The organism is Bryocella elongata (assembly GCF_900108185.1).
GTDB classification, from domain to species: Bacteria; Acidobacteriota; Terriglobia; order Terriglobales; family Acidobacteriaceae; genus Granulicella; species Granulicella elongata.
On record NZ_FNVA01000004.1, the window covers coordinates 403,065 to 460,735 of the forward strand.

A 57,671-nucleotide genomic window follows, 5' to 3' on the forward strand; every position below is an offset into this window, starting at 1 on the left:
GACAAAGGATGGCAAGCGTGCGTTTGTCGCGCTGTGGAATGCGAGCGCCGTCGCCGAGGTAAACCTCGCGACCGGTGCTGTCGTCCGCCAGTTGCCGTTGCTGAAGCCCGCCAACCCCACCGATCCCGGAACTCATCCCTGCGCTCTGCTGTTGGATGAGAAGACCGGCACGCTCTACGTCGCGCTGTCGAATCGCGATGCTGTCGCGGCGATCGATATTACAAAGAACCAGTTCGCCGTGAAGGGCTACTTCGATACGCGTCTTCCCGGTCAGAGCTACTTTGGTGCGGAGCCCAATGCGCTCGCCATGAGCACGGATGGCTCGCGGCTCTACGCAGCGAACATGGGAACGGACGCCATCGCTGTCCTCGATCCGCACAAGCTGCGCAGCATGGCAAAGGCCAAGGGCATGATCGAGCCGCTAGGCTTTGTGCCGACGGAGATGATGCCGACGGCTCTGGCGGAGAGCGGCGGTAAGCTCTTCGTGGCGACCGGACGAGGCAAGGGGACCGGGCCGAACAACATGCCGCAGCGTGCCGTCCCCGGGCAACTCAATGGACGCGACGCGAGCTTTACGTACGCCCCGACGCTCGACTACGGATCGCTCGCGGGTATCTCCGAGAGCACCATCTCGACGAGCCTGAAGGCCTCAACGGATGTGGTGCTTGACTCCAATCGCATGAAGGCCGCAAAGGCGTCGATCGAATTTGCCGGCGGCAAGGATCGCATCAAGCATGTGATCTACATCATCAAGGAAAACCGCACCTATGATCAGGTCTTTGGCGATCTGTCCAAGGACGGTCAGAGGGTAGCCAACGGCGATCCTTCGCTGACCATGTACGGTGCGTCAATCACGCCGAATCAGCACAAGCTCGTACTGCAGTTTGGCGTGCTGGATAACTTCTTCGACTCGGGTGAGGTCTCAGGCGAGGGCCACGTGTGGTCCAACGCTGCCATCGGCTCCGACTACATGGAGAAGACCTGGCAGATCAACTACCGGAGCTCCGAGCACACGTACGACTACGAGGGGGTGGTTGCGAACGGTTATCCTCTGCTGCAGCACATCCCGGACCTTGCCGAGCCTTCCAGCGGTTACCTGTGGACGAACTTTGCGAAGCACAAGATCAGCCTGATGCACTTCGGCGAATACATCGCTTCGACGTTCTGCACCGGCCCCGGTGACGTGATGCCTTCGGACTTCCTGCCGAACCCACGCGAGGGCGCCATGACCGGCGGGGTGAAGCCGTGCGATCCTGCGTTCGTGCAGCCGGGACAGGAGTTCCCAGCCGAGTGGGGTGGTGGCAAGAGCCAATATGCCTGGCCGATTCCGCGGTTGAAGGCCAACCAGGCGACCAAGCCTGAGCTCGAGGGCCACTACTCGAAGGTCTATCCGGACTTCAACCTGATGGTCCCGGACCAGATTCGCATCAACGTCTTCGTAAACGAGTTGAAGAAGTGGGTCGCATCTCGTGAGGCTGGTAAGGACGAGATGCCGTCATTCATCGAGGTGCGGCTGGGCAACGATCACACGGCCGGGACGCGTGTCGGTGCACCAACCCCGAAGGCTTCGGTGGCGGACAACGACCTTGCCATCGGCCGGGCCGTGGATGCGATTTCGCACTCGCCATACTGGGAGGACACCGCATTCTTCATCCTCGAGGATGACGCACAGAACGGAGCGGATCATGTCGACGCGCACCGTTCGTTGAGCGTGGTCGTATCGAAGTATGCGCCGCATGCCCCGGCGGGCCAGCCTGCGTTCGTGGACAGCAGCTTCTATTCGACGGTGAGCGTCATTCGTACCATGGAGACCTTGCTTGGAGCTCCGCCGATGAACAACAACGACGCGTTCGCTCCGCTGATCGGTTCGCTCTTCACAGGCCCGGGAGATCAGGCGGCGTTCGATGCCGACTACTCCAATCGGGACAATGGACTGATCTATACGGCGAACAAGAAGACGGCGCCGGGGGCAAGCGCGTCGGCGAAGATGGACTTTTCCCGCGCGGACCACGCCGACCCGATGAAGTTGAACCTGATTCTGTGGCAGGACGCGAAGGGCAGCACGCCTCCTCCCCCGATGTTGCTAGAGAAGCATAAGAAGGTGAAGGACGACGACGATAACTAGGGTCAAACAAAGCTAACAAACGAAACGGGAGAATTCGTGGCACGCGATGCCATGAATCCTCCCGTTTTGTTGCCTCAGAACTGGAAGTACAGGAACGACTTGGTGTCGCCAAGATTGGCGAGCACGGCGAAGAAGAGGACCGCCATCGCGAGGGCCCACTTGACGTTGGGAGCCCAGCGCAGGCGATTGAACCACGGTGTCGGCGCCTGTGCGCCTGCGGGCTCCTCGCCCAGAATCTGCTGCGTATTTGGCAGGTACCAGACGACAGGGAAGAGCGCGAACCCGGCCGCGGCATCGATCAGGCTATCCGCATGTCCGGCTCCGTGCAGGAAGAACAACGACCCCAGCATCGAAGTTGCTGCGTGCAGGGAATCGGCACGGAAAAAGACCAGCGCCAGGGCGACCTGAAGGTAGACGCCGAGGCGCATCAGGAAGGTGGTCAGTTCGCTGCGCGCTTCGTCCGTTACTGCCTTGCTGCGCTGCTTGAAGTTCCGCCACGCGAGATTCGCAGTCAGGTAGAACCCGTGCAGAAGCCCGAAGATGAGAAACTTTGCCCCGGCTCCATGCCACAGGCCGGTGAGCAGCATGGTCGCAATGGTGGGATACGCGGCCATCGCGAGGAAGCCTTCCGGCGTGGCGAGGGTCTTGCGTGAGACCTTCTTTCCAGCTGCCATCCGCTTGCGCTGCACGTGCAGCAGGATCGGGTTGTAGAGGTACAAGGTGATGTAGCGGGTCAGCGTCATGTGCCAGCGCTGCCAGTATTCGGTGACGCTTGTGGCCTTGTAGGGCGAATCGAAGTTCAACGGGAAGCGAATCGAGAAGATGCGCGCGAGTCCCAGCGCCATGTCCGAGTAACCCGAGAAGTCGAAGTAGAGCTGCATGGTGTAGAGCACCAGGCCACCCCACGCGGACGCCGCGCCCTGCGCTCCGGCGCGGGCGAACGACGCGTCGGCGCCGGCAGCGAGATAGTCCGCAATCAGCACCTTCTTGCCCAGCCCCATCAGGAACCACGTGAGGCCCAGAGACACGTCGGCTGGTACCATCCGGTACCGTCGCCCTGGTGCGAACTGCGGCATCATCTCCTTGTGGTGGAGGATGGGCCCCATGATCAGGTGCGGGAAGAACGTGACAAAGAGGACGTAGCTGAGCAGATCCTGCCGCTCCGCCTGCCCCTGAGATAGATCCACCAGGAATGAGATCTGCGTGAAGGTGAAGAAGCTGATGCCCAGCGGCAGAAGGATGTCGAAGGGACGGGGGGCAGGTACATGCAGAGCATGCAGGATGACAAGGGTGCGGAAGAGGTACTTGAAGTAGAACAGCGCTCCGAGATTGAGCACGATGCCCAGCACCAGCATCCGCTTGCGCACCGGCGAGCTCTCCGGTGACTTCGCAATTGCGACTGATACGCCATAGTTCACCAGAATCGAGGCCAACAGAAATAAGACGAATATGGGCTTCCACCAGGCGTAGAAGACCAGCGAGCAGAGCGACAGCCAGGCGATGACAGGGCGCCGGCCCAGTCGCCCCAGCAGGTGAAATCCCGCCAGGGTGATCGGTAAGAAGACGAAGATGAAACGGTAAGAGTTGAAGAGCATGCGCAGTATAAGAAGTACTTGTTGCCAGGGCGTTCCTGATGTCCGCCGACCATGAGGCTCAAGACGTCAGCATGGAGCGGAGGCTGCCATCGTCATGCATTCCATGGACGGTCCATGTCGCTGCGCACGTTCCACGTCAGCTTCCGCCCATGCCCGATCTAAGGGAGGATCAGGAGCCCTGAAGCGCTCAGCAGACCTACGCCGTCGATCCGAGGCTCAGTTGAAAGGGCTGGCCTCGATGACGATCTAGGGCTAGCGCTGGCGCCGACCTCGATGAACTGGGGAGACGTTCTACGGACATCGATGTCAGGGCGCTCGTCCGCTACCTCGTTGAGCTGGAGGGCGAGCCCTGCGCTTACCATCCGCGACCCTTCCGCAGTGTAGTGGCGACCGTCGTTGAACGCAGCGATGGGGAGAGCACGTAAGCCGTTGGAGGTGATGCCCTCCAGCTGCGCGGCATAAGCCTGAAGGTTGTTGTCACATGCCGGAATGGGTGCAACGTCGACCAGCACGACTGCGGCGCGGTTGGCGTAACGGCTGCGGAAGTCCTCAGCGAGAGACCGGGAGAAGGCGCCCTGCGTTGGATCGCTGAAGGGCGCGTCGGCGTCACAATGCGTCCTGGCGGGGGCGGGAGGCGTGAAGAATGTGGTGTCTGCCCGAAGTCGGAGGCGGTCTTCTTCTGGCTGCATACGGGTTGCATGAAACCAGGCGTCGCGGATGGCATAGTAGGCCGTGAATCCCGCAGCATAACCCGCAAAATTCGCGGCTTCGTGCGGGTGCGTGATCAGGACCTGGCGAGCTTCGCGGGGTGCACCATGCCGCAGCAACTCCAGGAGACCCTCGGCATAGATCGTGTGGTTCCAAACACGGTTGGCAGCCTGGAAGTCGTCTGGCGAGAGCTGGAAGACCAGTACCTTCGGCTTTTCATTGTGGGCGAGAAAACGATCGAGCGTGAGATTGCCGGTAACAGCGAGCACAGCATTGGTGACCGCGATATTGCAGGTGTGAAAGCCGGTCTCACGGTCCACGACCTCGGGATCCACGCCCGTCATCGCCGTTGAATCGCCGAATACGACGACGTCGCAGTGCCTGCCCTTCATGTTGAAGACGGCATCATTGGAACGCACCCAGAAGCTTGCGCCATGGGTCAGGAAAAAGTTGGACCGCCCCAGTCCGATGAAGGCCGGAATGGCCAGCAGCGGCAGGAGCATCATCGCGAAGCAGTACAGCACTGCCGGGTCCCGGCGTGAGCTGTGTGGCGGCTCCGGCGATTGCACATGCGTCGTCTCGTTACGCTCCAAAGCAGCACTCATGCATATTGGTGAAGGGTGAGGTCATTCTATGGGGCTCTCGGCGGGAATCAGTACGCTAAACCATTCAAATATCGAAAGATGTTGCAACGAAATCGTAGTCATTGAATCGTCACGCGTCACTGCTCGTGATCACCATATCTTGTGACAGTCATCGTTAACACGTCACTGGCCAGTTAGACGCGGAGCTGCCCGGGGGGATTACGTCCCGGAAGCCAACCCTGTGGATCGCTTTGATCCACCAGGACGCGACAACCTGCGAGGTCTATCACCTTTGGATAGAACACAATGGCTGGGAGAGCGCGGGTCCGGATCGACACCAAAAAAAATGCCCGGACGAGCAGCTCTTGCTGTCTCAAATCCGGGCATTGCTTTCTATGGGGGCGTGCGAATCGCCTAGCGAAGGAAGACGCTGAGCTCTGATGCCGCTGCGCGCAGAGGCGGCAGGAACCGCGTCTGCATCTCCAGCATCGGCATGCGGGGAGCGTGCCCGCTCAGGTTGACTGTCGCGACAACGCGGCCGTTTCCTGCGAAGACCGGAACGGCGATAGAGCGCAGGCCGACCTCGTACTCCTGGTCACAGAGAGCATAGCCGTTGCGGCGAACGTTGCGCAGGATCAACCGCAGCTTCTCCTTGGAGTTGACCGTACGCGGTGTGTATTGAACCAGTTGCAGGCGAGCCAGGAAGTGCTCGAGCTGATCCTGCGGGAGGTACGCGAGCAATACGCGGCCCATGCTGGTGCAGAAGGCCGGCAGGCGCGAACCGATGTGCAGGTCGACGCTCATGACGCGGGTCATGGTGGTGCGGGCGATGTACACAATCTCCTCGCCGTCCAGTGTCGCGACGGAGAAGCTCTCCTTGTAGGAGGCTGACATGCGTTCCAGAATGGGCTGGGCGGCGTTGGCGAGCGTGCTGGAGGCCGTGTAGGTGTTGGCTAGGGTCAGCATCTTGGGGCGCAGGGAGTAACGCTGCGCCTCGTCGGCGCCCGCAAAGCCGAGCTTTACGAGCGTATAAAGGCAGCGCCGGACAGCAGCGCGCGAGAGCCCGGTGCGCTGGCTGAGCTGGGAGATGGTCATCTGGGGCGATTGCGGTGTGAAAGCTTCAATCACGACGAGGCCACGGGCCAGGGATGCCATGAAATTGGGATCGCCCGAGTAGGCCTCCAGCGCAACACCGGGGAGTACGGGCTTGCTGGCGGTGGACTTTTCGTGAAGCGGGAGTGGAGCAGCGGGGGCAGCAGCGACCAGCGATGACAAGGTACGGGTCCTCCAACACGTGAGCGGGCGGTCCCGGTGATGACCGATTGCCGCTCTGCATTCACGATAAACGCACACTGGCTGGAAGCGCAAGGATCCCTCAATGACATGGATCGCAGGATTGGGATGGTTTCGCTATCCCTTCCTGCGATCCATGAGCTGTCGAGGTGATGGCGACTCCAGGGAGAGTCAACCTTGTCAGGCCTTTGTGGCCAGATACCGCTGGATCAGGTTGTTGGTGGAGCTGTCGTGCTTCAGCTCGGGAGGCGTCGTCGATTCCAGCTCTTTGAGGATGTTGGTCGCCAGGACCTTGCCAAGCTCTACGCCCCACTGGTCGAAGCTGTTGATCGACCAGATGACGCCCTGGGTGAAGACGTTGTGCTCGTAGAGCGCGATGAGCGAACCGAGAAGGCGCGGGGTGAGTTCCTCAGCGAGCAGGACATTGGAGGGCCGGTTGCCTTCGAAGACCTTGTGCGGGACGAGCGCATCCGCGACGCCTTCGGCTTTCACCTGCTCCGCTGTCTTGCCGAAGGCGAGGGCTTCGGCCTGGGCGAAGACGTTGGCCATGAGCATGCCATGATGACGGCCCAGCGGGTTGATTGACTTGGAGAAGCCAATGAAGTCGCAGGGGATGAGGCGCGTGCCCTGGTGGATGAGCTGGTAAAAGCTGTGCTGGCCGTTGGTGCCCGGCTCGCCCCAGTAGATGGGGCCGGTCTCTGCTTCAACGTGCGTGCCATCCAGCGTGACGTGCTTGCCGTTGGACTCCATGGTGAGCTGCTGAAGGTACGCGGGGAAGCGCTTGAGGTATTGCTCGTAGGGGAGGATAGCGACGGTCTGCGCGTCGAAGAAGTCGGTGTACCAGACGGTGAGCAGACCCATAAGCGCGGGTAGGTTCTTCTCCAGCGGCGCCGTGCGGAAGTGGACGTCCATCGCGTAGAAGCCGTCGAGCATGGCGCGGAAGTTGTCGGGACCGATGGCGATCATGGTACTGAGACCGATCGCGGAGTCCATGGAGTACCGGCCGCCGACCCAATCCCAGAAGCCAAACATGTTGGCGGTGTCGATGCCGAACTTCGAGACTTCCTTCTCGTTGGTGGAGATGGCGACGAAGTGGTTGGCGATGGCCTCGGTCTGCTTGAGCTTGGCCAGCGTCCACGCGCGTGCGGAGTGGGCGTTGGTCATGGTCTCAAGCGTGGTGAACGTCTTGGAGGCGACGAGGAAGAGGGTCTCTTCGGGGTCGAGATCGTGGACGGCTTCGACAAAGTCGGTTCCGTCGACGTTGGAGACGAAGTGGAAGCTGAGGTCACGCTGGGAGTAGTGGCGGAGCGCCTCATACGCCATGACGGGGCCGAGATCGGAGCCGCCGATGCCGATGTTCACTACGTTGCGGATGGGCTTGCCGGTGTAGCCGAGCCACTTGCCGGCACGGACCTTGTCGGCGAAGGCCGACATCTTATCGAGAACTTCATGGACGGCCGGGACGACGTCCTCGCCATCGACGAGGATGGACTCGGATCGGGGCGCGCGGAGGGCGACGTGGAGGACGGCGCGATTCTCGGTGGTGTTGATCTTCTGGCCGGTGAACATGGCCTCACGGTGTTCGGCGAGGCCTGATTCTTTGGCGAGCTGGAGGAGGAGCTGGAGGGTCTCTTCGGTGATGCGGTTCTTGGAGTAGTCGAGGAAGATGCCTTCGGCTTCGGCGGTGAAGCGTGTGCCGCGCTCGGGATCGGCGGCGAAGAGCTCGCGGAGGTTCTGCTTGAGAGTGGCGGCGTGCGCGGTGAGGGCCTTCCAGGCCGGGCGCTGGGACAGAGGGGCAATCGTGTCGCTCATACAAACTCTCCTTGGGGCTGCAGGCCGGAGGTCATCCGCAACCTGCGAAAGTCATTAGACCACTGTTCCGTTGAGACCGATGCAGTCCCTTAGGACCGTTGGCGCAGGGTGGCGAGGAACTGGTCTACGGGTTTGGTGTTGATGAGGTGGTCGTTGGTACGCCGGAGCTATGCAGCCTCTGGCTGCTGGGGGCCAGGCCGGGATCGCGCTCGTTGTCGCGCTGTCTTCGGCGCAGACGTGCTCTGCGTCGCTGGATCTCGCAGCTCGAGTACGAGACGCTTTCCAAGCGCACGTGCCGCACGACTCAGCGTCTCGAGAGAAACGGCGGTGTTGTTGGGGTCGAGCAGCCGATCCAACTGGGAACGGCTCGTCTTCAGCTCGGCTGCCATGGACTGCTTGGTCTTCCGCTGGCGGATCATCTCCTGCTCCAACTGCCAGGCGAGCACCCTTTTGATGGCGGTGCTGGTGGTCTCTTCCAGGAGGCCTTCTTCGACGAGAAATCCTTCAAATGATGATCCGGTGTAGCGGTCCTTTGAGACGTTTGTCATCGTGGTTCCTTTGGGGCGAGGGAGGATGCGTGGAGCTTCTGATTCCGCCGGGCGATTGCAAGTTCCCCAGGCGGCGTCTTCTGCGATTTCTTGATGAATGCATGCAACAGCACGATGCGGGAATGCCGGTCGAAATAGAAAAGAACGCGCGCAATTCGGTGGCTCGCCAGTGTGGATCGGACTTCGAATAATCCCTGGCCGAGCGGCCGACAAAGAGGCATTCCTATGGGCCAGCCGAACTGTAACGTGCGGATGTCATCTCCGATCTGCTTGCGATCTTCGACGGGGACGAGCGCTTTCAGCCAGTCACGGACTGGTTCCCCGCCTGCATCGTTGCGAAAGAAGACGACCGGAACCCGTTCCAGCTCAGCGTGGGCCATGCGGATCAATGTACCACATGAGGTACATTGGCGGTTTCAGGGCCGTGGGCGGAGGGTGGCGAGGAACTGGTCTACGGGTTTGGTGTTGATGAGGTCTTCGGCGGTGAGCCAGGCGCGGCGGCATTGCATGATGCCGTAGTCGATGAGGTCCAGCTGGTCGGTGGCGTGCGAGTCAGTGTTGATGATGATCCTGCAGCCGAGTTCTTTGGCGCGGCGGAGGTGTACGTCGGAGAGGTCGGCGCGGGCGGGGTGGGCGTTGTGCTCGACGGCTACGCCCAGCTTTGCGGCGAGTGGAAGGATCTCGACGAGATTAACCTTGTAGGGTTCGCGCTGCAGGACCTTGCGGCCGGTGGGGTGGCCGAGGATGTGTACGTAAGGGTTCTCGGTGGCTCGAAGGACGCGGGCGGTGCATTCGGCTTCGGTCTGATTGAAGCCGGAGTGAACGCTGGCGATGACGATATCGAGCTGCGCAAGGGTATCGTCTTCGAGGTCGAGGGCGCCATCGAGGAGGATGTCGACTTCCACTCCGGCGAGGATGCGGAAGGGGACGGTTGGCTTGGGGTTTGCGGTTTCTGGCTCACCGGCTTCGAGACGCTGCTGGTAGCGCGCCCACTGTGGCCCTCGGCCATCGGCGAACTCTTCGGCGAGGCGTAGCGACTCTTCGCGGATGCGGGCGGCGTGGAGCAAGGCTCGCTTGTCGTCCATGCCGTTGGTCATGGCGAGCGCCTTGGAGTGGTCGGTGATCGCGATGTATTCGAGGCCGCGGGCAATGGCGGCTTCGGCCATGGCGCGGATGGAGTCCGCGCCGTCGGACTCGGTGGTGTGCATGTGCAGATCGCCGCGAAGGTCGTTGCGTGTGATGAGCCTGGGCAGCGTGTGTTTCTCGGCGGCTTCAATCTCGCCGTTGTTCTCGCGCAGTTCGGGTGGGATGTAGTCGAGGTCGAGCGCCTGGTAGATCTCTTCTTCGCTGGCTGCGGCGACGATGGTGTTGTCGGCGAGGCGGAGGAGGGCGTACTCGGAGAGCGTGAGGCCGCGCTTGATGGCTCGCTGGCGCAGAGTGACGTTGTGGTGCTTGGAGCCGGTGAAGTATTGCAGGGCTGCACCAAAGCTGGCGCGGGGCAGCAGGCGGACGTCGACCTGGAGGCCGTTGCGGAGGTTGAAGCTGACCTTGTTCTGGCCGCGTGCGAGGAGCTTGTCGATGAGGGGCAGCGTCGCAACGTGTTCGACGGCGGCAGCAACGACTTCGGGCTCGCAGGCGGGGCCGGTGACGAGCAGGTCGAGGTCGCCGACGGATTCCTTGCCGCGGCGCAGGGAACCGGCGGGGGTGATGGTGTCTATTCCCGGGAATTGACGAATCAATTCCGAGACCCGCAGCGCGTTCTCGCGGGCGACGTCGACACGGAAACGCGAGGCGTTGCGGCGATAGTCCTCGATGCCCTTGAGCAGCTTGTCGGTGAACTTCTGGCCCATGCGTGGGAGCTCGAGCAGCGCACCGCGCTTGGCGGCGTCTTCGAGCTCGTCCACGTTGGAGACCTGCAGGGCGGAGTGGACGAGAGCGACGGTCTTGGGGCCCATACCGGGGAGCTTGAGCAGCTCGAGCATAGTGGGCTTGTACCTGGCGAGGAGTTCCTCGCGAAGGCCGGTGGTCCCGGTGGTGACGAGGTCCTTGATGGTTCCGGCGATGCCTTTGCCGATGCCGGGGATCGCGAGCAGGCCCTTGGTGTCTCCGTCGAGAGAGATAAGCGAGCTGAGTGGTGTGGTCTGCTGTTCGATGGTTTCGGCGGCGCGGCGATAGCTGCGAATGCGGAAGGGGTCGGCAGCGTCGATTTCGAGCAGGGCAGCGGTCTCATCGAGGAGCCGTGCAAGTGTGATGTTGTCCATGGGATTCGGTCAGCGACCGGAGACAAGATCGCCCGCGGCCACGCATCCGATTGTAGATGCGTCGCGCGCGGGCACGCTCTTGGCGGTGGGGGCCAGCGAATGTAAGCCTGGACGCCCGGTTTTTCGTTCTCAGGCGCCCTGGACTCGAGTGACCTGATCTGCCTGCGGACCCTTGGTTCCCTGGATCACGTCGAACTCGACCTCGTCACCCTCTTTCAAGCTCTTGTAGCCGTCCAGCTGGATAGAGCTGTAGTGGACGAATACATCAGGCCCGTCTTCCCGACCAAGGAAACCGTACCCCTTGGCATTGTTGAACCACTTCACGACACCCTTGTACTGTGCCATTCGTCTTCCTGCCTTCGTCGGTCCGGTCACTCGCCTTCCGGCAACGTGACCTCACAACTATGACGAGCAGGAGGGGAAATCAGATGGCTGGGAAGTTCATCGAAAGTAAACGCGCAAATCATAGATTCGGCACGGCTTCTGCATGAATTTATGATTTGCGTGACATCAAATTAGCGGAGACGATCTTCGCGTCTCACTGCAAGAGAGGGTGATAGCGCCCGTATTTATGCCCCCGAGGCAGGCAACCTGTAGCGATCGAATGGCGCCGGCTTAACTCTTGCCGGCTCGGCGAAGCTCCTCATACAGCAGCACGGACGTGATGGTCTTGCCGTCGAGCAGCTTTCCGGCGCGGATCATTGCGAGAACCTCCGACAGGGGCGTCATGTGGATCTCGATCTTTTCATCCTCTTCGGGCGTGGCTTCCCCGAGGGTCAGATCCTCGGCCAGGACGACGTTCATCGCCTCCGACAGAAATCCGGGGCTCGCGAAGTAGCGGACGTGTTTGGACCACTTCTTCGCGCGGTAGCCGGTCTCTTCAATGAGCTCGCGCTTGCCTGCGGGAATCAGCTTCTCCCCTGGCTCGATGCGGCCTGCAGGAAGCTCCAGCAGGAACTGGTCCGCGGCGTGACGCCACTGCCTGATGAGCAGAATGCCGGGATCTTCGAGGCCCTTTGATGTATCCACAGCGAGGATTACCACGGAACCGTTGTGGCGGATGACGTCGCGTTGCGCGACCACGCCTCCGGGCTCCTGCACCTGGTCGCGGGTCACGGAAAAGACGTTACCCTTGAAGACGGTCTTCGAGGACAAGGTCTTGCCCTTGCCGCGAAGTTTGAGCGGCTTGGCGTGCGCTACCGCGACTACCTGGGCTGTGTTGGCGGTCCTGGCTGCTTTCTTGTCCCCTGTCTTTTTGGCGGGAGTCTTCTTTGCAACGGTCTTCTTGCTGGGCGTCGGCATCCTCCAAGGGTAAACGAGCTGACGGGGACCGCCAGCTTGCGGAATAGGGCGGGCTGTTTTCCTTGCATCGGGGAATCCTGCAGCGCATCCAAAAGGCTCAGGGATTCCCACCACGATCGTGGGGTCGCGCGTGATCGCGATTCTTCACAAACTTCACGAGCCGATGGCCCCAACGGAATGAGAGACTGCGGAAGACGATGACGACCGAGTGTTTGCCGATCTCGAGCCTTCCTGGAATCAGCGCGATCTTCCGCGACTACGCGGAGTCGGGTGCGCTGACCGGAGCTCGCCCGACCGGAGCTGATGCAGCGACCGACGCCAGGGACATGGCGCTGCTGCGTCGCTGTTATCCCTCGGACCCGTTTTCCTACCACTGGGCGAAGGCTGCACCGGAGCTCCCGCAGGAGCATCGGGAGAAGCTTGTGGCGGAGCTGCTGCGTCAGGCCGAGGCTCATAACGCCGGCGAGTCCGCGAAGGTGGCCATCGGAAAGTTACGTGACGGCGCTGCAGCGGTTGTGACCGGCCAGCAGGTGGGACTGTTTGGAGGACCGCTACTTTCGCTGCTCAAGGCAGCGACGGCGATCCGCAAGGCCCAGGAGGCGACGCGGATCAGCGGGCGGGAGCATGTTGCCATCTTCTGGCTCGCGACCGAGGACCATGACCTCGCCGAGGTCGATATGGTCGATCTGCCGACCAAGACTGAGATTGAAGAGATCAAGCTGGGCCTGAAGGTCGAACGGCCTGTTCCGGTGGGCAACATCCGCGTGGATTCCGTGGGGCAGGACGCTCTGGACGCCGCGATCGATCACGCCAGCGAGCTGATCGCGTGGGGTCCGGTCGCAGAGTTGTTGCGCGAGTGTTACGCCGCCGAAGGCGCAACGCTGGCTTCAGCGTTTGCGCGGCTGCTGGCGAGCATCTTCGCTGAGTTTGGGCTGATCCTGATCGATGCGGCCAGCCGCGAGGTGCATGCGCTGGGAGCGTCCACGCTGCGGTCTGCTATCGAACAGGTAGACACGCTGGATGCAGCGCTGTTGCAACGGACGAAGGAGCTTGAGGGCGCGGGGTATCACGCCCAGGTGCTGGTGACGCCGGGCCATTCGCTGCTATTCCTGATCGACGAAAACGGTGCGCGCCTGCCGCTGCGCCGCGTGAAGGCCGAAGACGGGACGACGCAGTGGAAGGCTGGAATGCGCCTGTACACGACCGCGGACCTGCTGGCGATTCTGGAGGCTTCTCCTGAGCGGCTCAGCCCGAACGCCCTGCTGCGCGCGGTGATGCAGGATACGATCCTTCCGACCTCCGCCTATGTGGGCGGGCCGGCGGAGATTGCCTACTTTGCGCAGAGCGCCGTGGTCTACAAGGCGATTCTTGGCCGCGTGACTGCCGTCCTCCCGAGGCTTTCGGCGACGCTGATCTCGCCCGAGATTGGGAAGCTGCTAGATCTGCACGAGGTGAGCTTCGAGCAGGTGGTTGCGGCCAGGACGATCGACGACCTGGCGCTGCGGCTGGGTGCTCGGGCCATGCCGATCGAAGGCAAGCGGAAGATCGCGGCCGTTGGCAATGCGATGGATACCGAGCTGAACGCGCTGACCGAGTACATGACGGCGATGAGCGCGGACCTGGGGCGCACGGCGGGAATCTCCGCCAACAAGATGCGCTACCAGATGGATCGCCTGCGGCGTATGGCGGCGCGGTTCGAGCTGGAGAAGGAGACATCCCTCCGCAAGCACGCGACGGCGATGATGCTGGAGCTGTTTCCCGAGGGACATCTGCAGGAGCGGCTGCTGGGCGGGATCTGGGCGTTGTCGAAGTTTGGCGAGGCTCTGCCGGAACTCCTGGTGCAGAACGCGAGCCAGGAGTGTCCGGGGCACCGGGTGATCCGGTTCTAGCTGGCCTTATAAGAGGTCCGCGCGATTCAGACGATGGTCTTCTTCTCGAACCAGCCCTTGACCTCAGGGGTATTCAGGAACCAGAGCAGATATCCGCCAAAGACGGCCTGCACGGCGCTGAAGACGACCTTGCCTGGGATCAAAGCCCAGTAGTGAAGATTGAGCAGCAGCCCGATGATGTAGAGCGCGCTCATCACCATGATGACCCAGCGAGCCCAGTTCTCCCCCTTCGAGTAGAAGAAGATGATGACGGCCCCGATAGCCGCGCCGATCAGGGCACTGATGACGGCTATGCCTTTGGCCATCGCGAACAGGGCTCCGCCCTGGGCGACGGCAGGCATGGGCATGGCGACGGTAACGACGACGGACAGGGCAAGCAAGACCCACAGCACGATCACAGTGAGGGAAAATCCGTTGGGCTTTGGCATGGTGGCGGAAGTGTAGCGCGGCTCCCCGTATCGGAGCCAGAGGATTCTTATTCCACATCGAAAGACTGCGTACGCCACGGCGGTGGTTGCCGGGAACCAATTTTGAAATATCCGCGTATGAGAAATACGGAGGGTTGCTCAAATGCATCTCCTGTTTGCTTTTCTGCTTCTTCCTTTCGGCGCGATTCACTTTCTTCCCACGATTGTGGCGGCGCTGCGCGGCTCGCGGCATACGGTCGCGATCTTCTTCATCAACCTGTTCCTGGGCTGGACCGTCATTGGCTGGATCCTGGCGCTGATCTGGGCCTTCTCGAGCGAGACCCACTACCAGATGGCCTACGCACGCGGCGGGTATCGCCGTTGGTAAGCTCCGCTCCCCTGCTTTTTCGGCACCTCGCCTGGGCATAGAATGACCGAGGCGAGGTGTTGGAAATGGGATTGAGCGATCAGCCGTTTGAGGTGATGTGTCCGGACTGCGGAGCGATGATCAAGGTCGACCCGGTGACGCGGCAGCTGATCTCGCACACACCGGCTCCGCGCAGGAAGACCTTTGAGGACTTCGGCCAGGCGGCCAAGGCGCTGAAGGAGTCGGACGCGCGGCGGGAGTCGATCTTCGCGCAGTCGATTGAGGCGCAGAAGAACAAGGACGACCTGATGGCGAAGAAGTTCGCCGATGCGGTGAAGAAGGCGAAGGAGTCGCCGCTGAGTGGCAAACCGCTTCGGGACTTTGATCTCGAGTAGCCTCGTCCGATGCTGCGGCACGAACCGGTAGACTAAAGGTGTATGCCTCCGATTCTCAACGCCCAGGGCGTCTCTAAGCGCTTCGGCGCAGTTCCTCTCTTTCAGAACATCTCTTTTGCCGTCGAAGACGGTGACCGCATTGGGCTGATTGGCCCGAATGGTGCGGGGAAGTCCACGCTGCTGGCAGTGCTGGCGGGCGAGACCGAGCCTGATACCGGCGAGTTGTCGGTGCGGCGTCGCGCGCGCGTTGGCTATGTGCACCAGATCTCGGAGTTTCGGCCGGGCGATACCGTTCGCAGCGTGCTGGAGCGGGCGATGGATCGTGCTGGCATGGAGGCGGGGCTGCGCGAGCAGAGCCTGCGCGAGACGCTGGGGCGGGCCGGGTTCGTAGAGGACGGCGACGGCTCGCAGGTGAAGATGAGCGCCGAGGCGGCGAGCCTTTCCGGCGGCTGGAAGAAGCGGCTGGCGATCGCCGAGCAGATGGCGGTCGATCCCGACGTGCTGATGCTGGACGAGCCGACGAACCATTTGGACCTTGAAGGCATCGAGTGGCTCGAAGGGATGCTGCGCGCGGCGAAGTTCGCTTCGGTGGTGGTCACGCACGACCGTACGTTCCTGGAGAACGTGGCGACGCGGGTGGTGGAGCTGAACAAGATCTATGCCGAGGGCATGCTGGCGGCGCGGGGAAGCTACTCGAAGTTTCTTGAGGAGCGGGCGCTGTACATCGAGTCGCAGGCGAAGATGCAGGAGTCGCTACGGAACCGGGTACGGACGGAGATCGAGTGGCTGCGGCGTGGGCCGAAGGCGCGCGCGACCAAGGCGAAGGCTCGCATCGACACGGCCCACGGGATGATTTCGAAGCTGGCGGAGGTGGACGCGCGCACACGGTCGTCATCGACCAACTTCGACTTCTCGGGCACGGGGCGGCAGACGAAACGGCTGATTGAGCTGGAGGGCGTCGGTGTCACGCTCGGTGGGCGGGAGATCGTCCGCGACGTGAACGTGGCGCTGATGAACGGCGTGCGGCTGGGCCTGGTGGGACCGAACGGCAGCGGCAAGACGACGCTGCTGCGCGTGATGAAGGGCGAGCTGGTTCCGAATGCGGGCGAGGTCAAGCGGGCGTCGTCGTTGCGGATTGTGGCGTTGTCGCAGATGCGTGAGATTGACGAGACGCTGACGCTGCGGCGAGCGCTGGCGCCGGACTCCGATGGTGTGGTCTACCAGGGCCGCGTGGTGCATGTAGCGAGCTATGCGTCGCAGTTCCTCTTCACTGGGGAGCAGCTGAACCAGCCGGTAGGCAGGCTGAGCGGGGGCGAGCGAGCGCGCATTTTGATTGCGCGACTGATGCTGGAAGAGGCCGACGTGCTGATGCTCGACGAGCCTACGAACGATCTGGACATTCCGACGCTGGAGATCCTTGAGGACGCGCTGAACGAGTTCAAGGGCGCGCTGGTGCTGGTGACGCATGATCGCTACCTGCTGGACCGCGTGACAAACGTCGTGCTGGGGCTGGATGGCCTGGGCAATACCGCGGTGTTCGCGGATATCGCGCAGTGGGAAGAGTGGCGCGATGCGCAGGTTGCCGGAGCTCGGGAGCAGGGTTCAGGGTCCAGGGCTCAGGGCCCAGAGGACACCGCTAAGGCCCCCAAGCCGACGAAGAAGAAGCTCAGCTACATGGAGCAACGCGAGTTCGATGGGATTGAGGAACGCGTCGACAAGGCGGACAAGCGGATGTCCGCAGCGCATGATCGGCTGGAAGATCCGAGTGTGGTGACCGACTCCGACAAGCTGACCGCAGCGCTCGCCGAGATGGAGGCCGCACAGGCCGAGCATGATGCGGTGTATGAACGCTGGGCGGAGCTGACGGAGAAGGCTGGCTGATACGCAGCCCTCGTCCAAATCCGCTCCGCCAAATTATGCGCTGCGGTGGAAGGTTGGTAGCTTCGCCATCACGATGAGGAAGTAGGCGGCAACGAGGATGAGGCAGAGGCCGAATCCGGCGATGGCGACGGTGATCCCAAGGACTGGAATTAGCTTGCCGAGCAGCAGTGCTCCCAGGGGGATTCCTGCGCGGATGGCGAGGTTGTAGACGCTCATCACGCGCCCTCTCATGGAGTCCGCAACGATGAGTTGCACGACGGACAACAGGAGTGAGGCCGAGGCCATCACCGACATGCCGGTGAGGAAGATCAGCAGGCAGGAGAGCGGCAGCCAGTGCGACATGGCGAAGCCGGCGGTCGCGAGTCCGAGCGCGAAGAGGCATAGGACCGCCAGCCGCGCCTGACCCTTGAGCCGCTCCATGGCAGCGACGCCGAGCGCTCCGCAGATCGAACCTGCCCCCGAGAAGACAAGTAGCAGCTCGTAGGTTCCAGGGCCGCGGTGGAAGATCGTTCTTACGATGACCGGGAGAAACCCTGTGAGCGAGAAGCCGAACAGGGTGGTGCAAAAGGCGAGCACGACGAGCGGCGTCAGGCCCTCGCGGTCGCGGATGAACTTGATACCCTCCTTCATGCTTGTCATCACGGAGGTGCGTGTGGTCGGTGCGACGAACTTCACCTTGATGATGAGCAGAGAGATGATGACGGCGATGTAGGAGACGCCGTTGAGTGCGAAGCACCACGTGGCGCCGAAGGCCGTATAGGCGAGGCCGCCGAGGGTCGGGCCGATGATGCGCGCCAGGTTGAACTGGATGGAGTTCATCGAGATGGCATTGGCGAGGTCCTGCGGCTCGACGAGGGTGGGCAGTAGCGCCGAGTAGGCTGGGCCGCCGAAAGACTGCCCAACGCCTACGAAGAACGACAGCGCGAGAATCGGCCAGACGTGTCCGTGGAGGCTCTTTGTGGCGAAGAGCACGGAGAGCGTGAAGGCGCAGACCATCTGAATGTATTGCGAGGCGAGCAGCATCTTCTTGCGATCGAGGCGGTCGGCGAAGACGCCTCCGAAGAGCGAGAAGAGCATGATGGGCAGCTGGCCCAGGAAGAGGTCGAGGCCGAGGTAGAACGGATCCTTGGTGAGGTCGTAGACCAGCCAGCTCTGCGCGAACTGCTGCACAAAGGTGCCGATGGTGGATACACAGGCGCCGAGCCACATGATGCGGAAATCACGGTAGCGGAACGCTCGGAAGATACGGGTGAAGAGGGGCGTTGATTCAGCCAAGGGGGAAGTTGAGCTCCGTATAACAGTGTGACCCGGCGAGGGGCTGCAGGCCAAGTTGAAAGCTGTGGGCGGTGTGGGAGCGGGCCTATGCCAGCGAGGGAAGTTGATGGATCCTCGCGGCAGGTGTGACGTTCAAGGAGATCGATTGGTATCAGTCCTTGCGAAGGACCTCTCCGTTCTTCATCACGAAGGTTGGATGTTCGAGGACTTTGATGGATTCGAGGGGATTGCCGGGGACGGCGATGATGTCGGCGTAGTAGCCGGCCTTGAGCTGGCCAATTTCGTCAGCCCAGTCGAGGAGCTTTGCCCCGTTGATGAGGCCGGAGCGCAGGACATCGGCGGGGCTCATGCCGTTCTCGACCATCAGCTCATACTCGCGGGCCTGGGTGCCGTGTGGAAAGGGGCCAACGTCGGAGCCGACGGCGAAGGGAACGCCCGCCGCAAGCTGCTTCTTGAACTCGGCCGCATGGTAGGAGATCAACTGCTTCTCGCGGGCTTCGGCGGCAGGTGAAGCCGGGTGCTGCGCGAAGTACTCGCTGATGGCGAAGGTGGGCACGGCGAAGATCTGGCGCTCGCGCATCAGGCGCATCGTCTCGGGCGAGAGCTGGTAGGCGTGGTCGATGCTCGCGACGCCGGCCTCGGCGGCGTAGAGGTTGCCGGGTTCCCCGGTGGAGTGGACGCCGACGCGCGAGCCGGTGCGGCGAGCTTCGGTGACGGCGGCGGCGAGCTCCTGCTCGGTGTACTGGTAGGGCGAGTGGAAGACCCCGTCCTTCACGCCGTCGCGGCCGGTCTCGTAGATCTTGATGAAGTCGGCGCCACCCTTGCGCTGCTCGCGAATGACGCTGACGAGTTCGTCGCGATTATTGGCATAGTCGGCGTTGGAAAGCACGTGCTGGTCGGGGTTGTAGCCGATGGCGTCCTCATGCCCGCCGACGATGCTGATGGCGTTGCAGCTGACGAGCATGCGCGGACCAGGGATGAGGCCGTGGTTGATGGCATTGCGGACGGCGACGTCCGCGCATTTCGCGCCCTCGGTGCCCATGTCCCGCTCGGCGGTAAAGCCTGCCAGCACGTCGGCCCTGGCGGCGGAGGCGGCGAGGAGGGTGCGCTCGGGGACGGACTCCTGCACGGTCTGGAGGTCTTCGGCGCCGGGATGCAGGAAGAGGTGGGTGTGGGCGTCGATGAGCCCGGGCATCAGCGTGACATCACCCAGGTCGATGAACGCTGAGCCCTCGGGGCGAGGGAGGTGACCGCCGACCGCCTTAATCCGTTCCCCCTCAACGAGGACCTCGCCCGGCGAGAGCACTCGACCGGCCTGCACGTCGAGGATGCGGGCGGCGTGCAGGAGGGTGATCTTCGGCGCTTGCGTCACGGGAGCCGTCTGGGCGGCGAGCGGGAGCGTTGCGGCGAAGACGAGCACGAGGCTACATCGGGGCAGGATGGAGATCATGGTGAGGTGAGGATACCGCAGATCCGATTCGGAGCAGGCGATTACGCCTGGGGCCGGAGAGCGTGCCGGCTCGTGACGTGACACCAGAGAAGCCTCGGAACCATGACTCCCGCAGCGTACACGACGGCGTTGAGGAAGACAGCCGCCCCGGGCACCCACCCCTCCGGTGTGACGGAACCAGTCGCATCACCTGCCATGAGCCACACCGCGTAGAGGCCGGGCGACAGGGCCGAGCGCAGGGGCTCCAGAAAGTGGTCCGGGTTCATCAGGGCCAGATACGTGAGATTGCCGGCCGCGATGCCAACGACGCCCGCGAGGAAGAAGGTTGCGAGGTCGGCCTGGGAGAGACGGTTCTGGAAGCGAGGATTCATTGGGTCGCCCGGCGCAGAGACTCTGCTGCTTTGTGCAAAGCATAGAGCCCTGCGCCGGTGCGACCGCGCAATCTTTGGTAATCGCATCGCGATTCTTTGGCGAGTGCCTTGCGCGATGCCGCTCCGAGTGGAGGAGCTAGATTCCGGTGACGTTAAAACCGCAATCGACGTAGGTGACCTCGCCGGTGATGCCGCTGGCGAGGTCGCTGGCGAGGAAGAGGGCGGTATTGCCGATCTCCACCTGCTCGACGTTGCGGTGCAGGGGGGCGCGCTGGGTCACGGCATCCAGGATCTGGGTGAAGTCGCCGATGCCGCGGGCCGCGAGCGTCTTGATCGGTCCAGCGGAGATCGCATTGACGCGGATGTTCTTCGAGCCGAGAGAGGCGGCAAGGTAGCGGACGGTGGCTTCCAGCGCGGCTTTGGCGACGCCCATGACGTTGTAGTTGGGGAAGGTCTTGGTGCTGCCGTAGTAGGTCAGAGTGATGACAGAACCACCTTCGGTCATCAGGGGGGCAGCTGCGCGGGCGACGGCGATCAGGGAGTAGACGCTGACGTCGTGGGCAATGCGGAAGTCGTCGCGCTTGGTGAGCAGGAAGTCGTTCTTGATGGCATCGGCCGGGGCAAAAGCCACGGCGTGCACCAGGGTGTGGATCACAGGGAAGGCTGCGGCGATCTGCGCAAAGGCGGCGTCGATCTCTTCGTCACGCGAGACATCCAACTGGATGGCCTTGCCGGTGCCGGTCTGGCCCAGCGATTCGAGCAGTTCTTCCGACTCCGCGCGCAGACGCTCGCTCTGGTAGCAAAGGACGAGGGTGGAACCGGCTGCGGCTAGCTTTTCGGCGATCGCGTATGCGATGCTGCGCTTGTTGGCGACGCCGAGGATGACGGCGACCTTGCCCTTCATGTCGATCATGGTTTGCGGAGACTCCTTGTAACGTTCCGCTCAAAAGTCTATCAGTGTGCGGCGGGCGGAGACCGCAGCTTCCGCGCAGTAGTGATTTCAGGTGTGCGCCCCCGATCCGTTACCCTTATCGCTGTATGTCTGACGCTCTGCCTAGCACGATGACGGCCGCGGTGTATCGCGCGGTCGATGACGTTCGCCCTGAGACGATCGATGTCCCCTCCATTGGCCCTGGCGAGGTGCTGATGAAGATCGACACCTGTGGGATATGTGGTACCGATCTGAAGAAGATCCACACCGGCTCACACGCCGCACCGAGGATCTTCGGCCACGAGATGGCCGGGACTGTCGCTGCGATCGGCGATGGGGTGAAGGGCTTCAAAGCGGGCGACCGCGTGATGGCGTTCCACCATATTCCCTGCGGACAGTGTTTCTATTGCCGCAAGCAGACCTTCGCGCAGTGCGAGCGCTACAAGCTGGTGGGCACGACGGCAGGCCTCGGTGCGCCTTCAGGGGGCGGCTTTGCAGAGTACATCCGGGTAATGGACTGGATCGTCGGCGACGGCACGACTCCTGCGGGGTTGATCCATGTTCCGGACGATATTCCGTTCGAGCAGGCGGCGTTCATCGAGCCGGTGAACACCTGCTTCAAGGCGATTCAGTTGCTGAGCCTGGAGCCCGATGACACGGTGCTGGTGATTGGGCAGGGAAGTATCGGGATCCTGCTGGCGGCGCTGGCGCACCGTACGGGAGCAACCGTGCTGAGCAGCGATATGTATCCCGAGCGGCACGCTGTGGCGGCAAATTATGGGCTCGAGCATCCTCTGGATGCGCGTGGCGATGTGGTGGCTGCTTGCAAGGCAGCGACCGAGGGGCGCGGCGTCGACGTCGTGCTGGTCGCTGTGGGCTCGGACAAGTTAATTCAGCAGGCGATGGACGCATTGCGGCCGGGCGGTCGCGTGGTGCTCTTCGCGAGCACGCAGCATGGCGAGGCACCGTTCGATCCGGCGGCGGTTTGCATGGATGAAAAGACGCTGATGGGGTCGTACTCGGCGTCGGTGGCGATTCAGCAGGAGGGCATCGACCTCGTGTACGAGGGCTACCGCTCGGGCACGCTGGACCTGACGAAGCTGATCTCGCATCGCTTTTCGCTGGGGGAGTGCGCGGAGGCGGTCCACCTGGCTTCGAACCCGGTCGCGGATTCGTTGAAGATCGTCTTCAAATGCAGTGAGTAGAGGTCAGTGAGTAGAAAGTAGAGACGGGGAAGAGCGGGAAAGGGCCGAGTGGAGTTATAGTTCCTGTCACCCCACTCGGCCCTCCGTATTGATGTGTCCTCTCCGACTTCTGCGCACTGCCTCACGTTGTACTGTTCGGGATCAACCTCGATACGGTCAGATCGCTGGCGATCTGGGTGAAGATGCCGGCCAGGCTGGCGACGGGCTGTGCGGACGAGTAGCAGGTGCTGTTCGATCCCGACTGGTTATAGTCGGAGAAGAAGTATTGAGCCGCCGAGGCCATGTCCTGCATGGCCTGGCAAGGCGTGATTCCGGCGTAAGTCCCCGAGGTATCGGTGGAGCAGCCTGAAGACTCCGACCCGTAAGCGACCGTATAGACTCGCGTCCCTGCCGTGGTTGCTGCCTTGGCTGCGACGATGGACTGTGTGCACTCATTGACGTAGGAAGGATAGCTGCCGTTGCTGCCAGCGCTCCCCATCGTAGGGTAGCCATTCCACGATTGCGGTGCCGTGGCATCGCCGTCCGAGAGCAGGATGAGGACGTTTTGCGAACCGCTATTGGCGGCTTTCGCGGCAGTGAGGGCCGACTGTGCGGCATAGATGACGCCTGCGTAATAGGTCCCTAGCGCGCCATCGAAGTTCGGGGGCGCCATGCCGGCGCAGTTGGAGACAGCACCGGCAGCCTTTACCAGAGTGGAACTGGAGTTCAGGGTACTGGAGAGCGGAGCGGTCTTGTAGTCGCTGAGGAACGAAGTGACCTGATAGGTGCCGCTGGTGCTTCCGCTGGGGCTATAGCTGCTGGCTCCGGCAGTGGGGAAGGTGTATGAAGTGCCGTCAGGAACGCCGGTCCAGCCCATCTGATAGGGGATGGTGAAGTAGCCGAAGGACGAGTCATAGAAGGCGGTTACGGTGGATCCGGTGACGGTGCCGGACCGGTTGGTCGTGTTCTGCCATCCTCCCCAGGTGCCGTCGACCTGGAACCAGTTATTACTTCCGGTACCTCCGGCGGTGGAGAGCGTCCAGGAGCTGGGGATGGAGGTGGTGCAGCTTGTGTCTCTGGAGACGGTTCCGATGGTGACGGCGGGGAAGGTAAAGAGGGCGACGCTGTCGACGGCGTTGGTGCTGACACCGTTGGTGATGGTGCAGGTTCCGGAGTTGGCCGCGCAGGGCGTGAGGGACTTGAGGAGGACCTGGATACCGTTAAGCGCACAGGCGAGCTGTGTGGCTCCGCAGTCGGAGTCGTACGAAGCCATCGACAGCGTCTCATCGAGGATGATGGCTACGTTGTAAGGGCTGGCGGAGGCGCCGCGCATCGCGGCCGTCGAGGTCGCTGCAATGGTCATGCTGGGATAACCGAACTTCGACATGCCGGCGAAGGCCATCTGGCTGCTCATCTGCAGGCGCACCTGCACGGCGTTGGCGTTCGCGGGCGAGCTGCAGGCCATCCCCTGGGACTTCAAGGTCGTGAGGCAGAGCAGCTTGGGGTAGCCGGAGGACATGGTCGTTCCAGAGGTCATGGTCTGCGCGTTGTACTGATTGGCGACTGCGCTGTATTGGGTCGCGACGGTGCTGGCCGTCGTGTTGGGCAGCGACTGCGCTCCGGCCATGGCGGCAGCGTCGGCGGCGTTCTGGAGCTGCTCGTAGTTCAGCACCGCGTGACCCATGTCCACGGACACGGCGGCCATGCCGAGGAAGCCGACCAGCATGATTGCGGATATAGGGAGAACCTGTCCGCGGTCCTCGCGGAAGAAGGCACGAAGGCGGCGGCCGATGAGGGCTCGCAGGCCCCCGCTGCGCTGGATCGACTTCATTGCACGAGCTCCGTAGTGCTGGCAGTCAGCTGGCAGCTGGGCGCCAGATTGATTCGGAAGATAGCCAGGCTGCAAGGGTAGGTGATCGTGATCTGGGCGTTCTGGCCCTGTACGAGGTTGCCAGCCGCGCCAGTCGAGGTGCTGGAGCTGGAGCAACTCGTGCCCGAGTAAGGATTCCCGTTGAACGACCACGTGTAGCTGATGTTGCTCGATTTCAGCAGGACTGCCGATGCGGCGACGGCGGTGGACGCTGTCGAGCAGGGATCAGTGGTATTACCCCGGGCGATCGCCAGGGCGCGTCCGCCTGCGCCGACGGCGTTCGTGAGGATGAGGTAGTTATTGAACGCCAGACCGAAGCTGAGGATGCCGGTCATAATCACGAGCAGCACAGGAAATACGAGCGCGGCTTCGACCAGCGACTGGCCCTGCTCGCTCGCGCGCAGCCGGTTCAGAACTTCATTTCCACGTCGAAACCGAGGCAACTGCCCCGGACTGAGAGTTCCCGAATCCCTCATACGCACTCCTCAATGAAGCGATGGTAGGTCGCCGATCGAGGGCTCGGAATCCCACGGGTGGGTTACAGGGGTCACAGGGAATGTTGGTTACTGCTGGTTACGGACGGGTGATCCCGTGCTATTGTGCTTCGCGGCGTCTCGGCGCGGAGTCAACTGGAGCGCCCAGACACAGCATTGAAGTCAGAGGTTGCGCAGGATCCAGTCTGAGCGAGTGATTCAGGGCTCTCGGCGCAGCATCCAGGCCGCCGCGAGAAACAAACCTGCGGCAACGCCGGCCATGAGCTCAATCGCGTGACGGTAGCTAGCCTGCACCGAGGCCGGAGTGGCCCGGGTCTGATCCAGGCATTGCGAGCACCCTTGTCCGTTGGCAGCGCGCGCAGCCGATAGCAACATCAGCAACAGGACGATCCCTTCGAATGCTTTCCGGGTGGATTTGCTTCGGGTCACTGGCCAAACTCAAGCAGGAGGTAGAGGAAGATCCACAGCAGGCCCATCGAGTGCCAGTACCACACAGTGCAGTCGACGAAGACCTGGCGGGTGGCAAGCGCCCGCGACCAACGCAGTACGGCGAGCGCGGTGATCAGGGCCAGGATCCCCAGAGCCAGGTGGATCGCGTGCGTCACGGTGATCAGGTAAAAGAAGTGGCTGCTCTGCGACATCCGGTAGACGCGGGCGGTGGCCAGCTGCTTCCAGGCCATCCACTGTCCCGCGAGGAACGCAGCGCCGAGCGCCAGGGTCACGGAGAGCCAGAGGGTGGCGCGCCGCGTGGTGGGCTTGCCCAGGCCGATCCACTCTTCCATCACGTCCTGCTCACGGAACATGCCGCGCCGGGCGAGCTCTGCGGTGATCGAGCTGATGAGCAGGACCACGGTGTTGAAGGCGAGAATGCGCGGAATCGCAACGGGGATCCACTCATGGACCCATTGTCCGGTCTCGTTGAATCGTCCGCTGGCCTTGGTGACAAAGAAGACGCTGACCAGCGCAACGAAGAACATCAGGTCGCCGGCGAGGGCAAAGAACAGGCCGATCCGGGCGCGCGAAAGTCGCTCGCGAGGCCCGCGTCTGCCTTGGGGACGACGTTCCCAGTTGTCGCCGTCTCCATCTCCGTTGCCCCCGGTGCGCTTGTCCGTCGGAGGCCGACGCCCAGAGCCATTGTCGCCCTCGAAAGGAGGGCGGCTGCGGCGATCGATCTCCGGCGGTGTCAGGATCGTGGGCATTTTGTGCAGAGGCAGGGTGCCAGCGTGCCGGTGCGAGCCGGTCGGCGGCGGAATTGTCTACAGCTTACTCCGCGATATGCGGACTGTGCACCGTTGGATGCCAATCTTGTCCCGTGGTTTCGATCTCAATGGGAAATCGCAGGATCGGTTACTTGATCTCGGCATCCTCGTCCCACTGGGGATCGAAGATATCGCCGTCCGGCGAATAGACACAAGGCTCACGATAGACCTTTCGCTGGGCGTCGGGCGCCAGCGCGGGGGCCCACTCGAGCGTCGTCGCAAACCAAGGGTTCTGCTGCGCCAGCAGGGCAGGATCCCGCCGGGATCGCCATGCGCGGTAGACGCTCCAGAGAAAAGGAAGCTGTGCGAGGGCCAGCAGCAACGCCGAGGCCGTGATGTGCTGTTGTACGGCGATTGCACCCTGCAGCAGGTGTCCTGCGGAGCCGGTGGTTGGCAGCTCGGCATAATGCCGCGGCTCGCCGCGAAGGCCGAGCGTGTACATGGGCAGGAAGGTGCTGTAGGCGAAGACCAGCGTGGTCCAGAAGTGGATGCGGCCGAGGCGCTCGTCGAGCTGCTGACCGAAGAGGATCGGGGCCCAGTAATATGTCGCGCAGAACAGCCCAAAGACCCCTGACATCGCCATGATCAGGTGGAAGTGGCCGACGACAAAGAAGGTGTTGTGCAGGTACTCGTCGAGGATCGGCTGCGCGAGGATGGGCCCAGTCAGGCCTCCGGCGATAAAAAACGAGACGAATCCCAGCGCGAAGAGGAAGGCGGTGGTGCGGCGCGGACGTCCGCGCCAGACCGTGGTGATCCAGCTGAGCACCTTGGCGGAGGAGGGAATGGCGATCGCCAGCGAGGACGCACCGAAGACCGTGCCCGCGAACGGGTTGAGTCCAGCGACGAACATGTGGTGGCCCCAGACGAGGATTCCCAGAAGGCCGATGAGCAGCGTCGTCGCGATCATGATCTTCCACGCGAAGACGCGGCGGCGGGAGAAGTTGGCCAGCACCATCGAGGTAAGACCCATGCCGGGGAGAATGGCGATGTAGACCTCAGGATGGCCGAAGAACCAGAAGAGATGCAGCCAGAGGAGCGGAGAGCCCTCGGCGCGAGACAGAATGCCTCCGCCGGAAGCGACGTCAGAGACCGCGCGGACCAGCGTGCCGTTGATCAGGTCGCCTGCGGGAAGGAAGAAGCTCGTGCCCAGATGGCGGTCGCAGTTGAGCAGCAGCAGGGCAGCCAGCAGGACGCTGAACGCGAGAACCGAGAGCATCGCTGCCGTAAACCAGCTCCAGACGGTCAACGGTAGCCGGTCCCAGGTCATGCCTTCGCAGCGCAGCTTGACGATGGTGGTGAGGGTGTTGATGGCCCCCAGCGTGGAGGCCAGCGAGAACAGTACGAGGCTCCCGAGCCAGATGTCGAGACCGAGCCCTTGACCGGGGCCCGCGAGAGCAGAGGCGGAGAGTGGTGGATAGGCTGTCCAACCTGAGATTGGAGCTCCCCCCGGAACGAAGAACGCGGCCAGCAGCACCACGAGAGCTGCAGCCGTCAGGACGAGTCCCAGAAGATTGAGGCGGGGAAACGCCATGCGATCCGCGCCGATCTGCGAGGGCAGGATGATGTTGCTAAAGCCTGATTGCGGCGCGACGGTCAGCACGAAGAACAGCATCAGGGTGCCGTGCATCGTGACCAGCGCAAGGTACTCTTCCGGAAGAATCAGCCCGTGCAGCGGCAGCTTCCAGGCCGGCCAGCTCAGATGAGCGCGCATGAGCAGCGAGAGGACGGTGCCGACCAGAATGGCGGCGATGGACACGGCAAGATAGCCGAAGCCTACGGTGCGGTGCTCCGTCCAGGGGGAGAGATCGGGCAGGATGGGCCTGCGACGGTGCTTCGGTTTCGGAGGTGGGGTCGCGGGCGCGGCTGGCTTCTGAGGAGATGGTGGCTTCGACAGCGGAAGGATGGGCTGCTTCGCGACTGGGACCGATGGCTGCGAGGGGCCGGGAGGTACTGGAACCCGTGACGGGGTCAGGGCAACGGGCTCGATGGGCTTCCCGGGCTTGACGGAGGGTGATGCTGCCAATAGCCCTGGAGCTGGAGGTGTGGGAGGTTTAGGTGGCGTGGGTCTCGACGAGGCCAGCTTCGATGTGACCAGGTTCGGGGCGACAGGCCTTAGCCGCTGGGGCGTGGCCGGGGGAGCCGGCTCAGGAGCTTTGGCCACGGAACCGTTTTGCTGGGACGACGGTTTCGGGCCGGACGGAGGTACTGAAGGCGGAGAGTTTGGCTGCGGAGCCCCAGGCCTGGGGATCGCCCTCGCATCCTGCGGACGGAGCGGGCGGAGCTTCGACACGCGAGGCGGCGGAGGATCTGTCGCAGGCGTTGGCGACTCTGGGTTCGTCGGCTCGAGCTTCGGATCGTCCGCGCCGCCGTTCTTGTTGTTCGGGGGGCTCATCGCAGCCCCCCGAGGATCGCGTTTGCACGTGCGGCCTGCTCGCGCTTCACGAGCCACGTGTCGAACTGGTCTTCCGGCAGCACTCGAACCGTGGAGAGCATGCGGTAATGCCCCAGTCCGCAGACCTGTGTGCAGAGAATTGCGTAGTCACCGGGCTGGGTTGCGGTGAAGTGGATATGCGAGGTCATGCCGGGTGTCGCGTTTTGTTTCAGGCGCAGCTCCGGGATACTGAATCCGTGGATGACGTCCTGCGCGTGCAGAGTGAGGTCTACCTCGCGGCCGGCGGGCAGCACGAGCTGGCTCGAGATGAAGTCGTCTACGCCGTGTGAGTCTTTAGGATCGATCCCCAGGGGATTGCCTTCTCCGGGAGCGACGCGATCCGGGGATGTGGCGCCAAAGGTCTCGTCCTCGCCGGGATAGCGGAAGTACCAGGCGAACTGCACGCCGGTGACCTCGACTTGCATGGCTTCGGGCGCAGCGCCGGTGTACCGCTGATCGGCCCATAGCATCTGTGCGCGAACTCCAAGGCCAAAGAACAGCAGAACCAGCGCGGCCAGCGGGCCATATTCGAGCAGCAGGTTGTCGGAGTGGCGTATCTCGCGCTTCTTCCAGAGCACGCCGGCGATCAGCAGACCATGGGCGAGGAGCAGCAGGAGAAACGCGATCCAGAGATTCAGGCGCAGATGGGCATCGAGCGCGGGACCATGCTCGGCCGCGTCGGCCGGAAGAGGCCACACGCGCAACAAGCCGAGCGTGAGTGCGGAGGGCACGCGTCCATTGTAGGGGGACGCGAGGTGGCTACGGTGCGGTCTTCGCCTTCTCCTCGATCACTATGTCGAGGAAGAGTTGATGCACCCTCAGGTCCTGCGTGAGCTCAGGATGAAACGTTGCTGCGAGGATGCGGCCCTGGCGGACGAGCACGGGGTCGCCGGCGCGGGAGGCGAGGGTCTCGACGTTGGGGCCGATCTCGGCGATGCGCGGGGCGCGAATGAAGACCATCTCCAGCGGCCCGCCGGGGAGGGTGGTGTCGCTGTTGAGGATCATGGAGTCGTTCTGGCGGCCGTAGAAGTTGCGCTCGACGGTGGCGTCGAGCACGCCGAAGCTGGCCTGCGCGGGGTTGCGAACCTCTCTTGCGATGAGGATGCAGCCGGCGCAGGTGCCGAAGACAGGCTTGTTTCGGACGAACGTGTCCAGTACGTCGTAGAAGCCGACGCGCTCCAGGTTCTTGAGAAAGGTCGAAGATTCGCCGCCGGGAATGACGAGGCCGTCGAGGCCTTCGATGTCTTCAGGCTTGCGGACGAGGCGGGTGCGGGCTCCCAGCTCAGAGAGTCTTCTGGCGTGAACCTCGAACGCGCCCTGCAGAGCGAGAACACCGATGTTTGGGGTGGTTTCCATCAGACTCAGTGTATCCGGTGAAGGATCGTCTAGCTTTGCGTTTGGCCGAGTGTCGCCGCAGACAGCTGCGCCCGTAGGCGTGCGTTCTGCTGCTCGAGCTCGCGGAGCCGGTCGCCCACGCTGCTCTCAAGAATTTCGTCGGAGGTCCAGCGAGGGGTAATGCCCTGGGGACAGTTCCAGTCGAAGGCTTCGACGTGCAGTGTGATGACGCGCTCGGGGCGACCGCTGGCGCCGAGAGGCAGAGCCTGCCGCAGGTCTTCGGAGGCCTCACTCCAGGGCGTTACCTCTGCATGGGCGAGGAGCTTGAGCCTGGTGCGATGCGGATAATCCATCAGGAAGAGCGCGACGCGATCGTCGCTGGCGAGGTTGCCGGTGGAGATGTACTGGCGATTGCCGGAGACATCGGCGAAGGCCAGGGTGTGCTCGTCGACGACATGGAGGAAGCCTGCCGGGCCGCCGCGATGCTGGATGTAGGGCCAGCCATCTTCGTTCACGGTGGCCATGTAGAAGCTGTCGCGCTGGGCGATGAAGGCGGCTTCGTCCTCGGTGAGGGCCTCGACTTCGTCGGGCGAGAAGCGCAGGCGGTTCGCGGCATTGCTGCCCATCTTCTGCTGAATCTCCAGAACCGAAGGTGTGTATGTGAGCTTGGCAAAGCGGCCTGTCATCGGGAACCCTCCATGGGCCACCGTTATGGACGCCGACCGGACGAGGTTTGATGCAGATCTTCCTACGGACCTGGCAACGAAGCAGTGGTTGAAATCCCAACGGATCTCATACACTGGGTCGCACGCGAGACATATGAACGAAGTGGCCGCCTCCCTGGAGCCGGCAGACTCCTTCGGTAAAGCTGAGGTTCGACTGACCTATGAGCGTGAAGATTGTCGTTGGTACGGTACTGGTGCTGTGTGACCTCAGCACGAGCACATCCTCGGCGCAGACAGCTGCCTCCGGGATGCTGATCGGTGACGCGCAATCTCAGCCGGAGAGCATGACGGTCGCGCCGGATGGAACTCTGATCGTCGGCAGCGCCAGCTCGCCGTTCGTCTATCGCTTGAGGCCCGGAGCCACCGTGGCTGAGAAGTTTATCGACGTGAGCTCTGAGCCTGCGGGGACGTTCTTCTTCGGGATGCTGGCGGACGCGAAGTCCTCCACGTTGTGGGCGTGCCAGCTGACGCCCGTTGCCGGCTCGACTCCGGCGAAACGGCACACGGCGCTGCGGAGCTTCGATCTCGCCACCGGAGTACCGAAGTGGCGCTGGGATCTTCCAGGCGATACCACCACCTGCAACGACTTCTCGATCGGTCCGGACAAGGCGCTGTATGTGACGGATACAGCCAACTCGAAGATCTATCGCCTCGCTAGCGGAGCGCCGACTCCGGAGCTGTATCTCGAGAACCGCGTGCTAATGGGTGTGGATGGAATCACGTTTCTCGACGGTGTGATGTATGTGAACAACGTCTTCTTCAACAAGCTGTACCGGATTCCTGTCGATGCTGCGGGAAAGCCCGGCGTTCCGGTCGACATCTGGATGGACGCGCCTGTGCGTGGGCCGGACGGCATGCGAGCAGCAAATGGGAAGCTCTACGTCGCGGAGAATGCAGGCGGTAAGATCTCTGCGTTGACGATCGATGGCGACCGGGCGCATGTGACGGTGATCCGCGAAGGACTCAAGACTCCCACGGGCGTTGAGCCATTCGGTGGGACGCTGTGGTTCACCGAGCGAGGCATGGGCAAGGTGTACGCCGTGCCCATGCCGAAGTGAAGCTGAGGCAGCGAACGGATCCCTTCGCTGCGGATGACGCGGATGAAATGTTTCAAAGCATCGTTTCCGGCCGGCTCGATCGCAACAAAGGATGGAGCAGCATGGAGATAGGCATCAGCGCCGGATGAATTCCCGACCATATTTCCACCGTTTGGATCGCGAGCCTATCGAAAGGCACTTTGACTTCTGGGCAGCCAGTTCGTAGAGTGAATCCTTCTCGCCATCGCAAGTCAATCCACCTCAACGAGATATATCAGGGGGTTAGACCATGATCCAAGTGAAGTTGCCGGCTATCTGTATTCGGCCGGTTAAGACTGTTGCAGGGACCAAACGCTCCCTGTATCTCCTTTTGGCGCTCTTCTTGACTGCGCTCATCACCAGCTCCCCGATCTACGGACAGGCATCGGGAAGTTTCTCGGGCAATGTGCTCGATAAGTCCGGATCCAGCGTTACCGGGGCTGACGTCACAGTCGTTTCGCAGGCTACGGGGCTTACTCGCGCGACCAAGACGGACAGTGCAGGGCACTATCTGATTCCGCTGCTGCCCGCAGCGACGTATGTCGTCCGCGTGGACGCGCCGGGGTTTCGAAGCGCTGCCTCGAAGGACCTGGTGCTCCAGGTACAGGAAGCGCGCGAGCTGGACTTTTCGCTGGTGCCGGCAACCGTTGACACCACGGTACTCGTGACCGGGGACGCGGTCGCGGTGGAGACCGGGACCTCTTCTCTGGGGCAGGTCGTCACCGCGCAGCAGGTATCGCAGCTGCCTTTGAATGGGCGCAATTTCGTTCAACTGGCGACGCTCACCGCAGGTGCGACGGCGGAGACAAACCCGAACAGCTTCTTCACCTCCGGTGCGGACAGCGAAGTGGCAGCGCGCGGTTCCTTCTCGCTGTCGGTGGGAGGTTCACGTCCCAACAGCACGGACTGGCTGCTGGACGGCGTTGATAACAACGAGTTGACCGGAGGAGGCATTGGCATCTTCTCCTCGATCGACGACATCCAGGAGTTCAAGGTTCTGACGTACACCTACTCGGCGGAGTACGGTACACGAGCGGGTCCGACGGTGCTGGTCACCACGAAGTCAGGTTCCAATGATTTTCACGGCTCGCTGTTCGAGTTTGTCCGCAATACCAAGCTCGATGCCCGGAACTACTTCTCTCAAACGCCCACGAAGTTCAACCTGAACCAGTTCGGCGGCGCCATCGGCGGCCCCATCGTGAAGGACAAGACCTTCTTTTTCGTCGATGCCGAACAGAAATATCAGCGTCAGGGCCAGACCTTTACCGGCCTTGTTCCTTCTCTAGCCATGCGCTCCGGCGACTTCACGAACGATCCATTCGGGTCGCCGCTTGCCTCTGGTCGAGCCATCATTAATCCCAACACGGGTACAGCGTTCCAATGTAATACCTCTGGGGCGCCACTCCCAGCAGGTCCTGGTGGGGTTCAGGGCGTTGGGGTACCTTGCGACAAGATTCCGACGAATCTGTTCAACAGTATTGGGCAGGCGATGATCAACCTGTATCCAGCGCCGAATGCCAACAACCCCGCTGGAGACTATAACTTCGTCAACTCGCCCGTGCGCAGCCTGAACGAAACCAAGTTCGACGCACGCGTGGATCAGACGTTCTCCAGCAAAGACAATGCCTTCGCCCGCTTCAGCTACGATCAGGCGACTTCGTATGTCCCCGGCGGCGGTGGGATCGGATCGCTTGCCGAAGCTGGTGCGTTCGGCAGCAACCAGCGGATCGCGAACCACGCACGGAACATCGCTCTCAGCGAAACCCACGTGTTTTCGCCGAAGTTTATCAACCAGGCCAGCTTTGGCTACAACCGGATCTTCGACTACATCCTGTCGCAAGGCACGGGAACTTGCGCCTCGGCTAAGCTGGGCATTCCCGGCGCCAACCTTGGGTGCGGCGGCGGGACAGGGACCACCTGCGCTGCCGGCGCCTATAGCTGTGGATTGGTCTCGACAGACTTCGAGAACGGCGGGTATTGGGCTCTCGGCGATCGCGGTTACTCGCCGTTCCAGGGCGGCACGGATATCTACTCCTTCAAGGACGTGCTCGATCTCATCCTGCGCAAGCATGAGTTGAGAATGGGCCTCGATCTCCGAGCCAACCAGATGAATGTGGGTTCGGAAGCTTTCGCGGATGGTTTCTGGCTTGAGGGACTCTTCGGAAACGCTACTGCGGGCACCGGCGCATGTAATGCTCCGAATGCCTCTAAGACTTGCGTGGCTGCGGGCAATGTTGAGGCCGACTTCCTGCTCGGCCTTACGAGCGGCGGCGCCATTCACGACCAGACGTACCAGGGGGCTGTCACGGGACGCCGCTGGAAGATCTGGCGTCCCTTCATCTCGGATGATTGGAGAGTCTCTCCCTCGCTCACGCTGAACGTAAGCCTCGCCTATGACATGACGACTCCGATCACAGAGGCGCACGGCAAAATGGCGGACTACATCCCGTCGTCTTCCGGCGGTTCACTGCTGATTGCCAATCAAAATGGCGTCGGCGCGTCGGCAGGGATCAACATGGACTGGACGGCGCTCGAACCTCGCGTCGGAGCAGCCTGGAAGGTCTTTGGCAGCGACAAGACGGTACTTCGCGGCGGTTATGCGCTCTATCACGACTCCGCTTGGAGTCAGGGAGCACAAGGCCTTTGGCAGAACCCACCTTTCCTGGGCGAATCTGACAACTTCAGCGCTCCCACTCTCTCTGACGGTTTTGCGCTGCTTCCTACACCCTCCACCCTTGCGAACTACCAGGGCGCGTTTACCTATGAGCCCACAAACCTCAAGTTAGGCCGCGTCCAACAGTACAGCGTCGATGTCGAGCGTCAGTTGTTCGGCAGCCTGGTCCTGACGGGAGGCTACGCGGGTACCCACGGTACCCACATCCTGATGCTGGGGAATGACATCAACACGGGCGGCCCTTCTGGTTGCGCTTTGTCTACCTCAAACCACATAGGCTGTGTCGGTTCTTCCCCGTACACGCCCAACTACGGGACCGGCAGCACGATCCTGGAGGCCGGCGATCTCGGTACGACCAGCTATAACTCGCTGCAGATCAAGGCGGAGACCAAGACCCCGAAACATGGTCTTTATGCCCTGGTCGCTTATACCTACTCGAGGACCTATGACAACGGTCTGAGCGACGGCCTCGGTTCCGAGCTCAGTGCCCCCTACTTTCCGCTTCCGAACTGGCAGAGCCTGGACCGTTCGCTGTCGCAGATCAATCTCAATAACAGCTTTGTCGCCAGTGTCATCTACGACCTTCCCTTCGGCCGTGGAAGGCAGTTCGGCTCCAATTGGAGCGGGGCCACCAATAGTCTTGTGGGCGGCTGGCAGGTGACGCTGATCGAAAGAGGTTCCTCGGGATTCCCGGTTCCTCTGATCGACAGCAACAATCAATCCGGCGTTTCCTTCAATACCGGCGGTAACAGCTACAACTGGAACCGTCCGGACCAGGTCGCCGGCTGCAACGTGTACGCCGCAAACCACGGCGCCCACCAGTGGCTCAACCCAGCCTGCTTTGAGGCTCCCGCCGAGGGTCAGCTCGGGAACGCTGCGCGCGTTCCGGTTGTCGGTCCGGACTTCTGGAACTCCGACTTCTCGCTGATCAAGCAGTTCACTCTTCCGAAGGACGTCGGCCTGAACTTCCGCGCAGAGTTCTTCAACCTCTTCAATCATCCGCAGTATGGTATGCCGGTCAACGACATTAACGCCGGTGCAGGTGTCGCGGCTAGCAGCACAACGTCAGACGCGGCTATACCTGCTAACTCTCCCTTCGGCGCTGTGAACTCCACGGTGAACAATCCTCGCCTGGTGCAGCTTGCACTCAAACTAACGTTCTAAGAAGTCAGTCCATCGAACTGCAATGAGTTACGACTCGCCCCGTCTTCCGGACGGGGCGAGTCGTTTTGCGGATGGAAAAAGGCCCTGACGCGGAGCATCAGGGCCTTCTTGTTGCGGGATGTTGTCGAGCGAGTTACCAGCCGCGGTCCTGCATGCGTTCCTTCGCTTCGATGGCTGCTGCGGCGAGGCCCTTCATGCTGCCGAGAACCTGCTCGCTGGCTTCGACGAGGATCTTGGCATCGCTGAAGTGTGTGGCCGCGAGGACGATGGCCTTGGCGCGGGAGACCGCTTCCGCGTGCTCGTCGGGTTCGCTGGGGGTGCCGACTTCGTCCGACTTACAGAGGCCGATCTCGGCGTCTTCCCTGGTCCAGAGCGACACGTTGAGCGGCGTTGCGCCATCCTTCATGAAGATGCCGGAGCCGACGAAGACGGTCTCGGCGCCGAGCTGCATCATGAGGGCGGCGTCAGCCGGGGTGGCGATGCCACCGGCGGAGAAGTTGGGCACGGGGAGCTTGCCGGTCTTGGCGACCATGCGGATGAGCTCGTAGGGTGCGCCGTGGAGCTTGGCGGCGTTGTAGAGCTCCTGATCGGAGAGGACGGTGAGGCCCTTGATCTCGCGGGTGATGGTGCGCATGTGGGTGACGGCGTGGACGACGTCGCCCGTGCCCGGCTCACCCTTGGTGCGGATCATGGCCGCGCCTTCAGCGATGCGGCGGAGGGCTTCGCCGAGGTTCTTGGCGCCGCAGACGAAGGGCGTGGTGAACGCGTGCTTGTCGATGTGAAACTGCTCATCGGCCGGGGTCAGGACCTCGGACTCGTCGATAAAATCCACGCCGAGCTGCTGAAGGACCTGCGCTTCGGCAAAGTGGCCGATGCGGGCCTTGGCCATGACGGGGATGTTCACCGTGGCCATGATCTGCTTGATGAGCTTGGGGTTGGCCATGCGGGCCACGCCGCCTTCGGCGCGGATCATGGCGGGAACGCGCTCGAGCGCCATCACAGAGACAGCTCCGGCCTCTTCGGCGATCTTGGCCTGCTCCACGTTCATGACGTCCATGATGACGCCGCCCTTGAGCATCTCGGCCAGGCCGGTCTTGAGCCGCAGGCTGGAACCTGTTCCATCACCATTGCTGTTGGGATTCATGGGTACTCCTTCCGGCACACGCACAAGGGGTGCCACGCGGGTCTGCGTTTAGTTCCCAGTTTATCAGCTTGTTTCACCGCAGTTTGGGCCCCGGAGAATATACCGCTCAGCTAGCTGGACGGAACGCGCAAGCGTTTTCGTCGCGCGGAAGGAACTCTTTGAAGAACTTCGCGCGGCGGATTTGATCCTCTCCATCTCGTAGCGTTCCTTTTCGAGTCATCAACGGGTTACGACTGTGTATGGTTCGCGGTTACGGTTGTGGGTTGCACAAAGGTTGAGGCTAGGGAACAATTCGATCACCCGCTATGCGCTTCCTTCGCCGTCAAAGACTCCTAGGTCCCGCGGTTCTCGCCGCGATGTCGGTGTTGTCGCCTGTAGCGGCTTTCTCCCAGGTCGCAGATTCTTTGCGCCCTGCTGTAGTTCCGGTAGGCGTGGCCGATCTTGGCTCCCTGCCGGCGGCGCAGTCCGTTACGCTGACGGTCCATCTTGCGCCCTCCGAGGCGCACGAGGCCGCGCTCGAGCAGTTCGTCTCCGACGTAGAGACGACCGGCTCGAGCTCCTGGCACCGGTGGGTGACACCGGCCCAGTTCGCTCAAAGCTATGGGCCTGACGCGAACGCCGTCGCTGCAGTGACGACGTTCGCCCAGGCCAATGGCCTGAGCGTCGGTCCGGTCTCGGCATCGGGGACTCGGGTAGCGCTGACTGGAACCGTGACGCAGGTTGAGGCGGCCTTTGCAGCCTCTCTGCATAGCTACGCCACCGGGTCAACGACCTACTACGCAAACAGCTCGGCGGTGAAGATTCCCGCGGCGCTGCGGGCGTATGCGATTACGATTGACGGATTCTCGAACGCTCCCAGTGCGTATCCGCTGACTTTGAGCGCGGATGGCGTGGCCTCGACCGCAAATGACGTGCTGGCAGCGTTGGCGACTGTCGTGGAAGCCAATACTGCGCGCGTGGTCACGCTGGATACGGCTGCCTGCGCCGAAGACTTCGATACACCGACCCGCTCGGCATTAGAGCTGGCGCTGCGCGAGGCAGTGGCGCAGGGCATCACGGTGCTGGCTGCGGCGGAATGCGGCACGCGCGGCGCTGCCGGGCTTCCGTCCATCTTCCCCGAGATCACCTCGGTGGCGCTCGGGGCTGGCCTGACGCCGACGACCAGCACCGATGCGCTCAGCGACTACGCCGGGCTTCGTCCCTCGTGGCAGGTCGCCACCGGACTTCCGTCGGATGCGCTGCGGCATGAGCCGGATGTGACGGCAAGCTCGCTCGCGGACTTCGCCTCAACGATGCAGACGATCCTCGCGCGTGAGCCTGCGAATCCTGACGGGACGGCTGCTCGGTTGGGCAATATTGCAGGAACGATGTACGCCTTGCGCATGACGCCCGGGCTCTACACGCAACCGGACGACGCGAGCAGCACCAACGGTGCTGTAAAGGTCAGCTCGGCGAGCGCAGCCGTCGTTCCAGCCTCATCGGCTGCCACCGCGACGGCGTCCGGCAAGTGGGAGGCTGCTACGGGGCTCGGCGTCGTGTCGATGGCTCAGCTGGCCAAGGTGTTTCCGGCTGGAGCCTCGTCGAACAACGTTCAGATCACGATCGACAATCCCGGCGCGGCCCATGGGCAGAACATCACCTTCACCGCCAACGTGACGAACACCTCGGGGAACAGCTCTCTGGCGACTCCGACGGGCACGATCAACTTCGCGCTGAACACGGGCGCGAGTGCAGGTTCGGGATCGCTGACGAACGGCACCTACAGCGTCACGACGAACCAGCTCGCAGCAGGCAACTATACGGTTGCCGCGCAATACTCCGGCGATGCGAACTACGCGCAGGCCGTTTCGGTGACGGATTCCTTCTCGGTCTCGGCGGAGGCCTCTAACGTGGGGGCGAGCGCCCCGGCTTCTACCGCGGTCGGGCAGATGATCGCCTTCACGGTCACGGACAGCTCTCCATCCGGCGTAGGGACGCCGAGCGGTACGGTCACCGTCATCCCGCAGTATCTTGCCAGCCCGCCGACCTATACCGGGACCCTGAGCGGCTCGGGCGGAACCGCAACCGCGACGGTCCAGGTGCCGGCGACACAGGCTGGTTATCTCGCCTTCAAGGTGAACTGCGTCAGCGCGGACCCGAGCTTTACCTGCTACAACCCGATCAATGTCTCGGCGAATGTGATCAAGGGGACTGCGACGATGACGCTCGCGGCGAGCCCCTCGAACCCGGCGGCGGGCACTTCGGTTACGTTTACCGCGACGGTCAGCGGTCCGGGCTCGCCGTATCCCACGCCGACGGGCAGCGTGACGGTGTATGACTACGCGACCGCGATCGGTACAGCCCAGCTGAACAGCAGTGGCGTGGCCACGATCACCGTCAGCAGCGTGACCGGCTCGTATCACAGCTTCTCCGCGAACTATGCGGGCGATGGCAACTACAACACCGCGAATGCCACCGCCGGCAGCACAACTGGTAGTACTGCGACCTCGACGGCGCTGAGTGTCAATCCGAATCCGCCCGTAGGCGGGAGCACCACGAACCTGACCGCGACGCTGACGTACACGAGCGGCAGCAGCGCTCCCACGGGCTCGATGAGCTTCTACGAGGATGGTGCTCTGCTCGGCACGGCAGCGCTTAGCGGGGCAACGGCGACCTACAGCTCCACTGCGATTAGCGGCACGACGACGCACACCTTCTACGCTGTGTACTCCGGCGATGCGAACTTCCAGACCAGTCAGTCACCGGTGATCACGACCTCTGCCTCTGGGTCTGGCGGCAATACCACCACCGGCACGCTGACGGTGAATCCGAATCCGCCCGTCGGCGGTAACACCACGACGCTGATCGATACGATCCACTACACGAGCCCTTCGGGAACCTCGACGACTCCTTCGGGGACCGTGACGTTCTACGAAGATGGCGTGTCGATCGGATCGAACGGGGTAAATGGCGGTTCGGCGACCTTTACCTCGACGACGATCAGCGGGAAGACGGCACATACGTTCAATGCGATCTATGCGGGGGACAACACCTTTAGTGGGAACACCTCGAACTCGGTGACGACGGCAGCCTCGACGGCTGGAACGAGTGTGAGCATCGCGGCGAATCCGACCGTGGTGGCGACGGGTTCGACGACGACCCTGACGGCGACGGTAAATTCGACGACCGGAGGCACCGCTCCGACGGGCACGGTGACCTTCTCTTCGTCCCTGCAGGGCACGCTGGGCACCGCGAACCTGGCCGGTAACACGGCCACGCTGACGCCGACCCTTACGGCAGCGGGCTCGCAGAGCATTACGGCGACCTATAACGGGGATGGAAACTACAACAGCCAGGCGAGCACCAGCCCGGTGACCGTCACGGTAGGGCCGGCAGCGGCAGTGACCATCGCCGTCGCTCCGACGACGGCCACCTATGGCCAGACTCTGACGCTCTCGGCCACGGCAACGGGTACCGCGACCTCGGGTACAGGCCCCAGCGGTACGGTGAACCTCACGCTATATGGAACGGCGACGGTCACTGCGTCGATTCAGCTCAGTCCGACCTCCAGCACCACGGCGACTGGCACAACGACGATCGTCGCTCCCTCCGTGGGCAGCTACAACATCCAGGCGACGTGCACGGGAACGACCTTCAACTGCAGCAACGTGCAGATCACGGCTGCCCAGCTGACGGTAGGCAAGGCTGCCACCACGACGGCGCTGACCTCGAATCCTACGAATCCGACCGCGGGGCAGTCGGTGACCTATACAGCGACCGTCGCCAGTTCGACGACAAGCTCGACAGCCACAGCGCCAACGGGCAACGTTACCTTCTCGAACGGAACCACCACGACCACTGTCACGCTCACGGGCAACGTCGCAACGTGGACGACGACCGCCGTCAGCGGCGCCACGGTGACGGCAACTTATAACGGCGATGGCAACTACTCGAGCAGTAATTCGACCGGCAGCACGGGAGGAACCACACCGGCCGCTCCACCGGTTGCTTCGACGACTGCACTGATCTCAAGCTCAACGAGCGGGCTGGCGGATACGCTGGTGCTCCTCACGGCCACGGTCACGGATGCGCCATCGACAGCGAATCCCACGCCGGGTGCTCCGATTGGCACCGTCACTTTCTATGACACCCGCAACGGCGTGACCGTATCGCTCGGAACAGTGACGGTGACGACGACCGGAAGCTACACGGCGACCGCACAGCTTAGCACCACGGGACTTGCTTCTGGCTCGCATTCGGTGACGGCAGTCTTTTCAGGTGGCACGAACACCACGGGTTCGACATCGAACGCGGTGACGATCGGATTTTCCGATTACACGCTGAGCTTCTCGCCGAGTTCGTTGACGCTGACGCGTGGCAAGAGCGGAAGCTCCACGTTGACGGTGACCGCGGTGAACGGCTTCAACGGCACCGTGGCGCTCGCCTGTGTGGCGCCTTCGGGCACGTCGACCACCTGCAGCTTCACGCCGACGGCGATCAGCGGATCGGGCATCTCGACGCTGGTTATCACGACGCAGCAGGGGGCAGAGCTTGGCGGAGGACTGCGAGCTCAGCTCGAAGGGCGCGCTGGCGGCATTGCCGCAGCGAGCCTGCTGCTTGGTTGCCTGCTTCCTGGAGTGCGGCGTCGCAGGCCCGCGCTGTTCCTCATCATCGTTGCGAGCCTGGCGATGTTCTCATCGACCGGTTGCACGACCCTCACTGGAGCAGCTAGCGGAGGCACTGGTCTCGGCAGCGGTACACCGACCGGCGCGTTGAGCTTCATCATCTCGACGACAGGTACCCAGGCCGGAGCTTCGACCAACCACGACACCACGTTCTCTGTGACGGTTCAGTAGGCTGAGAGCTATGGAGCTTCAAGCCTGCTGAGCCGTCGGCTCAGGCCGTAGGTTTGCGAATCGACCTGGGCCGCGCCGTGGTCTCGTTGGTGCTCTGTGTTGCGGATTGCGTGGAGGCCTGCGTCTGTGCAATGGCCAGCTGCATCAGCCAGTCCTGCGAACTGAATGCCGACCCGCCGCGTGGGGCACGCACGTAGCTGCCATCGGCCTTCAGGATGCGTGCCTTTACGTTGTCGCGCAGGTACGCTTCGAGGATCTCGTCACGCAGGCGGCGCTTGAGCTCAGGCTCAAGAACAGGGAAGACGACCTCGCAGCGCTCATACAGGTTGCGCGACATCCAGTCGGCGCTCCCTGCGTAGACCTCTTCCTCCCCGCCATTGGCAAACCAGAAGATGCGGCTGTGCTCCAGGAATCTTCCGATGATGGAACGCACCCGAATATGGTCGCTGAGCCCTGGGACACAGGCTCTGAGAGCACACATGCCACGCACGATGAGGTCGATCTCTACGCCCGCCTTTGAGGCGGCATAGAGAGCCTCGATCGTCTTGTTGTCGAGCAGAGCATTCATCTTCGCGATGATCCGCGCGGGCTTTCCTGCACGAGCGTGCCTGGCCTCGCGGTCGATCAGCGCGAGCACATCGTTGGCCAGCGTGATAGGAGAGACCAGCAGCGGCCGATAGCTCTTGCTGCCCGTGGCCCACTCCGCCGTGAGGTAACGGAAGACGTGCTGCACGGCGTCGGTGACTTCGGGACGGCAGGTCAGCAGGCTGATGTCCGTGTAGAAGCGCGAGGTGACCGGGTTGTAGTTGCCGGTACCCAGATGCGCATAGCTGCGAATGACGTTGTCGGGATCGCGCCGGACGACGAGTGAGAGCTTGCAGTGCGTCTTGAGGCCGAAGATTCCGTGGAAGACCTGCACCCCTGCATCTTCGAGCTCGCGCGCCCACCGGATGTTGGAAGCTTCATCGAAGCGAGCCATCAGTTCAACGACGACGGTGACGTCCTTGGTTGCTCCCGCTTCCTTCAATGCGCGGAAGATCGCTGAGTCCGCGCTCGTCCTGTACAACGTCTGCTTGATCGCAATGACTCGCGGATCCAGCGTGCCGCCTTCGATGAAGCTTTCGACGGTGTTGTAGCTGTCGAAGGGATGATGCAGCATGATGTCGCCCTGGCGAATGAGCGAGAAGATGTCCTTGCCTTCGGTGACCCGGATGCGGCGGCCGTGGAATTCGGGGAACTTCAGCTCCGGCTTCTGCACGGCACTATAGACAGCCATCAGGCGCGTGAAGTTGACGGGAGCGTCGATGTGGAAGACCTGCCAGGGATCGAGCTCGAAGTTGACGCGGAGGCGCTCGACGATCTCGTCGTTGGCGCTGGCCTCGATCTCGAGGCGCACGGCATCGCCCTTGCGGCGGTTGTGGAGCTCTTCACGAACGCTCTCAAGTACGCTGCGGCTCTCTTCCTCTTCGAGGTAGAGATTCGAGTTGCGTGTAACACGGAAGCTCGCACGGCTGACAATGCGATAGCCGCGGAACATGCCTTCAAGCTGTGCAGCGATGAGTTCATCGAGCAGCATGAAGTCGCGATGACCGTTGGTCGCCGGTAGAACCAGCAGTCCAGGCAGAGAACGGGGAATGGTGACGACGCCGAGCACATGCGGCGCCGGGCTACGGCCTTTACGCTTGTGCTGCAGCAGCAGAGCGAGCGTCATCGCCTTGTTGAGCACGCGGGGGAACGGGTGCGATGGGTCGATGGTGACGGGGGTCAGCATCGGATCGATCTCGTCATGGAAGAAGCGCGTGGCAAAGCGGCGTTGCGAGTCAGTGGCCTGCTTCCAGCTCACGATGCGGATGGAGGCTTCATCGAGCGCGGGAACGAGGACCTTGTTCCAGACGCGGCACTGCTCGTCATGAAAGCGATGCAGGATGTCGGCGAGCCGGACCAGCCTCTGTTGCGGCGTCAATCCATCTTCATCCGGCTTCTGCGGCAAGCCTTCGTCTTCTTCGATCTGCTGCAACTGGGCGGCAACGCGGATCTCGAGAAACTCATCGAGATTGCTTGCGGTGATCGCGAGGAACTTGATGCGCTCCAGCACCGGGTTCGCAGGGTCGCTTGCCTCCTCCAGCACGCGACGGTTGAAGAGCATCCAGCTCTCGTCGCGGTTGTAATAACGGCTTGCGTGCGGGACCGGCGCGTGGTGCGACTTCGCTGTGGCGACGGAGGCCGCGGCGGATTTTGCAGAGGCTGCCTTCGCGGCCACGTGCGTTGGAGCACGTCGCGCGCGCGTGGCAGGAGCGGCCGCTGATGTGCGCCTGGTCGCGGCCTTCTTCGCGGCGCTTGAAATCCTGACACCGCGAACTGCGGGTTGGGTTGCAGGTGTCTTGCCGGTGGCCGACTTCTTCGCGGCAGTTGCTTTCTCGTCCGTTGCCATGGATTACGAGAGTAAACGAGTCCGGCATCCGGGACATGAACATAAGGTCAAGCGTCGGGCCGGAAGTCCGAGCTGGCAGGCAGGTTATCGCTCGGACTCAGCAACAACCTGCCGGGCCGTCCTAGTTTGTTCCTGGCCGATACTTCGTGGTGTAGAAGGCGCCGAAGGTAAGCAGGAGTAGCCCCCACCAGAAGGTGGGGTGCAGGTGGATGAGCCATGGAAGAAGCAGTTCGTTGGCTGGCGGGTGGTGGGTGAGCCACTGCCAGGCGCCATAGGGCGTCAGCACGAGGCCGTAGAGCAGGGTGATCATACCGACGAAGAACCAGATGGATAAGGACTCGCCGCGTCCGGTGCCTTCTGCCATGTTCGAACCTCCGGGGTGGGGGAAGTGAGTAGAGATCAGTGAGTAGTGAGTAGAGAGCGAGCAGGGGCTGTGGTCTACTCTCTGCTCACTGTCCTCTACTCACTAGAAGAAGAGGATGTTGAGTCCCACGAAGACTGCGGCGACCACACCGGCCCAGAAGATCGGCTTCTGCAGCAGTCCCACCGAGCCGTCGTGCGGAATGATGGTCGCGCCATAGACCAGGCCGTTGAGCTCGGCGTCGGTCTTGGGTGTGGTCATGTAGCTTACGATGACGGTGACCGCAACGCAGATCAGCCAGCTCCACAGCGCGCGGAACATGTTCTCCGCCATCGGTTGTGCATCGGCCGATAAGGCCACCACAGACAGGGCATGAGCCTTGTGGGCTGCCGTGCCGGTGCTGGTGTAGAGGAACATGCCGATCGACGAAAGTGTGCCTGCGAGGAGGCCGTAGAAACCACCCCACTTTGTGGCTCGCTTCCACAGCATGCCCAGGATCACCGTGCCGAACAGCGGTGCGATGAAGAAGCTGAACAGCGCCTGCACGTAGTCCATGATCGATGCTGCGTTCATTACCAGGTACGCGGTGCCGATGGAGATCAGCATGCCGACCACCGTCGACACGCGGCCCATCAGCACATAGTGCTTGTCGTTGGCCTTCTTGTTCAGGTAGGCGCCGTAGATGTCGTAGGTCCACACCGTCGAGAACGCGCTCACGTTGCCGGCCATGCCGCTCATAAAACCAGCCACCAGAGCCGTGATACCCAGGCCCAGCAGCCCGGGACCGCAGTAGCGGATCAGCATCAGCGGAAGCACCTGGTCATAGCTGTGCAGCAGAGGGTTGCCCTTCGCCACCTCAGCAGGCACAAGGTGGAACATCGGATGGCCGTTCTGCATCAGGCCCAGACAGATGAGTCCGGGAAGAATGACGATCAGCGGAACCGCCATCTTGAAGGCCGCACCGATGACCGGTGCAAGCTTGGCCGAGCGAAGGTTGTTGGCCGACAGCACTCGCTGGACCACGAGGAAATCGGTGGTCCAGTAACCAAAGCTGATGATCGCGCCCAGCCCGAAGACGATGCCCACCCAGTTGATGCCCATCGGGTTGTCTTTGAAGTGACCGAGGGTGGACCACATGTGGGTGTAGCTGCTGTTGCCCACGTTGACCGCGATGTTGGCCTTGAGCTTGTCCCAGCCGCCGGCTTCAATCAGGCCAAGAATCGGGATCAGCGCCGCTCCTGCCCAGATGAGGATGAACTGCAGTACCTCGTTGATGATGGCCGAGCGCAATCCGCCCAGCATCACGTAGAGCGCAACCGTCGCGGCTCCCACCCAGATCGAAAACGTCATGTTCCAGCCGAGAACCGTCTGCATTACGACGGCCATGGCATACATGTTCACGCCGCTCATCAGGATGGTCATCAACCCGAAGCTGACTGCTGCCAGTCCGCGCGCGCCTTCACCAAAACGAAGCTGCAGATATCCCGGTACGGAGTGCGTCTTCGAGATGTAGTAGAAGGGCATCATCACGATGCCCAGAAACAGCATCGCCGGAATCGCTCCAATCCAGTACCAGTGCATCGCCAGAATGCCGTACTGATACGCGGATCCCGCCCAGCCCATCAGCTCCAGCGAACCCAGGTTCGCCGAGACGAAGCTCAATCCCGCAATCCACGCCGACATCTCGCGACCAGCAAGGAAAAACTCCTCGCTCGTGTTCGTCGTGCCCTTTACATAGAAGCCAATGAACACCACTACCGCGAAATACAAGACCAAAATCAAGATGTCGATCCCGGATAAACTCGTCAACTGTCCGGTCGAAACCACGGCGAGGGCCGCGAGAGGGTGCATGGAACCGCCTTTGTAATCGATTACTGGAGAGCGCACTTGATTTGAAAGAAAAACTTGGGCCCCAGCATACAGCATCAGCGGCGCGAGATGCATCGAATAGCGATAAGGCTGGATTCTAGCTCTTGTTTGCGACTCAATGTTTGGGGCCGCTGGGCAGGGACCAGCTTGCTTAAGGAGATCTCATGCGCACGTTTCATAAGACCTTGTCGGTTCTCGCTGCCGCAGTACTCGCGGTAGCCCTTCCCCTTGGCGCCCAGACAGCTGGCCAGGACATCAAGAATGCCGGCCACGATACCGCTGATGCCAGCAAGCAGGTGGCGCACAAGACCGCTCACGGAACCAAGAAGGTCTATCACAAGACCAAGCACGCGACGAAGGTTGCAGCCCACAAGACGGGTGAAGGCGTGGACACCGCAGCGCACGATACCAAGTACGGTACCGAAGTGGCAGCGAAGAAGACCGCAACCGGAACCCGCAACGTTGGTCGCCGCATCGAAGGCAAGCCGACCGTTCCGAACCATCCGGAAGACACGACCCCTCACTAGACCGCGGGGAGCATACGTAACGCAGCAAGGGCACCCTCGAGGGTGCCCTTGTTGCGTTACGGAACCAGAGGCCGATCAGGTCGTGTGGATCGCGAACTGCAGCGCTGGCGCGGGCCTGCGGATCAGGAGGTGCGAACACGCGACGATGAGGGCGGCCCATACGGCATCGGCCACAGCGAGATGCGCGACCTGCAGCCAGAGCGGAGCGAGCAGGACCACATCCATCGCGCCAAGCACAAGCTGGAGCGCCATGAGGGCGGCGAACCAGCGCGCCGGTGTGGTCCGGAGGCGAACCATGAACCAGAGCGCACATACAAACGCGATGACCGCGGCGGTGGGATGAATCCAGCGCATGCGAATCAGCAGTGGAGCCGTTGGCGAGAGGTCTGCCCGAAGTCCCTCGACGAATGAGGTCGAGGGAAAGAGCGTGTCGGCGAGGGCAGCGACGGAGCCAGCCGCTCCGGTGAGGATCGACGCGAGCACCGCGACCCAGGCGACGGTCCGCGTCTCCGGAGGTAGAGGCGTTCCATCCTCTTCGCGGTCGGCTGACCACCACCATGTGAGCGTAAGAGCTGCGAGCAGCAGCATCGTGTTCGTGAAGTGGATGCCCTGAACGAACACCCGCGCGTTCGAGGTGTTGTGCTCCACATATTGACCGAGGACCAGCACCGCCCCAAGCAGAGCTTCCACGAGCAGCAAAACGAGCGTCCAACCCATGGCGCGGCGCGCGGGATGGCCCTTGGGTCGAGAGAAGAACGTCCACAGCGCAAGAGTGATGACGAGCGTCGACAGGATCCCCGTCAGAGACCGGTGAGCAAACTCGATGATGGTCGCGACGCGGGGATGGTGCGGGATGATTTGCCCGTTGCAGAGCGGCCAGTGCTGACCGCAACCGGCGCCGGATCCCGTCGCCCGCACGACGGCGCCTTCGAGGATGACGACGACCATGAATCCCAGGACGAGCGCCGCATACTTCGACAGCCAGCGGCCCTCGCGCAGCCAGCTGATCGCGTTGCGGGATAGCCTCATACGCAGATTCTATGCCTTGCCACGATGCCGGCCGAGGTAGTCCGGTCAGTTACCGGCCAGTTGCCGCGCACGTTCCGTGGCCCGCTTTACGGCCTTGATGAGGGTCACGCGGACACCACCTTCTTCGAGCTCGAGGATGCCGTCGACGGTGCAGCCTGCGGGGGTGGTGACCTCGTCTTTGAGCAGCGCAGGATGCGACCCGGTCTCAAGCACCATCTTTGCGGCGCCGTAGGCGGTCTGCGCAGCGAGCTGTGTGGCGATATCGCGTGGCAGGCCCACGTTGACACCGGCCTCGGCGAGGGCCTCGAGGATGATGTAGATAAACGCAGGACCTGAGCCGGAGAGACCAGTGACCGCGTCCATGTGCTTTTCGTCGACGACCACCGCGCGGCCGACGGTGGCGAAGATGCGCTGAGCGAGGTCGAGCTGCTCGAGCGTGGCATTGCGGCCGCGGCACAGCGCGGTCATTCCAGCCCCAACGGCGGAGGGTGTATTGGGCATGGCCCGGATCACGGAAAGAGATGCAGGGAGCGCAGCTTCCTCGATGGCGCGGGTGCCGACGCTGGCGGCGAAGCTGATGAGGAGCTTCTTGTCGGAGAGGACAGGTGAGATCTCGCGGACGAGGTCGGCGACCTGCGCTGGCTTAACGCCAATGAGGATCACATCGGCTTCGCGCGCCGCTTCGAGATTATTCGTGGTCGCACGAATACCCAGGCGCGAGGCGAGGGCCGTGGCACGGGCTTCGTGGGCGACGGTCGCCGTGACCTGATCGGAGTTGAAGAGGCCACTCCGGAGGAAGGCCTCCAGGAGGATGCCGCCCATCTTGCCGGTACCGAGAATCGCTACGCGTAGTCCTGTATTCGCTGCCTGCTGACTGCTTGCACTCATGCCTGCAAGGCTATCAAAGGACAGGAGTGGTACGAGACCTGAGACGGGATCTCGTCACCGCTGTTCTTTGTCGTTCCTTGTTATCCCGCGAGAGGGAGCTTGAAGTCCCCGTTTCCTGCGGCCTGTGCGGCATCGAGCATGCGATACAGCGTGGACCGGCTGATGCCGAGGATCTCGGCTGCCCGAAGCTTGTTGCCGTTGCAGCCGAAGAGCACGGACCGGATGTGCTCCTGGATCACGGTCTCGAGTTTGACCATTCGTGGCTCATTGACGGTCCGCGCGGTCGACTCTTCGGTCTGTTCCACGGCGGATTCCAGGTCGGAGCCAGTCAGCGGGTCGCCCTGTGAGCGGCGGATTAGCGCTTCCAGCACGCTGGTCATCTGCTCGAGGTTGCCGGGCCAGGAGAAGTGCGACGCTGCGGAGAGGAACTCGGCAGTCAGCGGGGGCGCGGTCTTTCCGAGTGCCTGCGCCCGGCGTTGCAGCACATGGCTGACTAGGAGCGGGATATCCTCAGCCCGCTCACGCAGAGCCGGCAGAGCGATGCGCAGCGCTGCCAGGGAGCTCGCGAGCTCGGACGAGAAGATGCCGGTGCTTACCGCGGGACGCAGCCCGTGACGAGCAAAGGCCACGACGCGAACGGACTGCGGCCCGCGATGCCGCAACAGCCGCAGCAGGCTGCTTTGCGCGCTTCGCGAGAGACTCTCGATGTCAGAGAGGAAGAGAGTTCCCTCAGGAGGCGGAGCGGCAAAGGACTTCTGGCTCAGGTACTGCTCGCTGTCCTGCGAACTCAGGGTAAGGAACGGACGCCAGGTAGCTGGCGACAGGTCGTGCAGTGCCCGGGCTACGGCCTCGGCTCCCGTGCCACGCTCGCCGGTAAGGAGCGCGGTACGGAAATGAGGAGCTACCCTGCGGATCTGGGCCCAAAGGTGCGCCGCGCCAGCGCTGGGACCTACCAGCAGTTGGAGCGCGTCAGAGGCGGAGTGCCCAATGGGGGTAGGGGAAACCGCGGGTTGGAAGTTCGCCGTCGACATACAGCAGGTCTATCGGCAGGGGGGACGGGGTGTTTCATCTTTGATATATATGCGCGCAGACGCAGAAAACACCACATAGACCCATTATCGAACTGGGTCGTATGTGGTGTTTTCTTTTCAGTCAGTTGCAGGGCTGTTTATGCGACAGAAGTAGTGCAATACGCGTCGAAAGCGCGCGCCAGCTCCTGGGCGATGGCCGGAGCCGTGGAGCTTTCGATCGCCGACCGCTGCATGAGATAGATCAACTGGCCGTCGCGCATGAGGGCGATCGCCGGGGATGTGGGGGGCTGGCCTGCAAAATAGCCACGCGCGCGCTCGGTCGCCTCGCGATCCTGACCGGCGAAGACGGTGACCATGTGATCAGGCTTGGTACCGTTCTGCAGGGCCATCCGGACGCCGGGGCGCATCTTGCCGGCGGCGCAGCCGCAGATCGAGTTGACGACCACCATGGTCGTGCCGGGCTGGGCGATAGCGGCGTCCACATCCGCAGCGGTGCGGGCCTCCTGAATGCCTGCCTTGGTCAGCTCTTCGCGCATGGGGATCAGCATGATCTCTGGGTACATCGTTCCTCCGGTGGGGCAAAAATCTTTCGAGGACGTGTCCTCGGTGCCGATTTGATTGTAAATGGGAGGGGAAGGATGCGGGGCGCGAGGCGAGGTGAAGGGAAGGATTCCGTTCCGGTTCGGTGTTCTGGCTTTGGGCCACGGGTTTGCTTTGCGCGCGTCTTGCACTTCGGCGTTCCTGCTACCCTCGAACGCGTGAAGGCACTGGTGATTCAGGAGAATGTTCCGCTTGCTCCCATGACCACGTTTGGGTTGGGTGGCGCGGCGCGGTGGTTTGTCGAGGTGCGCTCCGAGGTGGAACTCGCGGAGGGCCTGGCGTGGGCGGCGGCGCAGGGGATGCCAGTGTTTGTGCTGGGTGGCGGGAGCAACCTACTGGTGCCGGATGAGGGGTTTCCGGGGCTGGTGCTGCGGATCGACATCCGTGGGGTGCAGCAGGACAAGCCGTGGAGCCCGGAATTCTTTGTGGGAGCTGGTGAGGCCTGGGACTCCTTTGTGGATGTCGCGGTCGATTCCAATTGTGCCGGAATCGAGTGTCTTGCCGGCATCCCGGGGCGCGTTGGAGGCACGCCTGTCCAGAACGTGGGGGCCTACGGACAGGATGTGTCGCAGACGATTCGCCAGGTCCGGGTGTTCGACCGCCACAGGTCGGAGCTTCGCTGGCTAACGAATGACGAGTGCCGATTCCGATATCGCCAGAGCATCTTCAATACGGACGAACCGGGGCGTTACGTGGTCACGGCGGTGGTCTTCCAGCTGAGGTATGGTCCGCCGACCTTGAGCTATGCCGACCTGCAGAAGAGGTTTTCTGCGCGATGGAAAGCGCCAGGTTTACGCGAAGTCGCCGACGCCGTGCGCGAGATCCGGCGAAGCAAGGGGATGCTGCTCGTCGATGGTGACCCTGACACGCATAGCGCGGGCTCGTTCTTCAAGAACCCGATCGTCAATGCTGGTCTGCTGGGTACGATTGCAGCCACTGCAGGTGTCGCTCCAGAGGCCGTTCCCCATTGGCCTGCGGGCGACGGGCGGATCAAACTGGCGGCGGCATGGCTGCTCGAGCATGCGGGCTTTGTGAAGGGCTTCACCGACGGCGTGGTCGGGATCAGCTCGCGGCACACGCTGGCGCTGATCAATCGCGGCGGCGCGACGTTTGCGGATGTCGAACGCTTCGAGCAGAGGATCCGTGCGACAGTGGAGGCGAAGTTCGGCGTGACGTTGACGCGCGAGCCGGTCGTGCTGGGATAGGAGCAAGCTCCGATGTGTCGGCTGGCGTCAGCGGCCGCCGGACGCCGCCTCTGGCACGGGTGATTGCAGCATCAGTTGCCAGTATCCGACGTCGACCCAGCGGTTCTCTTTGAAGCCGACCTGAGAGACATGACCGGCCTTGCGGAAGCCGAAGCGTTCATGGAATGCGATACTGGCGGGGTTCGGCAGGGCGATGGTGGCCAGCGCGGTGTGGAATCCTCGCTCCCGGAGCGTGGGGAGCAACAGACGGTAGAGGGCGCTCCCGGCACCCTTCGCACCTTGCCCGGCTGCGACGTAGACGGTCACCTCGGCGGCGTAACGATAGGCGCTCCGGGACCTCCAACGCGATGCGTAGGCATAACCGAGCGTTCTGTCACCGTCGGTGGCCACATACCAAGGCAGTCCGGAGGCCTGGATGGCCTCGATCCGTGCCGCCATCTCGGCGGCGGCGACCTCCGCTTCTTCGAAGCTGACGGAGGTGGTGGTGACGTAGTGGTTGTAGATCGCCACGATCGAAGCGGCGTCCAAAGGAACTGCGTCACGTAGCGTCATGACCTTGTCTAGTGTACAGGCGTTGCTGTGGGCGCTGGGATGCTGGGGTTAGCGCATGACGGCGGCGATGCGCTTGACCTCATCGGCGAGCACCTCGCGCGCCGGTCCTTGCGCCATGACTCGACCGGCGTCGATGCGGACTACCTCGGCTTCCAGCCGCAGGGCTTCTTCGACATCGTGCGTCACGGAGACGACCGGCACGCCACGTTCGGCGGCTACGCGGAGAAGTTCGGGGAGCAGGGCATCGCGGGTGGCGCGGTCGATGCCGTTGAAGGGCTCGTCGAGCAGGAGCAGCTTTGCGCCGGGTGTGGCGAAGGCTCTGGCAAGGTTGACGCGCTGGGCCTCGCCCCCGGAGAGCTCGCGGTGCCGACGCTCGGCGAGGGCGTGGAGCTTGAAGAGGCCCAGGGCTTCGTCGACGACGGTAGAGTCCCGGACGGGACTAGCGCAGACCTCGAAGGGGAAGCTCACATTGCGGCCGACATCGAGATGCGGCAGCAGGGCCGGCGACTGGGGCGCGTAAGCGATATCGCGGCGGCTGGACGGAACGTCGTCAAGCCGTCTGGAGGTGCCGTCGGAAGCTATGCGTGTGAACTGGATCGATGTTGCAGGACTGCCCACCTCAAAGCCGCACATGGCGCGGAGCAGGGAACTCTTGCCGCTGCCGGACGGGCCGAAGAGGACGGTCCATGGAGCGTGCAGTTCGAGGTCGGCGGAGAGCAGGAGGGCGCCAAGCGTCGCCGTTACGGCGAGGCGATGGTGCGGCGCGCGAGGCGCGGTCTCAGGTGAGCTGGTTCTTTCAGGCAATCCAGCGGCCTCCGTCGTTGCGCCGGGCGCCTCGAGCGTAGAGGGCCAGCAGCGTAAGAAAGGCCAGCGCGATGAGCAGCAGCGACGTGTGATTCGCGGCGCTGTAGTTCATCTCCTGCACCTGGTCGTAGATGGAGATGGAGAGCGTGCGGGTGACGCCTGGGATGTCGCCACCGATCATGAGGACGACGCCGAACTCGCCGACGGTGTGGGTGAAGGCGAGGACGGCGGCGGTGAGGAACGACGGCGCGGCGAGCGGGAGGGTGACGCGGCGAAAGACAGTCCAGCGCGAGGCGCCGAGGACGGCGGCGGTCTCTCGGAGCTCGCGGGGCACGCCTTCAAAGCCGAGGACGAGCGGCTGCACGGCGAAGGGAAGGCTGTAGAGGATGGAGCCGACGACGAGGCCGGGAAAGCTGAAGGCGAGCGGGTGTCCGAGGATAGCGATGAGAGCGCGTCCGAGCGAGGTTGCGGGGCCCATGCCAAGCAGAAGATAGAGGCCAAGAACCGTGGGCGGCAGCACGAGGGGCAGAGCGACGGCCGCCTGCGCGATGCGGCGGGCAAGGATGTGGGCGCGCGTAGTGCGAGACGGGGCTCCGGCAGCATCGGCGATCCACGCGGCCAGCGGCGTGGCGATCACCAGCAGGCAGAGCGTGGTGACGAACGCGAGGCGCAGCGTGAGCCCGAGTGCGGCTAGGTCCATGGGGTCGAGTCTATAGGGTGCTGAAGCGCTATGGGATCGCGGGCTCGAGGCCGAAGTCTTTGAGGCGGTGCTGGATGGCGGGGCTGGTGAGCCAGGCGACGAAGGCTTTGGCGACGTCGGGGTCTTTGGCGGACCTCATCACCACGGCGCACTGGATCAGGGGAGCGTAGAGGACGGGCAGAGGGACGAAGGTGCCGAGCTCGCGGAATTTGGGTGAGCTGGCGATGGTGAGCGAGATGAGTCCGGCCTGGGCGTTGCCGCTGGCGGCGAACTCGGCGGTCTGGGCGATGTTTTCGGCGACGACGAGCTTGGGTTTGAGCTTGTCATCGAGCTTCAGAGCGCGGAGCTCGGTCATGGCGGCGAGGCCATAGGGGGCGTGGAGCTCGTTGGCGACGGCGATGCGGGAGACCTTGTCGCGGGTGAGCGACGTGAGTGAGAGGGGCTGCGCGGGCGAGTCCTTGCGTGCCCATAGGACGAGCACGCCATGCGCGTAGGGGACTGGCTGGGGTGAGGTGGTGAGGCTGGCAGCGACGAGCTGCTCGGGATGCGCACGGTCGGCGGAGAGAAAGACGTCGAAGGGCGCGCCGCTCTCAAGCTGCTGGGTGAGCGTGGCGGAGGAGCCGAACGAGGGGACGATTTTTATCCCGGAGGCGCGCTCATACTCTTCCGCGAGCGCGGGAAGCACCGGTTGCAGGTCAGCCGCAGCGGCGACGTGAAGCACACCCTTCGGCGCGGCTACCTGCGCCGTTAGGGGAGCGTCAGAGAATATCGCTCCCAGAACGGCAGTGAGCATCGAAAAAGATATCAACGACTTGAACAGAACTCTGGACGGAAGGAAAGAGAGACGGCCCTCAGTACGGTAAACTTGACCTACGCATGCTTTCATCACACAGCCTTCGATGCACGGGATGCGGGCTTAGGATCGCCCAGAATGAGGCGCGCAGCAACTTCCGTTGCGCTACCTGCGGTGATCTGTTCGAGATCGAGTACCCCTGGAGCGCGACGCGAGATAAAGCGACCGACGCAGGTGCTGCCGCGAACCAGCCCAATCCGAACGCCCTCCGCTACCTGTGGCAGGAGCGCCGCACCTCGACCCTTGCTGCCGACCAGAGCGGTGTATGGCGCTTCCGCGACCTTCTGCCCATTGTGCCCGTCGACAAGATTGTGACCCTCTACGAGGGCAACACGCCGCTGTATGAGATGCCGCGCTGCGCCGCGTTGCTGGGCATGAACTGGCTGCTGGCCAAGCACCAGGGCATGAATCCTACGGGCAGCTTCAAGGACACGGGCATGACGGCCGCGCTTTCCGTTGCGGTGGCCAATGGATTTGAGTGGGTGGCCTGTGCTTCGACGGGCAATACCTCTGCCGCGATGGCGGCGTATGCTGCGCGCGCGGGACTGCGGTCGCTGGTGCTGATTCCCGAAGGCAAGATCGCATGGGGCAAGCTCTCTCAGGCGATGGACTATGGCTCGACCACCGTGCAGCTGCGGACCGACTTCGACGGTTGCGTGCGCGTGCTGGCGGAGATTGTGCAGCGCGCCCCGGTGTACCTGCTGAACTCGGTGAATCCGTACCGGCTGGAGGGGCAAAAGACCCCGGCGTTCGAGATCCTGGAGCAGATGGACTGGCAGGTACCGCACCATCTGATCGTGCCGGGTGGGAATCTGGCGAATTGCTCGGCGCTGGGTAAGGGTTTTGCGGAGCTGCAGCACCTGGGCTTCATCAAGCGGGTGCCGAAGATCAGCGTGATCCAGGCGGCGGGAGCGAATCCGTTGTACCGCTGGATGCAGGCTGGCGGCGTGGGACCGTTCGAGCCGGTGGAAGCGCACACGCGCGCTACGGCGATTCGCATTGGGAATCCGGCGTCGTGGAAGAAGGCAGTCAAGGTTCTCGCCACAACTGGCGGCTGGGTGGAGGAGGTCTCCGAGCAGGAGATCGCGCTCGCCAAGGCGGAGATCGGCGCGGAGGGCATTGGCTGCGAGCCGGCCAGCGCGGTGACGCTTGCGGGGCTGAAGAAGCTGGTGGCGGATGGCCGCGTGGGCAAGGAGGAGACGGCGGTGTTGCTGCTGACCGGGCACACGCTAAAGGACCCGGAGTACACGATCCAGTACCACCGCGGAGCGTTGCTGAGCGATAAGGAAGCCGCGGCGGAGACCGTGGCACAGCGCGCGGCGAACGCGAAGCTGAGGCGCGAGCCGGTGGTGCTCGACGCCAAGGTGGATGATGTGCTTAAGGTGCTCGACGCGATGCAGGCACAGCCCGCATGAGTGGAGTGCAGACGCGTGGCCTGCGGTTGAAGCTGCCGGCTACTTCCGCGAACCTGGGTCCTGGGTTCGATGCGGCAGGGCTGGCGATGTCGATGCACCTGACGGTGGAGGCGTGTCCCTCTGCTGAATGGGAAATCCATGCGACTGGCAGAGATGCAGAGCTTTGCGCGAAGGTCGACGGAAACCTCATCATCGATACCTACCGGAAGGTGATTGAGGATGTGTGGGTGGATGCTCCGGCCGCGTTGCGTTTGGAGATTCACAACGAGATTCCACTGGGGATGGGCTGTGGGTCTAGCGCGGCGGCAATCTGTGCAGGTGTTGCGCTTGCGGATCATTTCGGGGGAATTAGTGGGCTGGGATGGAGTGACGCGGACATCGTCACGGCAGCGAGCCATCGAGAAGGTCACCCGGATAACGTTGCGGCATGTTGGTTCGGTGGGTTCACGGTTTCGGCTATGGGCGGGAATCGGGGCGTGGTGACGGCGACGTTTCCCGGCAACCCGGAATGGGAGCTGATGTTGGCTATGCAACCGACTTCACTGGCGACGAAGACGGCACGAGCGCTGCTCCCCGACAGCTATTCGAAGGCGGATGCGGTTTTCAATGTGCAACGGTCGAGTTTGCTGGTGGCGGCGTTTGCGCAAGGGCGACTCGATCTCCTACGCACTGCAATGCAGGACAAGATGCATCAGCCCTATCGGGAGGACGCATGTCCGCTGCTGAAGAAGCTCTTGCCTCTGGCTGAAGAGCCTTGGGTTGCAGGCGTAGCTCTCAGTGGGGCTGGCCCGAGCGTACTTGTTTTCTTGAGTAAGGATGCGACTCCGCTGGAGAAGACAAAGCTGTTATCTGCAGCTGGGCGAGGCGTGGAGTGGTTGCCGTTGAGGATTGCGGGCGGCGCGGAGCGCACGATCCTGTAGCGTTGGATCTTGTCCTTTGGCTACTGTGCGACCATAGCCCGGGTCCGAGAATCCGGACCCGGGGCACCCGACTTCATACTGACCGAACAAAGCTTGCCGAAGACAATTTCGATCGAGTTTCGGGCTGCGGGTCTGGAGTTTCGAGTTTAGGGCTGGGTTACACTGGCGCTGACATACCACCACAATCAGTTTCAGGGAGCGTCCTCGTGATCCTGCACCGGCTTGCTTCGGTTCTTGCCGTCTCGTCGCTGTTTCTGTATGTCCCGGCTGTGCTCGGGCAGGCTGCTCCGGCCGGTAGCAGCAATCTTCCTACGACAGCGAACGAGCCTCCCTTCCATGCCGTTCCAGGGCAAGGCAGGTCGATGATCGTGTCGAAGTTTGGCATTGTGTCGACGCCGCAGCCGCTGGCGGCGCTGGCGGGTACGCACATCCTGGAGCAGGGCGGGAATGCCATCGACGCGGCCATTGCGGCGAATGCGGTGATGGGCGTCGTGCAGCCGTATGTGAACGGGATTGGCGGCGACCTGTTCGTCATCTACTACGAGGCGAAGACGGGCAAGCTCTATGGCCTGAACGCGAGCGGATGGACGCCGAAGGCGCTGACGATCGAGGCGGCGAAGGCCAAGGGGCTGACGTCGCTGCCCGCAATTGGCGTGGAGGCGATTGATGTTCCGGGCGCGGTGGCGGGATGGGACGCGCTGCGGGTGCGGTTTGGGACGATGCCTTTCTCGAAGACGCTGGCTTCGGCGATCTACTACGCGGACCACGGTTATCCGATGGGGGAGCGCAACTCTCGCTACTGGATCGCGAAGGCTCTCATCAATCAGCCGGGGTGGAAGGAGACGTACCTTCCCAATGGCTTTGTGCCGAGTCCGGGTGCGCTGTTCAAGAATCCGGGGCTGGCGAACTCGCTGAAGGCGATTGCCGCGGGTGGGCGCGACGCGTACTACAACGGGCCGATGACACAGAAGATGGTGGACTTCCTGCGGTCGCAGGGTGGGCTGCATACGCTCGAGGACTTCAAGGATTTTCAGCCGGAGTGGGTCGATCCGGTGTCGACGATGTATCGCGGGTGGAAGGTCTATGAGCTGCCGCCGAACG

Annotated in this window: 47 protein-coding genes (2 of these 47 cut by a window edge); 14 read left to right on the forward strand and 33 right to left on the reverse strand. The window is 62.7% G+C overall.

All coding sequences use genetic code 11. The features are described 5' to 3' along the window. Positions 1–2,125, forward strand: the 3' portion of a protein-coding gene (locus C4S68_RS13615; protein ID WP_235011589.1) for a bifunctional YncE family protein/alkaline phosphatase family protein. Its footprint begins 731 nt before the window's first position; only the last 2,125 of its 2,856 coding nucleotides appear in the window; its start codon lies beyond the left edge, outside the window; it ends in the stop codon at positions 2,123–2,125. 74 nt (positions 2,126–2,199) lie between these two features. Here C4S68_RS13615 and C4S68_RS13620 read toward each other — a convergent pair whose 3' ends face one another. From C4S68_RS13620 to C4S68_RS13660, 9 genes are all read right to left on the reverse strand, one after another. Next, positions 2,200–3,720, reverse strand: coding sequence for an MBOAT family O-acyltransferase (locus C4S68_RS13620; RefSeq protein ID WP_103933621.1), 1,521 nt, complete (start codon positions 3,718–3,720; stop codon positions 2,200–2,202). A 158-nt stretch (positions 3,721–3,878) separates the two neighbouring features. Then, complete coding sequence (locus tag C4S68_RS13625) at positions 3,879–5,033, reverse strand: hypothetical protein (RefSeq protein WP_146072147.1); 1,155 nt, start codon at positions 5,031–5,033, stop codon at positions 3,879–3,881. Positions 5,034–5,426: 393 nt separating this feature from the next. After that, entirely contained in the window at positions 5,427–6,287 is an 861-nt protein-coding gene (locus tag C4S68_RS13630; RefSeq protein ID WP_235011590.1) for an IclR family transcriptional regulator domain-containing protein, read from the reverse strand. Between the two features lie 198 nt (positions 6,288–6,485). Continuing rightward, positions 6,486–8,117, reverse strand: a complete 1,632-nt coding sequence (gene pgi, locus C4S68_RS13635; protein WP_103933623.1) for a glucose-6-phosphate isomerase — start codon at positions 8,115–8,117, stop codon at positions 6,486–6,488. Between the two features lie 167 nt (positions 8,118–8,284). After that, a complete protein-coding gene (locus C4S68_RS13640) occupies positions 8,285–8,665 on the reverse strand; it encodes a helix-turn-helix domain-containing protein (protein ID WP_103933624.1) in 381 nt (126 codons plus the stop codon). After that, on the reverse strand, positions 8,662–9,045 hold the full coding sequence (locus C4S68_RS13645) for a type II toxin-antitoxin system RelE/ParE family toxin (protein ID WP_103933625.1): 384 nt from the start codon (positions 9,043–9,045) through the stop codon (positions 8,662–8,664). The genes C4S68_RS13640 and C4S68_RS13645 overlap by 4 nt, the downstream gene beginning before the upstream one ends. Positions 9,046–9,081: 36 nt before the next feature. Then, complete coding sequence (locus C4S68_RS13650) at positions 9,082–10,926, reverse strand: PHP domain-containing protein (protein ID WP_103933626.1); 1,845 nt, start codon at positions 10,924–10,926, stop codon at positions 9,082–9,084. Positions 10,927–11,055: 129 nt separating this feature from the next. Beyond that, a complete protein-coding gene (locus tag C4S68_RS13655) occupies positions 11,056–11,271 on the reverse strand; it encodes a cold shock domain-containing protein (protein WP_103933627.1) in 216 nt (71 codons plus the stop codon). Positions 11,272–11,541: 270 nt separating this feature from the next. Next, the gene (locus C4S68_RS13660) at positions 11,542–12,228 is read right to left on the reverse strand and encodes an NUDIX hydrolase (RefSeq protein WP_103933628.1); all 687 of its coding nucleotides are present in this window, start codon (positions 12,226–12,228) and stop codon (positions 11,542–11,544) included. A gap of 197 nt (positions 12,229–12,425) precedes the next feature. Here C4S68_RS13660 and bshC point away from each other — a divergent pair, with 197 nt between their 5' ends. Next, entirely contained in the window at positions 12,426–14,117 is a 1,692-nt protein-coding gene (gene bshC, locus C4S68_RS13665; RefSeq protein ID WP_103933629.1) for a bacillithiol biosynthesis cysteine-adding enzyme BshC, read from the forward strand. Positions 14,118–14,143: 26 nt separating this feature from the next. On the opposite strand, the gene C4S68_RS13670 is transcribed toward bshC, so the two are convergent. Then, positions 14,144–14,545 carry a hypothetical protein gene (locus C4S68_RS13670; RefSeq protein WP_103933630.1) on the reverse strand — a complete coding sequence of 134 codons (402 nt, stop codon included), beginning with the start codon at positions 14,543–14,545 and terminating at the stop codon, positions 14,144–14,146. Between the two features lie 142 nt (positions 14,546–14,687). On the opposite strand from C4S68_RS13670, the gene C4S68_RS13675 reads away from it, so the two are divergent. The 3 genes from C4S68_RS13675 (at position 14,688) to C4S68_RS13685 (ending at position 17,167) form a co-directional block, all read left to right on the forward strand. After that, on the forward strand, positions 14,688–14,912 hold the full coding sequence (locus C4S68_RS13675) for a superinfection immunity protein (protein WP_103933631.1): 225 nt from the start codon (positions 14,688–14,690) through the stop codon (positions 14,910–14,912). A gap of 65 nt (positions 14,913–14,977) precedes the next feature. Then, complete coding sequence (locus C4S68_RS13680; protein WP_103933632.1) at positions 14,978–15,286, forward strand: hypothetical protein; 309 nt, start codon at positions 14,978–14,980, stop codon at positions 15,284–15,286. A gap of 42 nt (positions 15,287–15,328) precedes the next feature. Beyond that, positions 15,329–17,167 (forward strand): ABC-F family ATP-binding cassette domain-containing protein, encoded by a 1,839-nt coding sequence (locus C4S68_RS13685; protein ID WP_103933633.1) that lies wholly within the window; start codon positions 15,329–15,331, stop codon positions 17,165–17,167. 33 nt (positions 17,168–17,200) lie between these two features. Here C4S68_RS13685 and C4S68_RS13690 read toward each other — a convergent pair whose 3' ends face one another. The 4 genes from C4S68_RS13690 to C4S68_RS13705 form a co-directional block, all read right to left on the reverse strand. After that, positions 17,201–18,442: an MFS transporter gene (locus C4S68_RS13690; protein WP_235011591.1), complete on the reverse strand. Its 1,242-nt coding sequence runs from the start codon at positions 18,440–18,442 to the stop codon at positions 17,201–17,203. A 151-nt stretch (positions 18,443–18,593) separates the two neighbouring features. After that, positions 18,594–19,892: a metal-dependent hydrolase family protein gene (locus tag C4S68_RS13695; RefSeq protein ID WP_103933634.1), complete on the reverse strand. Its 1,299-nt coding sequence runs from the start codon at positions 19,890–19,892 to the stop codon at positions 18,594–18,596. 41 nt (positions 19,893–19,933) lie between these two features. Then, the gene (locus C4S68_RS13700; RefSeq protein ID WP_103933635.1) at positions 19,934–20,263 is read right to left on the reverse strand and encodes a hypothetical protein; all 330 of its coding nucleotides are present in this window, start codon (positions 20,261–20,263) and stop codon (positions 19,934–19,936) included. 136 nt (positions 20,264–20,399) lie between these two features. Next, positions 20,400–21,176: an enoyl-ACP reductase FabI gene (locus tag C4S68_RS13705; RefSeq protein WP_103933636.1), complete on the reverse strand. Its 777-nt coding sequence runs from the start codon at positions 21,174–21,176 to the stop codon at positions 20,400–20,402. Between the two features lie 125 nt (positions 21,177–21,301). Here C4S68_RS13705 and C4S68_RS13710 point away from each other — a divergent pair, with 125 nt between their 5' ends. Further along, complete coding sequence (locus C4S68_RS13710) at positions 21,302–22,399, forward strand: alcohol dehydrogenase catalytic domain-containing protein (protein ID WP_103933637.1); 1,098 nt, start codon at positions 21,302–21,304, stop codon at positions 22,397–22,399. Positions 22,400–22,520: 121 nt separating this feature from the next. Here C4S68_RS13710 and C4S68_RS13715 read toward each other — a convergent pair whose 3' ends face one another. The 7 genes from C4S68_RS13715 to C4S68_RS13750 all read right to left on the reverse strand — a co-directional run bounded on the left by C4S68_RS13715 (position 22,521) and on the right by C4S68_RS13750 (position 30,453). Continuing rightward, on the reverse strand, positions 22,521–24,209 hold the full coding sequence (locus C4S68_RS13715) for a pilus assembly protein TadG-related protein (RefSeq protein ID WP_103933638.1): 1,689 nt from the start codon (positions 24,207–24,209) through the stop codon (positions 22,521–22,523). Beyond that, complete coding sequence (locus C4S68_RS13720; RefSeq protein ID WP_103933639.1) at positions 24,206–24,724, reverse strand: TadE/TadG family type IV pilus assembly protein; 519 nt, start codon at positions 24,722–24,724, stop codon at positions 24,206–24,208. The genes C4S68_RS13715 and C4S68_RS13720 overlap by 4 nt, the downstream gene beginning before the upstream one ends. Positions 24,725–25,167: 443 nt before the next feature. Beyond that, positions 25,168–25,941 carry a cytochrome c oxidase subunit 3 gene (locus C4S68_RS13730; protein WP_103933640.1) on the reverse strand — a complete coding sequence of 258 codons (774 nt, stop codon included), beginning with the start codon at positions 25,939–25,941 and terminating at the stop codon, positions 25,168–25,170. A 148-nt stretch (positions 25,942–26,089) separates the two neighbouring features. Beyond that, entirely contained in the window at positions 26,090–28,024 is a 1,935-nt protein-coding gene (locus C4S68_RS13735; RefSeq protein ID WP_235011592.1) for a cytochrome c oxidase subunit I, read from the reverse strand. A 365-nt stretch (positions 28,025–28,389) separates the two neighbouring features. Next, entirely contained in the window at positions 28,390–29,163 is a 774-nt protein-coding gene (locus tag C4S68_RS13740; RefSeq protein WP_235011593.1) for a cupredoxin domain-containing protein, read from the reverse strand. Between the two features lie 28 nt (positions 29,164–29,191). Further along, complete coding sequence (pdxT, locus tag C4S68_RS13745) at positions 29,192–29,788, reverse strand: pyridoxal 5'-phosphate synthase glutaminase subunit PdxT (protein ID WP_103933642.1); 597 nt, start codon at positions 29,786–29,788, stop codon at positions 29,192–29,194. A gap of 29 nt (positions 29,789–29,817) precedes the next feature. Beyond that, the gene (locus tag C4S68_RS13750) at positions 29,818–30,453 is read right to left on the reverse strand and encodes a pyridoxamine 5'-phosphate oxidase family protein (RefSeq protein WP_103933643.1); all 636 of its coding nucleotides are present in this window, start codon (positions 30,451–30,453) and stop codon (positions 29,818–29,820) included. 200 nt (positions 30,454–30,653) lie between these two features. On the opposite strand from C4S68_RS13750, the gene C4S68_RS13755 reads away from it, so the two are divergent. After that, positions 30,654–31,550, forward strand: a complete 897-nt coding sequence (locus C4S68_RS13755) for an SMP-30/gluconolactonase/LRE family protein (protein ID WP_103933644.1) — start codon at positions 30,654–30,656, stop codon at positions 31,548–31,550. 349 nt (positions 31,551–31,899) lie between these two features. After that, positions 31,900–35,406 carry a TonB-dependent receptor gene (locus C4S68_RS13760; protein WP_160115149.1) on the forward strand — a complete coding sequence of 1,169 codons (3,507 nt, stop codon included), beginning with the start codon at positions 31,900–31,902 and terminating at the stop codon, positions 35,404–35,406. Between the two features lie 133 nt (positions 35,407–35,539). On the opposite strand, the gene pdxS is transcribed toward C4S68_RS13760, so the two are convergent. Next, positions 35,540–36,550 carry a pyridoxal 5'-phosphate synthase lyase subunit PdxS gene (gene pdxS, locus C4S68_RS13765; RefSeq protein WP_103933646.1) on the reverse strand — a complete coding sequence of 337 codons (1,011 nt, stop codon included), beginning with the start codon at positions 36,548–36,550 and terminating at the stop codon, positions 35,540–35,542. Between the two features lie 404 nt (positions 36,551–36,954). On the opposite strand from pdxS, the gene C4S68_RS13770 reads away from it, so the two are divergent. Further along, positions 36,955–41,385 carry an Ig-like domain repeat protein gene (locus C4S68_RS13770; protein WP_160115150.1) on the forward strand — a complete coding sequence of 1,477 codons (4,431 nt, stop codon included), beginning with the start codon at positions 36,955–36,957 and terminating at the stop codon, positions 41,383–41,385. A 40-nt stretch (positions 41,386–41,425) separates the two neighbouring features. Here C4S68_RS13770 and ppk1 read toward each other — a convergent pair whose 3' ends face one another. From ppk1 to C4S68_RS13785, 3 genes are all read right to left on the reverse strand, one after another. Further along, positions 41,426–43,816 (reverse strand): polyphosphate kinase 1, encoded by a 2,391-nt coding sequence (gene ppk1 / locus C4S68_RS13775; protein WP_103933648.1) that lies wholly within the window; start codon positions 43,814–43,816, stop codon positions 41,426–41,428. Positions 43,817–43,937: 121 nt separating this feature from the next. Next, positions 43,938–44,180: a hypothetical protein gene (locus C4S68_RS13780; protein WP_103933649.1), complete on the reverse strand. Its 243-nt coding sequence runs from the start codon at positions 44,178–44,180 to the stop codon at positions 43,938–43,940. A 102-nt stretch (positions 44,181–44,282) separates the two neighbouring features. Beyond that, entirely contained in the window at positions 44,283–46,028 is a 1,746-nt protein-coding gene (locus C4S68_RS13785) for a sodium:solute symporter family protein (RefSeq protein WP_103933650.1), read from the reverse strand. A gap of 182 nt (positions 46,029–46,210) precedes the next feature. Between C4S68_RS13785 and C4S68_RS13790 the strand changes: the two genes are divergently transcribed. Continuing rightward, on the forward strand, positions 46,211–46,573 hold the full coding sequence (locus C4S68_RS13790) for a hypothetical protein (RefSeq protein ID WP_103933651.1): 363 nt from the start codon (positions 46,211–46,213) through the stop codon (positions 46,571–46,573). 75 nt (positions 46,574–46,648) lie between these two features. On the opposite strand, the gene C4S68_RS13795 is transcribed toward C4S68_RS13790, so the two are convergent. From C4S68_RS13795 to C4S68_RS13810, 4 genes are all read right to left on the reverse strand, one after another. Beyond that, positions 46,649–47,602, reverse strand: a complete 954-nt coding sequence (locus tag C4S68_RS13795) for a COX15/CtaA family protein (RefSeq protein WP_103933652.1) — start codon at positions 47,600–47,602, stop codon at positions 46,649–46,651. A gap of 45 nt (positions 47,603–47,647) precedes the next feature. Then, positions 47,648–48,490 (reverse strand): pyrroline-5-carboxylate reductase, encoded by an 843-nt coding sequence (proC, locus tag C4S68_RS13800; protein WP_103933653.1) that lies wholly within the window; start codon positions 48,488–48,490, stop codon positions 47,648–47,650. 80 nt (positions 48,491–48,570) lie between these two features. Further along, positions 48,571–49,521 carry a sigma-54-dependent transcriptional regulator gene (locus C4S68_RS13805; RefSeq protein ID WP_103933654.1) on the reverse strand — a complete coding sequence of 317 codons (951 nt, stop codon included), beginning with the start codon at positions 49,519–49,521 and terminating at the stop codon, positions 48,571–48,573. 137 nt (positions 49,522–49,658) lie between these two features. Further along, positions 49,659–50,084, reverse strand: coding sequence for a BrxA/BrxB family bacilliredoxin (locus C4S68_RS13810; RefSeq protein WP_103933655.1), 426 nt, complete (start codon positions 50,082–50,084; stop codon positions 49,659–49,661). A gap of 207 nt (positions 50,085–50,291) precedes the next feature. On the opposite strand from C4S68_RS13810, the gene C4S68_RS13815 reads away from it, so the two are divergent. Then, positions 50,292–51,326 carry a UDP-N-acetylmuramate dehydrogenase gene (locus C4S68_RS13815; RefSeq protein WP_327333645.1) on the forward strand — a complete coding sequence of 345 codons (1,035 nt, stop codon included), beginning with the start codon at positions 50,292–50,294 and terminating at the stop codon, positions 51,324–51,326. A 27-nt stretch (positions 51,327–51,353) separates the two neighbouring features. Here C4S68_RS13815 and C4S68_RS13820 read toward each other — a convergent pair whose 3' ends face one another. Genes C4S68_RS13820 through modA form a run of 4 tightly spaced genes read right to left on the reverse strand, consistent with a single transcriptional unit; the run spans position 51,354 to position 54,175 of the window. Next, positions 51,354–51,878 carry a GNAT family N-acetyltransferase gene (locus tag C4S68_RS13820; RefSeq protein ID WP_103933657.1) on the reverse strand — a complete coding sequence of 175 codons (525 nt, stop codon included), beginning with the start codon at positions 51,876–51,878 and terminating at the stop codon, positions 51,354–51,356. A gap of 48 nt (positions 51,879–51,926) precedes the next feature. Then, positions 51,927–52,682 (reverse strand): ATP-binding cassette domain-containing protein, encoded by a 756-nt coding sequence (locus tag C4S68_RS13825; protein ID WP_103933658.1) that lies wholly within the window; start codon positions 52,680–52,682, stop codon positions 51,927–51,929. Further along, positions 52,675–53,382 (reverse strand): molybdate ABC transporter permease subunit, encoded by a 708-nt coding sequence (gene modB, locus C4S68_RS13830; RefSeq protein ID WP_103933659.1) that lies wholly within the window; start codon positions 53,380–53,382, stop codon positions 52,675–52,677. The genes C4S68_RS13825 and modB overlap by 8 nt, the downstream gene beginning before the upstream one ends. Before the next feature lie 28 nt (positions 53,383–53,410). Continuing rightward, positions 53,411–54,175 carry a molybdate ABC transporter substrate-binding protein gene (gene modA, locus C4S68_RS13835; protein WP_103933660.1) on the reverse strand — a complete coding sequence of 255 codons (765 nt, stop codon included), beginning with the start codon at positions 54,173–54,175 and terminating at the stop codon, positions 53,411–53,413. Between the two features lie 83 nt (positions 54,176–54,258). Here modA and thrC point away from each other — a divergent pair, with 83 nt between their 5' ends. The 3 genes from thrC to ggt form a co-directional block, all read left to right on the forward strand. Next, positions 54,259–55,650 (forward strand): threonine synthase, encoded by a 1,392-nt coding sequence (thrC, locus tag C4S68_RS13840; protein WP_103933661.1) that lies wholly within the window; start codon positions 54,259–54,261, stop codon positions 55,648–55,650. After that, a complete protein-coding gene (gene thrB, locus C4S68_RS13845) occupies positions 55,647–56,570 on the forward strand; it encodes a homoserine kinase (protein ID WP_103933662.1) in 924 nt (307 codons plus the stop codon). Before thrC ends, thrB begins: the two co-directional genes overlap by 4 nt. 206 nt (positions 56,571–56,776) lie before the next feature. After that, a protein-coding gene (ggt, locus tag C4S68_RS13850; RefSeq protein ID WP_235011594.1) for a gamma-glutamyltransferase crosses the window boundary here: on the forward strand, positions 56,777–57,671 show its 5' portion. Its footprint extends 860 nt past the window's final position; 895 of the gene's 1,755 nt are visible here — the first part of the coding sequence; the start codon lies at positions 56,777–56,779; its stop codon lies beyond the right edge, outside the window.

Excerpts from the sequence above, each read along its gene's own strand:
- C4S68_RS13750 (WP_103933643.1), bottom strand. The coding sequence starts at position 30,453 with ATGACAGGCCGCTTTGCCAAGCTCACATACACACCTTCGGTTCTGGAG.
- ppk1 (WP_103933648.1), bottom strand. The coding sequence starts at position 43,816 with ATGGCAACGGACGAGAAAGCAACTGCCGCGAAGAAGTCGGCCACCGGC.
- C4S68_RS13710 (WP_103933637.1), top strand. The coding sequence starts at position 21,302 with ATGTCTGACGCTCTGCCTAGCACGATGACGGCCGCGGTGTATCGCGCG.
- C4S68_RS13655 (WP_103933627.1), bottom strand. The coding sequence starts at position 11,271 with ATGGCACAGTACAAGGGTGTCGTGAAGTGGTTCAACAATGCCAAGGGG.
- pgi (WP_103933623.1), bottom strand. The coding sequence starts at position 8,117 with ATGAGCGACACGATTGCCCCTCTGTCCCAGCGCCCGGCCTGGAAGGCC.
- proC (WP_103933653.1), bottom strand. The coding sequence starts at position 48,490 with ATGAGTGCAAGCAGTCAGCAGGCAGCGAATACAGGACTACGCGTAGCG.
- thrC (WP_103933661.1), top strand. The coding sequence starts at position 54,259 with ATGCTTTCATCACACAGCCTTCGATGCACGGGATGCGGGCTTAGGATC.
- C4S68_RS13700 (WP_103933635.1), bottom strand. The coding sequence starts at position 20,263 with ATGAATCCTCGCTTCCAGAACCGTCTCTCCCAGGCCGACCTCGCAACC.
- C4S68_RS13720 (WP_103933639.1), bottom strand. The coding sequence starts at position 24,724 with ATGAGGGATTCGGGAACTCTCAGTCCGGGGCAGTTGCCTCGGTTTCGA.
- pdxT (WP_103933642.1), bottom strand. The coding sequence starts at position 29,788 with ATGGAAACCACCCCAAACATCGGTGTTCTCGCTCTGCAGGGCGCGTTC.
- C4S68_RS13820 (WP_103933657.1), bottom strand. The coding sequence starts at position 51,878 with ATGACGCTACGTGACGCAGTTCCTTTGGACGCCGCTTCGATCGTGGCG.
- pdxS (WP_103933646.1), bottom strand. The coding sequence starts at position 36,550 with ATGAATCCCAACAGCAATGGTGATGGAACAGGTTCCAGCCTGCGGCTC.
- C4S68_RS13790 (WP_103933651.1), top strand. The coding sequence starts at position 46,211 with ATGCGCACGTTTCATAAGACCTTGTCGGTTCTCGCTGCCGCAGTACTC.
- C4S68_RS13650 (WP_103933626.1), bottom strand. The coding sequence starts at position 10,926 with ATGGACAACATCACACTTGCACGGCTCCTCGATGAGACCGCTGCCCTG.
- C4S68_RS13785 (WP_103933650.1), bottom strand. The coding sequence starts at position 46,028 with ATGCACCCTCTCGCGGCCCTCGCCGTGGTTTCGACCGGACAGTTGACG.
- C4S68_RS13730 (WP_103933640.1), bottom strand. The coding sequence starts at position 25,941 with ATGCCCACGATCCTGACACCGCCGGAGATCGATCGCCGCAGCCGCCCT.
- C4S68_RS13755 (WP_103933644.1), top strand. The coding sequence starts at position 30,654 with ATGAGCGTGAAGATTGTCGTTGGTACGGTACTGGTGCTGTGTGACCTC.
- C4S68_RS13685 (WP_103933633.1), top strand. The coding sequence starts at position 15,329 with ATGCCTCCGATTCTCAACGCCCAGGGCGTCTCTAAGCGCTTCGGCGCA.
- C4S68_RS13625 (WP_146072147.1), bottom strand. The coding sequence starts at position 5,033 with ATGAGTGCTGCTTTGGAGCGTAACGAGACGACGCATGTGCAATCGCCG.
- C4S68_RS13810 (WP_103933655.1), bottom strand. The coding sequence starts at position 50,084 with ATGTACCCAGAGATCATGCTGATCCCCATGCGCGAAGAGCTGACCAAG.
- C4S68_RS13675 (WP_103933631.1), top strand. The coding sequence starts at position 14,688 with ATGCATCTCCTGTTTGCTTTTCTGCTTCTTCCTTTCGGCGCGATTCAC.
- C4S68_RS13795 (WP_103933652.1), bottom strand. The coding sequence starts at position 47,602 with ATGAGGCTATCCCGCAACGCGATCAGCTGGCTGCGCGAGGGCCGCTGG.
- C4S68_RS13680 (WP_103933632.1), top strand. The coding sequence starts at position 14,978 with ATGGGATTGAGCGATCAGCCGTTTGAGGTGATGTGTCCGGACTGCGGA.
- modB (WP_103933659.1), bottom strand. The coding sequence starts at position 53,382 with ATGGACCTAGCCGCACTCGGGCTCACGCTGCGCCTCGCGTTCGTCACC.
- C4S68_RS13805 (WP_103933654.1), bottom strand. The coding sequence starts at position 49,521 with ATGTCGACGGCGAACTTCCAACCCGCGGTTTCCCCTACCCCCATTGGG.
- C4S68_RS13780 (WP_103933649.1), bottom strand. The coding sequence starts at position 44,180 with ATGGCAGAAGGCACCGGACGCGGCGAGTCCTTATCCATCTGGTTCTTC.
- C4S68_RS13670 (WP_103933630.1), bottom strand. The coding sequence starts at position 14,545 with ATGCCAAAGCCCAACGGATTTTCCCTCACTGTGATCGTGCTGTGGGTC.
- C4S68_RS13705 (WP_103933636.1), bottom strand. The coding sequence starts at position 21,176 with ATGATCGACATGAAGGGCAAGGTCGCCGTCATCCTCGGCGTCGCCAAC.
- C4S68_RS13660 (WP_103933628.1), bottom strand. The coding sequence starts at position 12,228 with ATGCCGACGCCCAGCAAGAAGACCGTTGCAAAGAAGACTCCCGCCAAA.
- C4S68_RS13620 (WP_103933621.1), bottom strand. The coding sequence starts at position 3,720 with ATGCTCTTCAACTCTTACCGTTTCATCTTCGTCTTCTTACCGATCACC.
- C4S68_RS13715 (WP_103933638.1), bottom strand. The coding sequence starts at position 24,209 with ATGAAGTCGATCCAGCGCAGCGGGGGCCTGCGAGCCCTCATCGGCCGC.
- thrB (WP_103933662.1), top strand. The coding sequence starts at position 55,647 with ATGAGTGGAGTGCAGACGCGTGGCCTGCGGTTGAAGCTGCCGGCTACT.
- C4S68_RS13645 (WP_103933625.1), bottom strand. The coding sequence starts at position 9,045 with ATGGCCCACGCTGAGCTGGAACGGGTTCCGGTCGTCTTCTTTCGCAAC.
- C4S68_RS13640 (WP_103933624.1), bottom strand. The coding sequence starts at position 8,665 with ATGACAAACGTCTCAAAGGACCGCTACACCGGATCATCATTTGAAGGA.
- bshC (WP_103933629.1), top strand. The coding sequence starts at position 12,426 with ATGACGACCGAGTGTTTGCCGATCTCGAGCCTTCCTGGAATCAGCGCG.
- modA (WP_103933660.1), bottom strand. The coding sequence starts at position 54,175 with ATGCTCACTGCCGTTCTGGGAGCGATATTCTCTGACGCTCCCCTAACG.
- C4S68_RS13695 (WP_103933634.1), bottom strand. The coding sequence starts at position 19,892 with ATGATCTCCATCCTGCCCCGATGTAGCCTCGTGCTCGTCTTCGCCGCA.